The following is a 57,116-nucleotide window of genomic DNA, read 5'->3' on the forward strand; positions in this document are numbered from 1 at the left end:
TGGAGACGGTGTTGCGGAATTTGATTGGCAATGCCGTTAAACACCATGACCGTGAAACCGGTGTTGTCGCCGTGCAGGTGTATGCGGAGGGGCTGTTTTGTGTGTTTAGCGTTACGGATGACGGGCCGGGGATACCGCGCGCCGCGCATGAACGAATTTTTAAGTTGTTCCAGGCGTTGAATAGTCAATCCCGGGAACACGCCGGTGTCGGTCTTGCCATCGCCAAGCGCTTGGTGGAGTCTCACGGCGGGCGTATCGAAGTCAGGTCCGGGCAAGGCGGGCGCGGGACACGGTTTCGGTTTTGGTGGCCCTGTATGGCAACTTAAGTCGGGCCTATGGGGCAAACGTCGTCGGCCACATAATCAACTCCGCCGTCGATCCCCGGTGTCGTAAACTCGTCGGTCTGCTGGAGAGTTACGGGGCGGCGGTGAGTTTGCCTTAGTCGATACATTTTACACGAGCGAAGGAGCGTAGCGTGTCAGATGCAGGAAAAAAACTCGATCCTTTTAGGGGGCAGATCCGCGCGTCTCATCTTGGTTTCGGTGTGCGCAAGCTCGGCACGTCAGGTTGGATGCAGGCCGACGAGACGGACGACTCCGACATTAGCGCCCCCAAGGTGATCCGATTACTGGTCGTGGATGACGATGATGTGGATAGAGAACGGATACGTCGTTTGTTGTCCCGCGCCCAGTCGGAATATGAAATCCTCGATGTCGGCAGCGGTGCCGAAGCCATTGATATGCTGCTTGCCACACAACTGGATTGTGTGCTGCTCGATTATCACCTCGGCGATATGACCGGTACCGATGTTCTGCGTCGCATCAATGCAGAAGGTATTGTCACTCCCGTTATCATGGTCACCGGTGTCGGCGATGAGCAGTTGGTGGTCGAGACCATGCGTCTCGGCGTATATGACTATCTGCCCAAAAAGAAACTCAGTGGAAAACTGCTAAGCGACGCCATCGAGGCCAGTCTGCAGCGTGCGGCATTGGAACAGCGGCTGGCCGAGATGCAGCAGAAGCTGGAGCGCATGAGTCTGTATGACGAGCTTACCGGCCTGCCCAACCGCAACCTGTTTTTCGACCGCCTCAATCAGGCCATATTGAATGCCGAGCGTAAAGGGGGGCGGTTCGCATTGTTGATGATGGATCTTAATCTGTTCAAAGAGGTCAATGACACGCTGGGACACGAAGCGGGCGACGAGGTGCTGGCGGAAATAGGCTCTCGCTTTCGTCAGATTTCCCGTAAATCAGACACCATTGCGCGCCTCGGCGGTGATGAGTTCACCAGTATCCTGCATGGCGTCGATTCGATTGAGGGGGCAGTGTCCATCGCGCGAAAAATAATCGCTGCCGTCAATGAGCCGCTTGCCGTCTCGGGCAATGTCTTGCAGGTGGGGGTGTCCATCGGCATCGCCGTGTATCCATCGCATGGCGATGAGGCCAGTAGTTTGCTGACCAATGCCGACCACGCCATGTATCAGGCTAAACGTAATCTGTCCGACTATGTCGTGTATGGAGAACATGCCAGGTATCCGGATGCGGCTTCCGGGTCCGTGCCGGTCAGCAATTATTTGCATAAGGCAATGGATGAGAAGGAGCTGTACATGATGTATCAGCCCAAGATCAATCTGGTGAGCGGCGCCGTCGTGGGTGTGGAGTCCTTGCTGCGCTGGCGCAGTCCTGAGCTGGGCCGGGTATGTCCGGATCAGTTTATTCCCTTTGCCGAGCGTTCCGCCTTGATCGAGCGGATTACCTTTGCCACCATCGCCATGTCCCTTGATCAGTTGAGTGCTTGGCAAGCTCAAGGTATGCCGTCGGTGCCGGTATCGGTCAACCTCTCGGCGCGGATGCTCGACGACATCGGGTTGCCCGACCGCGTTCTGCACGAGTTGGAAAGCCGGGGTCTGCAGCCCGCTGATTTGATACTAGAGATTACCGAAACCGCCCTCGCGTCCAGCAAGGCGCGCGCCAAGCAGGTATTGACCGCCCTCGCCGCCGCCGGTGTGGGTATTTCCATTGACGATTTCGGCAGCGGCTTTACCTCATTTCGCTATATTCGTGACATCGATATCAGCGAAATCAAGATCGACCGCCTGTTTGTCAAAAACCTCTCTGAAGAGACGCGCGACATCTCCATTGTCCGCTCAATTGCCTCGCTGTCCGAGTCGATGGATGTCCGGGTCGTTGCCGAGGGGATTGAATCCAAGCAAAACTGGCGCCTGCTGACCGAGCTCGGCTGTATTCACGGTCAAGGCTTTTGTATAAGTCAGCCGCTGCCGGCGGAGCAGTTTATGCAATGGTACCGAGCCGCCGGCTGAACCTTTCTCCCCGCCTATAATTAAGCTGATAAGTGAACGGCAAGTTAATGCAACGTCTTGCAAGGGTTTTATTCCGCTACTTGCTAATATAGACTTGGCGTGATTACCGGGACGAAAATGATGAATACCCATGTCCCGACACCCTTGGCCGCATGGCCGTGGTCATCGAACCTACAGGGATGTATGCACAGCGTGTTTGGGAATATGGGCGTTCATCATTAAAGGCTTATTAGCCAATCACTAAACACGGGGAAGTTGTCCATCAAACAGCAGGCCTTATCATTAAGTCGTGCATCAGCCGGGCCGGTCTCGGCGGAATCGGCGGGCGTCGTCGCTTATATCGTTTGTTTTGCTGTGATCGCCTACGGTTCCTTCTTGGATGAGCGGGCGAGCGTGTGGTGGACGGACCTGGCCTGGACCTTCGCAGCGCTGCTGACAGGGCTGAAGTGCATGCGGGTTTCCGCCGGCTTAGAACAGCATGAGCGCCTGGCGTGGCGCTTGTTCGGCGGTGCCTGTTTCGCCTGGTTCGCCGGTATGTTGATCTGGGATTATCATGAGCTGCTGCGCGGCGCCCTGACCCCGTTTCCGGCAATGTCCGATATTGGTTTCCTTGCCTTCGCCCCCTTTTTTATGGCCGCCTTCGTTGCGCTTCAGTCACGTGTCCCGCGCTACGCGTTTACGGTGGTGCAAATCGCCAAGCTCGGCATTCTGGTCTGCGGCATTGTCATCGCCCATCTGATCGTACTGTTGGAGCCCATCCGGCAGCTCAACGGAAATTGGCTTTATGTCAGCACCGCCTTGGCGTATCCGGCGCTGTACATGTCGGCGCTGGTGTATGGCATCGGCAGTGTCTGGCGATTGCTCGAAAGGGGCCTGCCGAAAGGCGTGCCGCTGGTATTGCTCGGCTTCGCCTTCCACGCCTTGGCGGATACGGTCTACGCCTACGGCCTGCTCGGAAACACTTATCAGGTCGGTGACCATATCGATGTTCTATGGTTGATCGGCTTTGGCCTGATCTACGGGGGGGCGCTAAGACGCCAATACGGGGCCGGGGCTCGTGCTGTTGATGCCGCGTCGTCCGAGGTGGGAGGCAATCTGCCTACCGGCTGGCGCGGCTACGATGCCATGGTGCCGGTGATTGCCGTGTTGTGCGTATTGTTGGTGTCCTATGTCTATCAGGCCCAGCTTACCCCCGCAACCATTCAAATGCTGTTTCCGTTCGCCTTTATGATGGTGGTCTTTATCGCCATCGGTGAATTCGCCACGCAGCGCTTCCAGTCCGATATCCAGTGGAAACTGGCGCAGAGTGAGGCGCATTTGCGTGCCGTGCTGTCTACAATTCCCTATGGGGTGCAGGAGATCGATATCCAAGGGAATATTCTATTCTCCAATGCGGCTCACGATACTCTGTTCGGTTACGCGCCGGGGGAGTTGCGGGGCCGTAATATATCCATGCTTTTGGCCGACCCGAAGGAGGGCCAGGCCATCGGGTCATACCTGGCCTACCTGGCGGAACAGCAACCGCCTCCCGAACCCTATTTTTCCGCCGACCGTAAGCAGGACGGATCGGTCATCCAAATACAGGTCGATTGGAATTACAATTTCGATGCCAATGGCAGGGTCGTCGGTTTTATCTCCATAATAAGCGATATCACCGCCAAGCGGCTTATCGAAGATCAACTGCGCCAGGCGGCGGCGGTATTTCAAAGCACGTCGGAAGCCGTGATGGTGACCGATGCCGAGGCCAGGGTTAGCGCGGTAAACGCCGCCTTTACTGCCATTACCGGCTACGCACAGGAAGAGGTGTTGGGGAAGACCCCTAAGGTGCTGCGCTCCGGGCGCCATGACGACGAGTTTCATGATGACATGTGGCGCACCATCAAGGAAGAGGGGCGCTGGCGCGGGGAAATCTGGAATCGGCGCAAAAACGGCGAGGTGTTTCCGGTGTGGCAGGCGGTCAGCACCATTAAAGACGATGAAGGCAAGGTGAGCCATTATGTCTCAGTGTTTTCCGATATTTCGTCCATTAAACAGACCCAGGAGCAGCTCAATTATCTGGCCTACCACGATCCGCTCACCGATCTGCCCAACCGCCTGCTGTTCAACGACCGCCTGACCCACGCCATGGAGCGCGCCGCCCGCGCCCAGTGCCAGCTCGCGGTGTTGTTTATCGATTTGGATAACTTCAAGAATGTCAACGACAGTCTCGGTCATCCGGTGGGCGACGAGCTACTGATCAAGGTCGCCTCGCGGCTGCGCAACCTGTCGCGCAAGGACGACACTGTGGCCCGTCTCAGCGGCGATGAATTCGTCATCGTGTTGGAGAATATTCACGACGCTCAGGATACGGTCGTCCTGGCGCAGAAACTGATCGAAGCGTTTCAGGAGCCGTTCCTGGTGCGCGGCCACGAGTTGCACGTCACCCTCAGTATCGGCGTCAGTGTCTACCCGCGTGACGGCAGCAATGTGCAAACCCTGGTCAGAAACGCCGATGCCGCCCTGTACCGCGCCAAGGAGGAGGGGCGTAACGATTTTTATTATTACACCGAAGAGCTGACCGCTTCGGTGTTCGAGCGTCTCAAACTGGAATCGGCCCTGCGCAATGCCTTGAAAAACGACGAGCTGGTGCTGCACTATCAACCGCTGATTTCGCTGCACAGCGGCCGGCCGATCGGCGTGGAGGCGCTGCTGCGTTGGCAACATCCCGAGTTCGGCCTGTTGCCGCCCAATCGCTTTATCGGCCTGGCGGAGGACACCGGCCTGATCGTGCCACTGGGGGAATGGGTGTTGTCCAGTGCCTGTCGGCAGATGAAGGCGTGGCTGCAACAGGGCTGCGACATCGAGCGCGTCGCGGTGAATGTATCGGGGCTGCAGCTGCGGCGCGGCGATTTCCAGACCACGGTCAACGATATCCTGCTCGCCACCGGCCTGGAGCCTGAGCACCTGGAGCTGGAGATCACCGAAAATTTCATCATGCACAAGACGGAGCGGGCGATCGATATTCTCGACAACTTGAAGGCGCTGGGCATCCAGATCGCCATCGACGATTTCGGCACCGGCTATTCATCCCTGAGCCATCTCAAGCGCCTGCCGGTGGACAAGCTCAAGATCGACCGCTCCTTCGTGCGCGACATTCCCGAGGACGCCAATGACGAGGCCATCGCCCGCGCCGTGGTGGCCCTGGGGCGGACGCTGCAGCTCAAAGTCATCGCGGAAGGGGTGGAGACGCCCGAACAGCAGCGGTTTCTGATTTCGCAGCAATGCGACGAGGCCCAGGGTTTTCTCTACAGCAAGCCTGTGCCGGCGGCGCAGGTCGCCGACCTGCTGAAGTGCTTGCCGGCCCTGATTGCCTCCCATTCATCCTAGCCGGGGCGGGTTTTGCGCGGCGCAAAGCAAGTCTTGCATTTCGGCAAGGATACCGGTATCTTAGCGCCCTCTTCAGGCGCGTAGCTCAGTTGGTTAGAGCACCACCTTGACATGGTGGGGGTCGTTGGTTCGAGTCCAATCGCGCCTACCAGATACTGAAGAAGCCCCGCCTCGAGCGGGGTTTTTTTGTTTGTGCCCTGCCGCTGGCCCTGATTAAAGTCCCCCGATCCCCGGCCGATAATATAATTGACAATCATTCTTATTCGCATTAGATTGGTGCGTAGAGATTAATATTTATCGAGGAATGGGCATGTACGTTTGCATCTGCCATCGGATTACCGACATTCAAATCAGTGAAGAGGTGGCCAAAGGGGCCGACAGCCTGCGTGAGTTGAACAAGCGGCTGGGGGTCGCGTCTCAGTGCGGCAAATGCCGTCAATGCGCCAAGCAGGTGCTGCAACAGGCGATCAGTGAGTCGTGCAGCGCCGCTCCCGACCGTGCTGGCGTGGATTCACCTCAGCCCTGTGCTGCACGATCAGCTCACGGCCATCAATCAATATTTCCTGCACGCCGGAATGTTCAAGAAGCGGGGGCTGAAGCGGCTCAATAAGGCCGACTACCGAACCCCCTCTCTATCGGTAAGGATGTGGAACAGCATGATTGACACGCTGGGGCGGGAGCATTCTCTGCAATCGCACATCTGATCCGGTGCGCAATCTCTGCCGGCATCACAAAAACGTCATAAAAACTTCATCTATGTGTCATTAAAGCGTTTGACAATAGCTCTCAAAACGGGGGAGCACAAACGCCATGCCTACCATTGTCAACACCGTTACCAAATGTGATCTGATCGCCTTCCGCTGGTGTATGTCGCGCAAACGCCATGCCGAAATCGCCCGCTTGGCGCGCTGGATATCAAAGACCGGTGACGGTTACCTCTATGCCCTGATCGGCGTGCTGTTGTTATGGCTGGACGCCGAGTCCGGCCCACCCTTCGCCCTGGCGCTGTTGCTGGCCTTTGCCGTCGAGTTGCCCACCTATCTGGTGAGCAAGAATACCGTCAGGCGCCATCGCCCGGCGGATGCCATCGTCGGTTTCAGTTCCTTTCTGCAGCCCTCGGACAAGTTCAGTTTTCCGTCCGGTCATACCGCTGCCGCCTTTCTGTTTGCCAATGTTGTTGCGTTTTATTATCCGGCCTATGCGTTACCGGCCTACAGTGCGGCGTGCCTGATCGGCGTGTCGCGGGTCTTGTTGGGGGTTCACTTTCCCAGCGACATCGTGGCCGGTATGGCACTGGGGCTGGTAAGCGCCGAACTGGCGCTATGGATGCTGGGTTAGGGGCGCGGGCGTGCGGATATTGTATGGCGTTCAGGGTACCGGTAATGGACATGTCACCCGTGCTCGGACCATGGCGCGGGCGCTGTCGGACTCCGGCCTGGAGGTGGATTATCTGTTTTCGGGACGGCCGCGGGATGGGTACTTCAACATGGAGCCCTTTGGTGATTTTCGTTGTTATCGCGGGCTCAGCTTTTGCTGGCATGACGGCCGCATCGATTATCTCGCCACCACGCTTAACAATAACCTGATCCGCTTGTTGCGCGATATCCGCTGTTTGGATTTGTCGAACTATGACTTGGTCATCACCGACTTCGAGCCTATTACCGCCTGGGCGGCCAAACGCAGCAAAACACCTTCGCTGGGTATCGGTCACCAATATGCCTTCCGCTTCGATAATGTGCCTACTTCCGGTCATACCGTGATCGGTAAGCTGCTGTTGGACCATTTTGCGCCCGCCCAGCGCACGCTGGGCTTCCATTGGCACCATTTCAACAGCGCCATACTGCCGCCGCTGATCGAGCCGCAGGCCCATACGATCAGTTGCGAGCCCGACAAGATCCTGGTGTATCTGCCCTTTGAAAACAGCACGCGTGTGATTGAATTCTTACGCGTGATCAAGGATGTGGATTTCTATTTTTATTGCGCAGTCGATGCAGCGCGCGATGAACACAATCTGCATCTGCGACCCTTGGATCGCGAGGCGTTCCAGCGCGACTTGGCCAGTTGTAACGGCGTCATCGCCAACGCCGGATTCGGCCTCTTGAGCGAGGCCATCCAGGCGGGCAAGAAATTGCTGGTCAAGCCCATGCAGCGCCAGATGGAGCAGCTCTCCAACGCCGCGGCCATCGAAGCGCTGGAGATCGGGGAGGTGATGCAGGGCTTCAATCTCAGGCAGTTGCGCGAATGGCTGAGCGAAGAGTGTCCCGGGCCGCGGCCGTATCCCGATGTGGCCAAGGCCATTGTGGACTGGATCGAATCCGGTTTCGCCTTGGATGAAAATCACTTGGCGCAGCAATTATGGAGCAACTGTCTGCAGTTCCAGTTTCCCGCCGACGATGAGTCTGAGCCGGCCTACCTCTAGGCACCGTGGTCAGAAACGGTAGCCCTTGGGTACCACCACCACACCTTTATCCGACACGCTAAAGCGCTGGCGGTCCTTGGCCAGATCGATGCCGATCTCCTCCCCGGCCGGCACGTGGACGTGCTTATCGATAATGGCGTTTTGAATCTGCACATGCTCGCCCACGCTGACGCCGTGAAACAGGATGGAGTTCTGAATCAGGGATTCATCACTCACGGTGACGCCCGGAAACAGCACCGAGTGAGAAATGGCGGCCCCGGAAATGACGCTGCCACCCCCCAAAATTGAATTGATGAACACGCCCTCGGTGCCGGAACGGCCCGGCACCGTGCGTGCCGGCGGTGTCTGTGCTTGATAGGTGCGGATGGGCCAATCGCTTTGATACAGATCGAGTGAGGGCAGCGGATTGAGCAGGTCCATATTGGCCTCGAAAAAACTGTCCAAGGTGCCCGCATCGCGCCAGTAACGATCCTGAGACACGCGCCCCTCGCTTTCGCCGAAACGATAGGCATGGACGTGTTGGGATTGGATCAGGCGCGGCAGGATGTCGTGGCCGAAGTCATGATCCGAGTCAGGGATGTCATGATCCTGGTTCAGACAATCGATGAGTCGTTCGCGCGAAAAAATGTAAATGCCCATGGAGGCCATGGCGCATGCGCCGTTGCCTGGTGTAGGCGCGGGGTGCGCCGGTTTTTCGACAAAATCCACAACGCGGTTGTGCGCGTCGATCTCGATAATGCCGAAGTTGTGCGCTTCGCCCAGGGCCACCTCCATGCACGCCAGGCTAATTCCGGCGCCGCTTTGGCGATGGCTGTCCAGCATGGCGGCATAGTCCATGCGATAGATATGATCGCCGGACAGAATCAGCACATGCTCGGCATCGCTGCGCTCCAACAGATAGAGATTTTGGTGAATGGCGTCGGCCGTGCCCAGATACCAGCGGCTGTCCTTGCGCATTTGCGCCGGCACGGTAGTGACGAATTGCCCCAGCTCCGGATTGAAGATCGACCAGCCGTCGCGCAGGTGTTTCTGCAGCGAGTGAGACTTGTACTGGGTCAGTACCAAAATACGGTGCATACCGGAGTGCAGGCAGTTGGTCAGGGCGAAATCGATAATGCGGTACTTGCCGCCGAAGGGCACCGCCGGCTTGGCCCGCTCGGCGGTCAGCGGCGCCAGGCGCGAACCCATGCCGCCGGCGAGGATGAAGGTGAGGGTTTTGTTGGGCATGAGGCAAGTTGTCCGTATGGCAAATTTAGGGATTACCTGGCCTAAGCAATAACGAGGCCGTTTTGCGGCATTGCGTCATTTTGTCACCGACATGGCACATAAACCGGGCGGCGCTGTGTCAGGCTGCGCCTGGATGGTGCGCGCCGGTATTGGTGCGGGCTAATTTGGGGCGCTGGTATGATGCGATCGTCCCGGATATAGTTGCCATTGTCCAAGAAATGGTTTTTGATTTGTTTGAATGCCCAAGAAAACACTTAAAACGCAACTAAAGTACGCCGAAAAATTGCGCAAGGCCGGCAAGCTGGTGCAGGCAAAATCGACCTACTTTGAGTGCTGTAAGCTGAACCCCGATGATTACGCCTGCTGGCAAGCGTTTGGCCAGATTTCCTATCAGCTGCAGCATCATAAAGATGCTAGCACGGCCTTCCAACGCGCCATAAGCATCAATCCCAATCTCGATAAACTGTATTACCAGCTTGCGTTGAGTCAGTCATCGCTGGGTGAATATGTTGCCGCCGAGCGGAATTTTCGTTCCTATTTGATGATGCGCCCCGATGCCGGCGCGGGGTATTGGGCCTATGCCAGATTGCTACATGACTGGGGGCGTATAGCCGAAGCGACTGAAAACTACCAGAAGGCGAGCGAACAAGTCCCCAACGCTACGATGTTGCACTTGGAGTTCGGCATCATTCTGCAGAAGCAAGGGCGCTATGATGAGGCCTTGGAGCAATTCCTGAAGATGCAAGCCCTGCAACCGGATCATGCCAGTGTCTACAACCACTTGGGGAACGTGTATCGCGATATGGGGCGCTTCGCTGCAGCGCTGGCGAGTTATCAAAAGGCCTTCGCATTAGCGCCGGGCGACGAGGCGAAATTCCACTTCTATTTGGCTACCTTGGACGAGTCGCGCGGTGAACCCTCAGCGGCCTTGTCGCATTACGACAAGGCGATAGCGCTTGATGAAAATCTCGCCGATGCCCACCTGAATCGCGCAGTTTGTTTGCTCTTGCTGGGTAATTATAAAGAAGGCTGGTCGGAGTATGAGTGGCGTTTACAACATCCCGACTGGTTGAGACAGCGTCACCTGCGCGTGACTGACAGGCCGCGCTGGAGAGGCGAGTCCTGGCCGGAAAAGACGCTTCTTGTGATTGCCGAACAGGGCTATGGTGATACGTTTCAGTTCTGTCGTTTTGTTTCGCCGCTGGCGCGACATTTCACCAGGGTCCTGGTCTATTGCAAGCCCGAAATCGCCGCACTGATTGAATTGGTCGAGGGCGTGGACGAGGTGATTCCCGCCGGGCGGCAATTGCCGCCAGAGGCGTTTGATACCTATGTTTACATGATGAGTCTGCCGCGACTATTGGCAACTACGTTCGACACCATTCCCAGGGACATACCCTACATGTATGCCCCCGAAAAACGAGTGGCTGCATGGCGCGGGCGCTTGGCGAGTGATGGCCTTAAAGTCGGCCTGGCATGGTCGGGGAGCCCGGCGAATGCCAAGAATGTGTTGCGCCAGGTGGCCTTGTCCGAGCTGGCCCCTTTGGGAGATGTTTCCGGCGTTCGGTTTTTCGGGCTGCAAAAGGGGCCTGGGAGTGGGCAGGCTTTGTCGCCTCCCGCAAGTATGCGCTTTACCGACCTGTCGAATGCCCTCAATGATTTCGCTGACACCGCCGCGGTGATTGCCGGACTGGATTTGGTGATCAGCGTCGATTCGGCGGTGGCTCATCTGGCCGGCGCTTTGGGCAAACCGGTTTGGGTGTTGCTGTACACGCCGCCCGATTGGCGCTATGGCATGGCAGGGGAGGCGTCACCGTGGTATCCGACTATGCGTATTTTTCGGCAGCGTGACCGGGGGGATTGGACGCCCGTCATCAACCGGCTTCAAACCGAACTGCAAGGCTTGGCCGGATAAACTACACGCCACTAAGTCGCTGATGTATAATTCGGTCCCTTCGGTAGCCGCCGCTGCGGCGATCACGCAGATTCAGAAATAGGACCCAACACCCATGCCAGTCGTGACTCTTCCGGACGGGAGCAAACGCAATTTCGACCACCCCGTGACCGTAATGGACGTGGCCGCCGATATCGGCCCCGGTCTGGCCAAGGCCACTCTGGCCGGCAGGGTGGACGGCGAGCTGGTGGATGCGTCTCATACGATCGAGGGCGATGCGGAACTGGCCATCGTTACCGAGCGTGATGAAGAAGGCTTGGAGATCATCCGCCATTCCAGCGCCCATCTGATGGCCCAGGCGGTGAAGGAGCTGTTTCCCGAGGCGCAGGTGACCATCGGCCCGGTGATCGAGGACGGCTTCTATTATGACTTCGCCTACGAACCCGGTTTCACGCCGGAGGATATGGCTGCCATCGAGAAGAAAATGGCCGAGCTGGCCAAGCAGGACATCCCGGTGGAGCGCTCGGTGATGAGTCGCGAAGAGGCGATTGAGTTCTTCCGCAAGATGGGTGAGGAGTACAAGGCCCGGATCATTGAGGATATCCCCGCGCATGAGCAGTTGTCGCTGTATAAACAGGGCGATTTCATAGACTTATGCCGCGGACCTCATGTGCCTTCTACGGGCAGGATCAAGGCCTTCAAGTTGATGAAGCTGGCCGGCGCCTATTGGCGCGGCGACGCCAAGAACGAAATGCTGCAGCGCGTTTACGGCACTTCCTGGGCCAACAAGAAGGACCTCAAGGCCTATCTGCACCGCCTGGAAGAGGCCGAGAAGCGCGACCACCGCAAGCTGGGCAAGCAGCTGGGTCTGTTCCATACCCAGGAAGAGGCGCCTGGGATGGTGTTCTGGCACGACAAAGGCTGGACGATCTACCAGGAAGTCGAGCAGTACGTTCGCAAGAAGCTGCGCCAGCACGCGTACCAGGAGGTGCGTACGCCTCAGGTGGTGGACCGCAGCCTGTGGGAAAAATCGGGGCACTGGGAGAAGTTTCGCGATGACATGTTCACCACCGAGTCGGAGAAGCGGACCTTTGCCATCAAGCCTATGAACTGCCCCTGCCACGTGCAGATCTTCAACACCGGCCTGCACAGCTACCGCGACCTGCCGCTGCGCATGGCGGAGTTCGGCTCCTGCCACCGTAACGAGCCCTCCGGCACGCTGCACGGCCTGATGCGGGTGCGCAACTTTGTCCAGGACGACGCCCACATCTTCTGCACCGAAGACCAGATTCAGTCCGAGGTGTCGGCCTTCATCGATCTGCTGTTCGAGGTCTATGCCGACTTCGGTTTCAACGATGTCATCATCAAGCTTTCCACCCGGCCGGAGAATCGGGTCGGTGCCGACGCGGTCTGGGACAAGTCCGAACACGCGCTGGAAAAAGCCTTGAACGACAAAGGCTTGGAGTGGGATCTTCAACCGGGTGAAGGGGCGTTCTACGGGCCCAAGATCGAGTTCTCGCTCAAGGATTGTCTGGGCCGGGTGTGGCAGTGCGGCACCATTCAGGTGGATTTCTCCATGCCGGGCCGGCTCGACGCCAGTTACATCGACGAGCACAGCAACCGCCAGGTGCCGGTCATGTTGCACCGCGCCATCCTCGGTTCGCTGGAGCGTTTCATCGGCATCCTGATCGAGCAGTATGCCGGCGCCATGCCGGTGTGGCTGGCACCGACCCAGGCGGTGGTGATGAGCATCACCGATCGCGCCCGCGATTTTGCCGAAGAGGTGGTGCGAACCCTGTCGCAACAGGGCATCCGCGCCACATCAGACTTGAGAAATGAGAAAATAGGCTTTAAAATTCGCGAACATACACTTTTGAAGGTGCCATTTCTGCTGGTCCTGGGTGACCGCGAAGTGGAAAATCGAACAGTGGCCGTTCGCACGCGTAGTGGAGAAGATCTGGGCGTCATGGATCTGGATGCTCTGGTTGAGCATGTCTCCGCTGAAATCGCGCGCCGCGGCCGCATTGCTTTGGAGGAATAAAATATCGCTGCTGAAAAGAAAGCCCGCATCAACCAGGAAATATCCGCGCGCGAAGTGCGCATGATTGATGCAGAAGGTGAAATGGTGGGCGTCATGCCGCTGGATCAGGCCCTGGCAAGTGCCGAGGAGGCCGGATTGGATTTGGTCGAGGTCTCCCCGAACGCAGAACCGCCGGTGTGCCGCGCCATGGATTACGGCAAATACGTGTTCGAGGAAAACAAGAAACGCCAGGCAGCGAAGAAAAAGCAGAAACAGATCCAGGTGAAGGAAGTGAAGTTCCGTCCCGGGACGGAAGAAGGCGATTACCAGGTCAAGATGCGTAACCTGGTGCGCTTCCTGAGCGATGGTGACAAGGCCAAGGTCACGCTGCGGTTTCGTGGTCGTGAAATGGCCCATCAAGAACTTGGTATGAACCTGCTCAAGCGTGTGGCGGCCGATCTCGAAGAGCTGGCCCAGGTTGAGCAGTTCCCCAAGATGGAAGGCAGGCAGATGGTTATGGTGTTATCACCAAAGAAATAGTCGGGTTCGATTACGAACGGGCTTACCTACTGCCGCAATATTAACTTAAGTTTGGAGAAATAGAAGATGCCGAAGATAAAGTCAAACAGAGGCGCTGCCAAACGCTTTAAGGTGAACGGCTCCGGTCGCTTCAAGCGTAACCAGAGTTTTCGTCGTCACATTCTGACCAAGAAGAGCACCAAGCGTAAGCGTCAGCTGCGCAATCCGGCTCTGGTTGCCAAGTGCGACAGCGCGGCAATCCGTCAGATGTTGCCTTATAGCTAATTGGATTCGGGAGTAAAGAAACATGCCAAGAGTTAAACGTGGTGTTACCGCCCGGGCGCGTCATAAAAAGGTTCTCGCCCAGGCCAAAGGTTATCGTGGCCGTCGCAAAAACGTCTATCGCGTCGCGACCCAGGCCGTCACCAAGGCCGGTCAATATGCCTACCGTGACCGTCGTCAGCGTAAGCGTCAATTCCGCGCCCTGTGGATCGCGCGTATCAATGCCGCTGCGCGTGAGTGTGGTCTGTCATACAGTCGCATGATCAACGGTCTGAAGAAGGCGGCGGTCGAGGTCGATCGCAAGATGCTGGCTGATCTGGCTGTCTATGACAAGAACGCCTTTAGCGTGCTTGCCGAAAAGGCCAAAGCCAGCCTTTAAGATGTTGCCGCCGTCATATTGATGTGACGGGAGTGCAGTGATATGAAAGGGGAAGGCTGAGCCTTCCCCTTTCTTTTTTCGGAAACCGTCAATCTATCAGGGGATGGATACGTGCAGGAGTTAGCGGATTTAGTGAGTCAGGCCGAGGCGGCCGTCACTCAGGCCTCGGATTTGAACGCCCTGGATCAGGTGCGGGTGGAGTACCTGGGCAAGAAGGGTGTGCTGACCCAATACCTGAAGCAGTTGGGCAACCTGCCCGCGGAGGAGCGCCCGAAGGTAGGGCAGGCGGTCAACCAGGCCAAGCAGGCGTTGCAGGTGTCGATCAATGCGCGGCGTCGTGAACTGGAAGCGGCGGCGCTCAACGCCAAACTGGCGGCGGAGACCCTCGACGTCACTCTGCCCGGTCGTGGTCAGGATGTTGGTGGAATCCATCCGGTCACGCGCACCCTGCAGCGTATCGAAGAGTATTTTAATCGCCTCGGTTTTGATATCGCCACCGGCCCCGAGATCGAATCGGACTATCACAACTTCACCGCCCTGAATATTCCCGAGAACCATCCGGCCCGTGCCATGCATGATACCTTCTATGTGGATGAACGCACCCTGCTGCGCACCCACACTTCACCGGTACAGGTGCGGGTGATGGAAAACAAACAGCCCCCCTTGCGTGTGATCGCGCCCGGGCGTGTCTATCGTTGTGACTCGGATGTTACCCATACGCCCATGTTTCACCAGGTGGAAGGCTTCATGGTGGATACTGATGTCACCTTCGCCCATCTGAAGGGCATGCTGACCGATTTTCTGCGCAACTTTTTCGAGCAGGATTTGGGCACCCGTTTTCGGCCTTCCTATTTTCCTTTCACTGAGCCGTCGGCCGAGGTGGATATGGAATGTGTTATGTGTCAGGGCAAGGGCTGCCGCGTCTGCAGTCATACCGGCTGGCTGGAGGTGCTGGGCTGCGGCATGATTCATCCCAACGTTTTGGCCAATGTCGGTATCGACAATGAAAAATACACCGGCTTCGCTTTCGGTATGGGCGTGGAGCGCCTGACCATGCTGCGCTACGGTGTGAATGATCTGCGCCTGTTTTTCGAGAACGACCTGCGCTTCCTGCGCCAATTCAATTAAGCCGGTCCATTTAATAACAGTACAGCGAAAACAATCAAACGATGAAATTTAGCGAACAATGGTTGCGTGAATGGGTGAATCCGGATGTGTCGACCGCGGAGCTGGCGCATCAGTTGACCATGGCCGGTCTGGAAGTGGATGCGGTCGAGCCGGTGGCGGCGGCGTTCAGGCACGTCGTGGTGGGAGAGGTGCTGTCGGTGGAACCTCACCCTGATGCCGATCGTCTGCGGGTGTGCAAGGTCAATGTGGGTAACGAGACCCTTTCCATTGTCTGCGGCGCACCCAATGTGGCCGAGGGACAGAGGGTGCCCACGGCCCTGATCGGCGCCCAGTTGCCTAACGGCCTGGAGATCAAGAAATCTAAGCTGCGCGGGGTGGAGTCCTGCGGCATGCTGTGTTCGGCGGTGGAATTGGGTCTGGCGGAGAGTTCGGAAGGATTGATGCTGTTGCCGCCCGGCGCCGAAGCCGGTGCTGATGTCCGCCAGCTGTTGCAGCTGGATGATGTCACTATCGAGATCGGCCTGACACCCAACCGCGGCGATTGTCTCAGCATCACCGGCATCGCCCGTGAGGCTGGGGTGGTGAATCAAAGCGCCGTTGCCGAGCCCGAGCTGGAAGATATCGCCCCCGCCCATGATGAAACCTTCCCCGTTACCTTGACCGCTGCCGAGGTCTGCCCGCGCTACATCGGCCGAGTGATCAAGGGCATCAATCCGAAGGCACAGACGCCGTTGTGGATGCGGGAGCGCCTGCGCCGTTCGGACGTGCGCAGCATTAGCCCGGTGGTGGATGTCACCAATTATGTCATGCTCGAGTTGGGCCAGCCCATGCACGCCTTTGACCTGGCCAAACTGACCGGCGGCATCGAGGTGCGCTATGCCAACGACGCTGAGCGGATTACCTTGTTGGACGGCCAGGAGGTGACCTTGCAGTCCGACACCCTGGTGATCGCGGATCAGAATGCACCGTTGGCCATGGCGGGCATCATGGGCGGCGAAGCTTCTGCGGTGACAGATAACAGCGTCGACCTGTTCCTGGAGAGCGCCTTTTTCAATCCCGATGCCATCATCGGCAAGGCGCGCCAGTACGGTCTGCATACCGACTCCTCACACCGTTTTGAGCGCGGCGTGGATTTCGAACTGCCGGCCCGTGCCATGCAGCGCGCCACGCAGTTGCTGCTGGAAATCGTCGGCGGTCAGGCCGGCCCTGTCGTCGAAGCCGTCGAAACGGACAAACTGCCGCAACGCCAACCCATCACCCTGCGCCTGGCGCGCATCAAGCGTCTGTTGGGCATCGACCTGGCGCCGGCACGGGTGGGCGAGTTGCTGAAACGCCTGGGCATGCGCGTGGTGGAGCAGGGCGACAGCTGGCAGGTGACCGCCCCCAGTTTTCGTTTCGACCTGGCCATCGAGGCGGACCTGATCGAGGAGGTGGGCCGCGTCTATGGCTATGACGCCTTGCCCACCGAAGCGCCCAAAATGGCGTTGACGGTCCAGCTGCCGCGCGAGGCCCGGGTGAGTCTCGAGCGCGTGCGCAGCTTTCTGGTCGACCGCGGTTACCAGGAGGCGATCACCTACAGCTTTGTCGACGAGAGACTTCAGCGCCTGGTGACGCCGGATGAGACCGGGATCGCCCTGGCCAATCCGATCTCCGCCGATATGGCGGTGATGCGCACCAGCCTCTGGAGTGGTCTGTTGCAGGCGCTGCAATATAACCAGAATCGCCAACAGGAGCGAGTGCGGCTGTTTGAGCGCGGGGTCAAGTTCGTCCAGCGAGATGGCAAGGTCACGGAAGAGGGTGTGATCGCCGGCGTGGTGGCCGGCAACCTGTTGCCCGAGCAGTGGTCAGCGCAGGTGGCGCCGGTGGATTTTTATGATCTCAAGGCCGATGTGGAGGGGCTGTTAGGATTGACGGGGCGCAGCAGCGACTATATGTTTGTGGCGGACGGGAATGCCGCTTTGCACCCGGGCCAGTCCGCTGCGATAAAGAGTGCTAAGGGCGTGCCGATAGGATGGATAGGTAAACTGCATCCGAAGCTGGAGAAAGACTTAGATTTCAATGGCTCAGTTTACCTATTTGAAGTGTCGGAGGAGGTGTTTTTCAGTGCCCGCAAGCCTGAATTCGTAGAATTGTCCCGATTCCCTTCAGTCAGGCGCGACCTGGCCATCGTGGTGGATCAGGCGGTCTCGGCGCAACAGGTCAGCGACTGTGTTGCAGCAGTATCAGGAGAATATCTGGCAAAGCTACAGTTGTTTGATGTATATTGTGGCGAAGGTATTGAATCAGGGAGAAAAAGTCTTGCTTTAGGCTTGACCTTTCAGGACCATTCCCGCACTCTAAAAGATAAAGATGTAGAGGCTCTGGTATCGAAGATACTGGAGGAACTTAACCAGGAACTACACGCAACGCTGAGAGAGTAAGCCATGGCGTTAACAAAAGCAGACATGGCCGAGAGGCTGTTTGAGGAACTTGGTCTGAACAAACGTGAGGCCAAGGAGCTGGTAGAGATGTTTTTTGAAGAAGTGCGGGGGGCCTTGGAAAACGGCCGTCAGGTCAAATTGTCAGGCTTCGGCAACTTCAATCTGCGCGATAAGAAGGAACGTCCCGGTCGCAACCCCAAGACCGGTGAAGAGATTCCCATCACTGCGCGCCGTGTCGTGACCTTCCATCCCGGGCAAAAACTGAAAGCGAGAGTAGAGGCATATGCTGGAAGCCGCGAACAATCATGAGCTACCCGCCATTCCGGCCAAGCGCTACTTCACCATCGGTGAGGTGAGTGAGCTGTGTGGCGTCAAGCCTCATGTATTGCGCTATTGGGAGCAGGAATTTCCCCAGCTTAAACCGCTGAAGCGACGCGGTAATCGGCGTTATTATCAGCGCCATGATGTGATCATGATTCGCCAGATCCGCGGCCTGCTTTACGAGCAGGGCTTTACTATCGGCGGCGCGCGGCAGAAGCTGTCCGGCAATGAAGCGAAGACCGATGTTACACACAGCCTTGAGCTGATCCAACAGATGCGTCGGGAACTGGAAGACGTACTGACGGAACTGAAAAACTAACGCAGCAGATCCACAAAACAAGGCTGGCGCGCAGGGGGGGAGTTCGGTAGAATACGCCTCGCTGAGTCAGCATCCCCGATTTTGTTTTTTCATCTAAAGAAATTAACGGGCAGTAGCGCAGTCTGGTAGCGCACCACAATGGGGTTGTGGGGGTCGGAGGTTCGAATCCTCTCTGCCCGACCAAATTTCTCCTTCCTTAAGCTTTATCGTTCCAGCATTTCCGGCAGTGTCAGTGACAGCGCCGGGATATAGGTAATCATCAATACGGCCAGCAATAGCAATACAAAGAACGGCAGAGTCGCCCGGTAAAGCTGCAGCACCGATTTATTGAAGCGATGACTGGCGATAAACAGATTCATGCCCACCGGTGGGGTGAAATAGCCGATCTGCATATTCGCCAGAAAGATAATGCCAAGGTGCAGCGGATGTATGCCGTACTGCAGGGCGATGGGCATGATGATGGGTACCATGATGACGATGGCGGAGAAGATATCGAGCATGGTGCCCAGCAGCAGCAGAAAGATATTCAGCAGCAACAGAAAGGTCAGCGGGTCATCCACATGGGACTGGATGCTGTCGAAGATTCGCGTCGGCACCTCGGCGTCGATCATGTAGTTGGTGGAGGCCATGGACACGCCCAGGATGACCAGAATGGCGCCGATCAATACCATCGACTCGTGCATGATGGCGGGCAGTTGGCTGAATTTGATGTCGCGGTTGACCAACACTTCGACAATGAAGACATAGGCCACCGTGACCGCCGCCGCCTCGGAGACGGCAAAATAGCCGCTGTAGATGCCGCCGAGCACGATGAAGGGCAGGGGGATCTCCCATTTCGATTCCTTGATCGCCACCAGTAGGGCCGGGTTGGAATAGGGGATCACGGGCAGCCGACGGCCCTGCCAGATACTCCAGCCCGACAGAATCACAATCATCAGAATCCCCGGTAAGATGCCGGCCAGAAACAGTTCGTCAATGCTGAAGGCCGTGCCGATGCCCAGTTGCTGTGAAATCACCCCATATAGGATTAAGGGCAGCGACGGGGCGAACAACACGCCCAGACTGCCGGCACTGGTGATCAGGCCGAGATTGAAATTCTCGCGATAACCGGCCTGCATGAGGGCGGGATACAGCAGCGCGCCGAGGGCTACGATGGCCACCCCCGAGGCACCGGTAAAGGCGGTGAACAGGGCGCAGGCGCAGAGACAGACGATGGCCAGGCCGCCCGGCATCCAGCCCAGCAGCGCCTCGGTGAGGCGTACCAGGCGTTGCGGTGCGCCGCTTTCGCTGAGCAAATAGCCGGTAAAGGTAAACAAGGGGATGGCCAGTAGGATAGGGATCTCCGCCAGCCGGTAAAACTCAATAGCCACCACGGACAGATCAATGTCGGCCGTATAGAAACCATACAGGGCCGAGGCAGCGATGATGATATACAGTGGAGTGCCGATCAATGCCAGACCAATCAGGAGTAGGGTGACCAGGATCTCCACGCCGAATCAACTCAGCGGCTTGGTGGCGGCAGGCGGTCCGCGTTTGATGACGCCGCCGGTATTGATAAGAAAGCGCAGCGCCATCAAACCGAAGCCCAAGGGGATGATGCTTTCGCACAGCCAGGCCGGGACGTCGGCAAAGGCGGTAAGCCCGTCTTCATATTCCATCATTACGAAGCGGGCGGCGTAATAGCTGATGACGGCGCAGACCGCGGCGCTGAACAGATTGCTGATGACGCTCGTGATCCTTTGACCGTTAAGCGGCAGCAGGCGCGAGACTACATCGATGGTGATATGACGATTCTGCCGCGTCGCAGCGATGGCGCCGAGCAGGCCGAGCCACAACACCAGCACACGTAGCAGCGGGTCGGTCCATTCAATGCCGGTGTCAAACAGATTGCGCAGAATGATCTGGCTCAGGGCGAGTAGGATCATGGTGCCCAGGGTGACGATCAGCAGCCCGTCTTCGAGCAGGTGAATCAGGCGGAGAAGCTTGTGGTGCATTGCGACAGACTATTTATTGTGCGCGGCTGCGGAAGTCATTTAGATGTTCACTAATCCGTTGCGTAATCGCCTCGCTGACCACACCTGCGCGGATCAATTCGTCGGTGGCCTGTTTCACTGCGTCCGTCCATTCCGATTCTGAGGCGTGTCCAATGGAGACGAACTTGATGCCCTGTTGTTTGAGCGCCTGGAAGGCCTGCTCATTGTCTGCACGATTGATCTTGTCCAACTTGGCGAAGGCCGCGGACATCACGGCTCGGACGATGCGCTGGTCTGCTGTGCTCAGCTTCTCGAAGTCCTTACGATCCACAATCAGGGTGCCGTAGAGATACATCAGCGGTGTACGGTTCAAGTAATCCACCTTGGTGTGCCATTGCAGGGCGATGGCGCCGATGGGGGAGGCGGCCACGGTGTCGATCAGGCCTGTCTGCAGGCCGGTGAGCACATCGGTAAGCGGCAAAGAGACGGGACTGATGCCGATGGCCTCGAAGGCGGCGCGACTGATGGGGTCGCCCTCGGGTGACCATACCTTCAGGGTCCTCAGCTTGTCGACTGTATCCAGGGGGTATTCGGACATCAGATAGGCAAAACCGCCTTCACTCAGGCCAAAGCTGACATACCCGTTTTGGTACAGCTGATCGATGATGAACGGATCCAGGTGGCCACGCACATAATCCACTTCGGCGTGGGAGCGAAACAGCAGCGGCAGGCTGTAGACCTGGGAATCGGGGTATATATTTTGCAGGCCGCCACCGGTGATGGCACCGCCGTGCAGTTGACCGATTTTGATCTTTCTCAGCACGCTCTTGTCATTGCCCATGACGCCGCCGGGATAGAAACGGAATTTGACTCGGCCGTCGGTGCGTTGTTTGATCTCATCGGCTGCCTGTTTTAGCTCTTCCATCCAGCGCGTACCGTCGGGAACCACGGTGGCGATTTTGAATGTTTTCGCCTGTGCCGGGATCACGGTTAGCGTAAACAGGCATAGCATCCATGCCAGATGTTTCAACATAATCCTCTATTCCTCAAAATATTCTTCGGATGTGTCCAGCAATTCCCGAGCCGCCTGTTTGGCCAGGGCGTTGCTGAGGTTGAGTTTGGCAACACCAGGTTGCGCCGTGATGACTTCATTGAGCAGCCGATCATGCAATTCTTGGTCAAACATCAAACGGGCGTAGTGGCGCGCATATTCGACCTTGGCGACCAGGTCTTTGCCTTGTGATATGGCAATCGCTTTTTCGAAGTGTAAACGACCGGTTTCCGGCTTGCCGCCCAGCGCGGGCGGGATCTGACTGTTGATCACCGCCAGGTACAGGTGGGCGCGGCCCCATTGGTATTGTTCGTTAAGCTCCGCCACTCTTGTCATAACGGCTTCCACTTTTGGGACTTGAGCCAGGCCGTTCCAATCGTTGCGATGGGTCTGGATCCATCCCGCCCAGGCGGTGCCGTAACTGTAGAGCAGGGCAATGTCGTCGCGCCGCAGCTGTTTCAGGGCCTGTCGGAATGTGTCCAGATCGGCGTTTTCCGACGCGCAAATCCCATTCTCTACCGTGCAGAGCGCCGTGCGCGCCTGTCGCAGGGACTTGTCGGTCAGTTGACGCGCACGTGACGCATCGCTGACAAAGAGCGTGGCGTAGGCGCCGTTCAGATCGGCGCTGGCGCTGAGGATAGTCGCGTTTTCCGGCGCCCCTAACACCAGGCTGTCCATCATCACCAGAAAAGTGGGCATGCTGGCGGCCGCGATGTCCGGGTCGTTTTGAGTCAGGATGGCATCGCCCAGATTGTTGGCAAAACGTTCCGAGACCATGGAGCTGCAGGCGCTCAAGCTGAGCAGCAAAAAAGCCAGAAGGGGTTTGCGGAGCATGCCTGAATGTTGGAGTCGATGTAATTGGTCGCGTGGATTGAAGTGTTTGTATAACAAAGAATGGTTTGTATATCAACGTGATCACCGCAAAATACGCTGCGCGTGTCATTAAACGGCAGCATTTGCAATAGTTGGCGTCCGGATTTGGGCATTGCAGCCATTCTATGTCACTATGGCGGGCGAAATTTCAAACAGGATTATTCACATGAAAAAAACCGTAGCGCTAATCACCATCGCAGGCCTGTGGGCCGGCCAGGCCATGGCGGTGGATCTCGAAAATGACAAGCAACGTTTCAGTTACATCGTTGGGCTGCAGATCGGTCAGCAGTTGAAGAATGACAACATCGAATTGGATGAGGACGCATTTCTCGCCGCCATCCAGGATGTGGCCGCCGGCAAGCAACCCCAGCTCAGTCAGTCGCAAATCCAGGACACCCTGCAACGGGTGCAGCAGCAACGCGCCTCGGTGGCGCAGCAGGCAGGGGAAGAGAACCGCCGCCAAGGCGAAGAATTCCTGGTCGAAAACGCCAAGAAGTCGGGCGTGAAGAAAACGGACAGCGGATTGCAATACAAGGTCATCGAAGAGGGCAAGGGTGAAAAACCCAAGGCCAGTGATACGGTGGTGGTTCACTACCGCGGCACCTTAATCGACGGCACTGAATTTGACAGTTCATACAGCCGCGGGGAGCCGGCGACCTTTCCGGTAAACGGAGTGATTCAGGGTTGGCAAGAGGCCTTGCAGATGATGCGCGAAGGAAGTAAGTGGCAGATCTATGTGCCCGCCGACCTGGCCTATGGCAGCCGTGGGGCCGGGGCTCAGATCGGCCCCAACTCCACCTTGATCTTTGATGTGGAGTTGTTGGATATCAAGGATCAGTAATCCAGATTAGACCAGCCATTCTGAGCGCTTCTCAGTTCGCGATCCTCCTGCGCGCAGCGGTAGAACACCTTGACCGCGTAGCTGTGCGGGGACTCCTGCCACAGATAAGCGTCGAGAATGGTCTTCAGCAGGGCCCTGGAGTAGGTTTGCTCTGCGGCAGCAACCCGGCTGTGGCCAAGGATGGCGAGATCCAGGGCGTGCTCGGCAGGTACGCCGAGGCGTGAATTGATGACGGAATCAAAACCGATCATGGCCTGGGAATAGCAGAGGTATTCCTCCTTGTTGGTCGCCAGTGCCTCGAAGGCTGACACGTTCAGGGGGACGACCATAAAACATAATAGAATCATCTTGTTAATAATGGTTTTCATAATGCCACCTCCGGCATCTGCCTGGTGGGATGCACGCCCCGGACGTTTCCGGGCGTCACATAAAGTTAGATACTCGTTATATCGGCTGGTTCGGCGAATCAATAAAGTGTCTTTGCACTGTCTCACAGCGCTGGTCAGACGCCGTAGCCCGGCTTAGAATCACACGCCTTAGCCAGGAGGGAATCATCCATGAGTCTGTTAAAAGTATTTTCCGCCGATCAGGCGCAATTGATAGAATCCATTGAAAATCACGACCGTATTGCGACCCGCCTGCGCGACGCCGGGGTGCTGTTCGAGCGCTGGCAGGCGAGCCAGCCGCTGGACCATGATGCGAGCCAGGAGGCGATCATCGAGGCCTATCGCCCTGCGGTGGATCGCTTGATGCAGGAGTATGGTTTTCAATCGGTGGATGTCATCGCCCTGGGGCCTGATCATCCGGACCGTGTCGCCCTGCGGCAGAAGTTCCTGGATGAACACGTTCATAGTGAATTCGAGGTGCGCTTCTTCGTCGACGGCCAAGGCCTGTTCTATATCCATCAGGGCGATAAGGTCTACGCCGTGTTGTGCCAACAGGGCGACCTCATCAGCGTGCCGGCCAACACCAAGCATTGGTTCGATATGGGGGCGGCGCCGTCGCTTAAGTGCATTCGCCTGTTCACCAGCACCGAAGGTTGGGTGGCGCAATACACGGGCGATAAGATCGCCGCTCAGTTTCCCCGCGTTGAACAATTCACCGCATGATTAAGGCGGTCGTTACCGATATCGAGGGAACCACGTCGTCGCTTTCGTTCGTGAAGGATGTGTTGTTCCCCTATGCCCGCGAACACATGGCCGAGTTCGTGCGGCGCCACGCCCATGAGCCCGAGGTCAAGGCGCAGTTGGAGGAGGTGCGCCACGCGGTCGGCAAGGATTTGGACCTGGACGGGATCATCCGCCGACTGGTCCAATGGATCGAGGAAGATCAAAAGATAACGCCGCTCAAGACTCTGCAGGGCATGATTTGGGAGGCGGGTTACCGCGACGGCGCCTTTACCGGCCACGTCTATGCCGATGCGGCCGACAGGCTGCGTCAGTGGCACGCGCAGGGCATTCGCCTCTACGCGTTTTCCTCCGGCTCGGTGCGCGCGCAACAGCTGATTTTCGGCTATAGCGATTACGGTGATCTGACCCCGCTGTTCGACGGCTATTTCGACACCCGCATCGGCGCCAAGCGTGAGGTTGAGGCCTATCGCCATATTATCGGCGCCATCGGCTGTGCGGCGCCGGAGATCCTGTTCCTGTCCGATATCGTCGAGGAGTTGCAGGCGTCGAAGCTGGCGGGTATGCAGGCGGTACAAGTGCGGCGCGCTGGGCAGACGCCCTGGCCGGGCTGTATTCAGGCCGCCGATTTCAGCGAGATCGATCTCGCCAAGCTGTAGCCATTACCCGGTCCCAATTGCCGGGTAATAGCGCCTCGGCTTCAGCCGTAATAGTCCGGCTCGTTGCCTTCTTTCCATTTGATATTGCAGCCCAGGCTGGGTTTTTGCTCCTCCGGGGACGCCTCATCGTTGAGCAGGGCATCTACCGCCGCGCGCAGGTCCACGCCGCTCACCGGCACGTCGTTGCGCGGTCGGCTGTCGTCGAATTGGCCGCGATAGAACAGCTTTTGCTCACTGTCGAACAAGAAAAAATCAGGCGTGCAGGCGGCTTTGTAGGCCTTGGCCACTGCCTGGCTTTCGTCGTACAGATAGGGAAAGCTAAAGCCGTGTTCGGCGGCCGCCTCGGCCATCTTTTCTGGACTGTCGTCGGGATAGTTGACGGCGTCGTTACTGTTGATGCCCACCACCGCCAGGCCCTGGGGTTGGTACTCCTTGGCGAATTCCACCAGGGCGTCGCGGACGTGGATGACATAGGGGCAGTGATTACACATAAACACCACCAGCAGCCCTTTGGCGTCGGCGAAATCCTTCAGGCTGACCTGTTTGCCTTGGGTGTCCGGCAGGGAAAAATCAGGGGCCCGGGTGCCCAGTTCCAGCATGGTTGATTCGGTACGTGCCATGATTCTTCTCCTTGTGTGATGAATGGATGGGGCGATTCTAGCCTCCGCCGCGGGTTTAATAAACAGGCGAATAACGTTAACTCCGCTAAGGATAAGTGGCCCCCCGCTTTATTTGTTAGAATCGATGTTCGTTTGCTTCAGGGAGAGGTCTCAAGACTATGTGGCAGGGATTGACGCGGGTGTTTTTGTTTGTGCTGGTGTGCGGCAGCGCCATGGCTAACCAGCAGAGCTTCGAGCAATGGCGCGACGAAGTCAGGCAGGAGGCGCTGGAACAAGGCATCTCGCCCCAGACCTTCGAACGCGCCTTTCGGGACGTGGCGCCCATTCCCCGCATTGTCGAGCTGGACCGCAAGCAGCCCGAATTCACCCTGACCCTGGAAGAATACGTCAGCCGGGTGGTGCCCCAGCGGCGCATCTCCCTGGGCAAGAAAAAGCTGGCCGAGAATCGCGCGTTGCTGGAGCAGGTGGCCGCCGAATACGGGGTGCAACCCCGATTCCTGGTAGCCTTCTGGGGCATCGAGACCGACTTCGGCCGTCTCACCGGCGGCTTTTCCGTCATCGCCGCGCTGACCACCTTGGCCTATGACGGCCGCCGCGCTGAATTTTTCCGCGACCAGCTGCTGGACGCCCTGCAGATTCTGGAGCAGGGCCACATCGAGCCCGACCAGATGACAGGTTCCTGGGCCGGCGCTATGGGGCAGGCCCAGTTCATGCCGTCCACCTTCCGTGCCTATGCGGTGGATTTCGATGGGGACAACAAGATTGATCTGTGGCGCTCCAAGGCCGACGTCTTCGCGTCGGCGGCCAATTATTTGGCCGAAGTGGGCTGGGATAATGATCAAACCTGGGGGCGTGAGGTCAAACTGCCTGAGGGATTTGATACCTCCCTGCTCGGTCTGGAGACCAAAAAACCTCTCGACGAATGGGACAAGCTTGGGGTGCGCCGGCTGTCGGGCAACAATTTACCTGACCGCAATCTGATGGCCTCCCTGGTGCAGCCGGATGAGGGCAAGTTTGTACGCACCTACCTGGTCTATGACAATTACCGCGCCATTCTGGACTGGAATCGGTCGCATAAATTCGCCGTCGCCGTCGGCACCCTCGCCGACGCCATCGGCCGCTAGTCGTTTTTATAATGTACGAGTCCTTATGAATCAGCACACACCTGAAACCGTTTATTTGAAGGATTATCATCCGACGCCGTTTAGCGTCGACGCGATAAAGTTGCACGTCAATCTGGGCGAGGAACAGACCGTGGTCACATCTAATTTGACATTGCAGCGCCGCGGCGACGGCACACACCCCCTGCGCCTGGACGGTCAAGACCTGGAGCTGCTGCGCATTGAACTGAATGGCAAACAGCTGTCCGATGCCGAGTATGAGATTGGCGCGGAATCGCTCACCTTGATGCTTGATCTGCCCGACCGCTTTGAGTTGGAAATCCAGACCGCCATTCAGCCCCATCTCAACACCTCCCTGGAAGGCCTGTACCAATCCAGCGGCAATTTCTGCACCCAATGCGAGGCCGAAGGCTTTCGCAAGATCACTTATTTCTACGACCGCCCCGACGTGATGACCCTGTTCACCACCACCATCGAGGCGGATAAGGAAAAATACCCCGTGCTGCTCAGCAACGGCAACGCGGTCGCGCGCGGCGAACTGGGCAAGGGACGCCACTGGGTCACCTGGGAAGACCCCTTCAAAAAGCCCAGCTATCTGTTCGCCCTGGTGGCCGGCCGGCTGGCGTGTATCGAGGATAACTTCACAACCAAATCCGGCCGCGAGGTGACGTTGCAGATCTTCGTCGAGGCCCACAATGCCGATAAATGCGATCACGCCATGGCCTCGCTCAAGCGCGCCATGAAATGGGACGAGGAGGTCTTCGGTCGCGAATATGATCTGGATATCTACATGATCGTGGCGGTGGACGACTTCAACATGGGCGCCATGGAGAACAAGGGGCTCAATGTTTTCAACTCCAAATACGTGTTGGCGCGGCAGGACACAGCCACCGATACCGACTTCGTCAACATCGAGAGCGTCATCGGCCACGAGTATTTCCACAACTGGTCGGGCAACCGCGTCACCTGCCGCGACTGGTTTCAGCTCAGCCTGAAGGAAGGCTTTACGGTCTTCCGCGACCAGCAGTTCACCGCCGACATGTTTTCCGCCACGGTAAAACGCATCGATGACGTCAATCGGCTGCGCAGTTACCAGTTCATCGAGGACGCCGGCCCCATGGCTCATCCGGTGCGCCCCGAGTCCTATGTGGAGATCAACAATTTCTATACCCTGACGGTCTATGAAAAGGGCGCCGAGGTGGTGCGCATGATCTACAATCTGCTGGGCCGCGAGGCCTTCCGCAAGGGCACGGATCTGTATTTTGAGCGCCACGACGGTCAGGCCGTGACGACAGATGATTTCGTACAGGCCATGGAGGATGTCAGCGGCATCGATCTGGCCCAGTTCAAACGTTGGTACAGTCAGGCGGGCACGCCGGTGCTGGCGTGCGAGTCTGCGTACGATGCCGACGCCAAGACCTTTACCCTGAAGGTGGAGCAGAGCTGTCCGCCCACGCCGGGACAGGAGGTCAAAGAGCTGTTTCATATTCCCTTGACTGTCGGCTTGCTGGATCCGACGGGGCGCCCCGTGCCACTCAAACTGCAGGGGGAGGCGGCCCTGGGCCAGGATGCTGTGCTGCATGTGAAACAGGCGCAGGAACGTTTCGTCTTCACGGATGTTGCGCAGCGCCCGGTGCCTTCGCTGCTGCGCCATTTCTCCGCGCCGGTCAAGTTACGCCATGACTACCGCGTCGACGAGCTCGCCTTTTTGATGTCCAAGGACACGGATGAGTTCAATCGCTGGGATGCCGGCCAGCGGCTCGGACTGAGATTGATCCTGCAACTGGTGGAACAACTTCAGCGCGGCGAGCAAGCGGATAGCGGCAAACTGGTCGAGGTCTATGGGCCCTACTCGGCCGCTTTCGCCAGCCTGTTGCAGGAGCAGGGCGGTGATCTCAACTTCCGCGCCGCGGCCCTGCAGCTGCCGAGTGAAAACTACATCGGCGCGAGCATGGCGGTGATCGATCCCGGCGCCATCTTCGAGGCGCGCTGGGCCCTGCGCCGGGCCCTGGCGCGCGAGCATGAAGCCTTGCTGTGGCAGGTCTTCGGCCGCAACGCCGAGGACGGCGAGTTCTATATCGATGCGGCGGCCATCGGCCGGCGCGCCCTCAAGAACAGTTGCCTGGCCTATCTCGCCACCCTGGAAGACGAGCAGGTGATCCACACCGCCCAGGCCCAGGCCGGCAATGCCAACAACATGACCGACGTGATGGCCGCCCTGCGCAATCTGATGGATATCGATTGCCCTGAACGCCTCGAGGCCATTGACCGTTTCTACGGCAAATGGCAAGACGACGCCCTGGTGGTGGACAAGTGGCTCACCCTGCAGGCGGTGTCACGCCTGCCCGATACCCTGGACCATGTCAAAGGACTGATGCAGCACGCCGCCTTTAGCATCAAGAATCCCAACAAGGTACGCGCCTTGATCGGCGGCTTCGTCTCCGGCAACGCCTATCGCTTCCATCAGGCCGACGGCGCCGGCTATGCCTTCCTCGCCGATCAGGTGACCATGTTGGACCGGCTCAATCCTCAGGTGGCGGCACGACTGGTGGCGCCGCTGATTCAGTGGCGGCGTTATGACCAGCGTCGTCAGGTACTGATGCAACAGGAGTTACACCGCATCATGGCCGAACCCGAGTTGTCCAAGGATGTGTTTGAAGTGGTCTCGAAAGGATTGGCCTAAGCATGGCGGACAGCAGTCGCGCAGGCAACCTGCGCAAGATGATCGCCCGGCACCAGGACCCCGTGCAGTATGACTTGGTGCTGGGCGAGCATCGCATCGGCATGAATGACTATATCGGCAAGCGGGTGCAATTGACGTATCAGGGTCAGATCAATTGCATCCACTGCGGCCGCAAGACCAACAAGAGCTTCAGTCAGGGCTATTGTTTTCCCTGCATGCGCAGCCTGGCCGAGTGTGACAGTTGTATGGTCAAGCCGGAGACCTGCCACTTCGACGCCGGCACCTGCCGCGACCCGGACTGGGCCCAGGGCCACTGTTTTCAGGATCACTATGTCTATTTGGCCAATTCCTCCGGTATTAAGGTAGGTATTACCCGTGGAACTCAGATCCCGACCCGCTGGATGGATCAGGGGGCGACCCAGGCGCTGCCCATTTTCAGAGTAAAAAATCGCTTTATCGCCGGGCTGTTGGAAGTGGCGTTGAAACAGCACGTCTCCGATCGCACCGACTGGCGCAAGATGCTCAAGGGCGTGGCCGAGCCGGTGGACCTGGTGCGGCAGCGCCAGCGCTTAGTGGCTGAGTGTGATACCGCCGTGAAGGCGCTCATCGATCGTTTCGGCAGCGGCGCCGTTGTGCAGTTGCAGGATGCGGCAGTGGTCGAGATTGTGTACCCGGTGCTGAGCTATCCGGACAAGGTCAAGTCCTTCAATTTCGACAAGACCGAGCGGGTTGAGGGCACGCTGGCGGGGATTAAGGGCCAGTACCTGATCTTCGACACCGGGGTGATCAACCTGCGCAAATTCGGCGGTTATCTGGTGGAATTCGGCTGATTATCTCTGCTCCGACATCGGCTTTCGTTTATAAGCATTTGATTTTAAATGGTGGCTTTGGTGTTTGTATAGTGTAGTAGCAAACTGTGATATACTTCGCATTTCCGCGCACATGCAGGCGTGTGGCGGAATCTTCGCAACGCATTCAGTGACAGAGATTGCAGCCCCGCAAGGGCGGCAAGCAGAAGCTTTTAATTCGCCAGGGCAGGCATCCGCAAAAATCGAACACGTGAGGTGCCGCCATGGCCGACAAACAGAGAACCGAATCGACGTCCATCCCGCAGCTGAAAATGCTGCTGCTGGGCGGCGTGGCCGTCGTCTCCACCGTAATTTCCGTCGTCCTGAGCCAGCCCCATTTCGCGGTCGCCAGTATTGACAGCGAGCTGCGCCTCGTCGCCGGCGCTGACACCGCGTTAAGCGGACCCCGTGCACTGGTGTCCAGGCAGCAGGACAATCCCATCGCCGGTCGATTGTTCTGGAATCCGCTCACCAAAAGCTGGCTGACCGATGAGCAGGCCGTCTTGATGCAGACTGCCTATGAGATCGGCCTGGCCGACGGCGGGGCCGCACACGGCGAGCTGCTGCAGGCAGTACTGTTGCAGGAAACCATCGCCGGCCAGTTGGGACGGATCGGTCATATGACCGCCCCGGTGGGTAAGCGCTCCTACGGCGTGATGCAGGTTAAGGTCAGCGCCGCCCGCGATGTATTGCGCCGGCACGAGGCGTTCGGTCGGTTTCGCTCCGACGAGGAGTTGATTGTGGCCCTGATGTCGGACGATGTCTTCAATATGCGCATCGCCTCCAAGTTCTTGCTGCACCTGAAAAACCATACCCATAGCGAAGATGCCGCCCTGGTGGCCTACAACATCGGCCTGCGCGCCTCACGCAAGATTGCCAAGCCGACGAAATTCAAATATGTGGTGCGCACCCGGCGCAATCTCACCGAGGTAGTACAGCATTTTAATCAAACCGTCGGTCAGGACCTGCAACTGGCCGCGAACGCCGGCTGATCCGTTCGGCCTCGGCGGCGGAAAGCCGCCGCCAGGGCAGAGGAATGATTCCCGGCACACGTTGCATATACTCCGCATAGGCCGCGCCGAATTCACGCCGCAGTTTCCGCTCTTCCAGTTTCGCCCCGATAAAAAAATACAGCGTCACCATGATCGTGCTGATCAGGCTCAAGGTATTTTGATCGCGTGACCAGACCATCACGATGGCGAACAGATACCAGGGGTGGCGCACCCAGCGATGCAGCGGCGACAGGGTCAAGCGCTCTTGCGTCATGCGTACATCCCGCCTAAGACACGCCCGCACGCCGGTAAAGGCGGCCATATCGTAATATTTGAGCGACCAGGCAAAGCCCAGCAGGGCCGCCAGCGCCAGCGCGTCGGTGAGTACCGCCGCCACCCCCTGCCATTGCCAAACCGTTGCGGCCGGATAGGTCAGATGTATCCAGGCGATCGGGACGAGCGTCAGCAGGGCCACCAGGTTGTAGGCCAGGCGATAGCAGGGTGTCAGGCGCGGCAGTTTTGCTAAGATGTAGCGTTTGAAGCCATGACTGGCCAACAACGAATGGAGCACGAAATACCCGCTCCATATCAGCACTAGCAGTGGTTCCGCGCCGCTCATGACGTCCTCCAATCAGAAGTAAAGTATGCACTATTCCAAGCCCTTACTACGTGTCAAGCTCATTCGCCGTTACAAACGCTTTCTCGCTGATGTGGTGATGCCCGACGGCGGCGAGATGACCGTGCACACCGCTAATACCGGTTCCATGCGGGGCTGCGCTACGCCGGACAACTATATTTGGATCCGCGACTCGGAGAATGATAAGCGCAAATATCGCTACAGTTGGGAAATCAGCGAGGCAGACGACAATGCGCTGATCGGCGTCAATACCGGCCTGGCCAACCGGCTGGTGGTGGAGGGCATCGAACAAGGCGTTATCACCGAGCTGGCGCATTATCCGGTCATCCGTACCGAGGTGCCCTACGGCGCAGGCAGTCGTGTCGACATTCTGTTGCAGCATCCTGACAAGCGCGTGCCGGACTGCTATGTGGAGGTCAAAAACGTCACTGCGCGCCAAGAGGATACCGCCATCTTCCCCGATGCCGTCACGGCGCGTGGCACCAAGCATTTGATGGAGCTGGTGAATATGGTCCGGGCCGGTCATCGCGCCGTGATCTTTTTTTGCGTCCAGCGCAGTGATGTCAATCGCTTTCGCGCGGCGCACGAGATCGATCCCATCTACGCCGAGACCCTGGTGTTCGCGGTGGAACACGGTGTGGAGGCACTGGCCTATTCAGTGAATATTTCGCCGTGGCAAATCGACTTGTCTCAAGCCATCCCTGTAAAGATCGTCTAGGCTGTCGTTATAGAGGCAAAGGCCAGCCCGTATTTCTCACCGGGCGGCTAACGGCTGTGACGCCAGCGCGGCACCTGCGAACGCCGATTATGCGCGGGTGCCCGCGATCCCAGTGAGAAATACAGCCAGTCAAGGGCGGTACGTGTCAGAGAATTGTTATCAAAGCGGTTTGGATGTCTTGCAGGCGCAGGTGTACGAGATTCTGCGTCAGCATCCCGCCGGAATCCGGGAGTACGATTTGATGGAGGCACTGGAGCGACGCTGTGTCGGAGGTTTTGGTGCAGCCGCCTTTGCCGATCATCTCTCCATGTTTCAGAGCCATTTTCTGTTGTTTCATTGTCTCTACGTATTACGTGATCGCCTGCATGAGCAGGGCAACGCCGGCTTGGATATCCATTGTCTATGCATTCGCCTGCAAGCCTTCAAACCGAGCGACGGTGGGCTGCCACAACAGCATGATCCGCTGCGTGACTACTATCTTGACCTCAATAACTTGGCGCATACCGATGCCGCGACGGTGGAACGCTTGATGAGCAGCTTCTGGCGGCGGATTATCGCCACGGACGACCGGCGGCAGGCGCTGCAACGGCTGGGACTGTCCGACCCGGTGGAGTATGGTGAAATCAAATCCCGCTATCGTCGTCTGGTGATGGAACACCATCCTGATCGCGGCGGCGATCATGGGCAGCTGCAGTTGATCAACGACGCCATGCGCACGCTGGACAGGATATACGGCCAATAAAAAGGCAGCCGCGGCTGCCTTTGTGCTACGAGCTCAATCCTGATTATTCGATCGCATACAGATGTTGGTCGAAACTACCGAAGTAAACCACGCCGTTATGGATGGCGGGCGAGGAATAGATGCGCCCGTCGGTGCGGAACTGCCAACGCAACTTGCCAGTGGGGATCTCCACCGTATAAAAGTGCTTGTCATAACTGCCGAAATAAACCAGCTCGCCGTTCACCACCGGCGATGCGCTGACCCAGTCGTGGGTCTTGTACTTCCATACGGTTTGACGTTTCTCCAGGTCGACCGCATAGAGCCGACCGTCCTGACTGCCGAAGAACACATGGGTATCGGTCACCGCAGGTGAAGAGGAGATGGCGGCGCGGGCGGCGACAGTCCAACTCTCCTGGCCGGTCTTCAGGTTGATGGCATAGAGATTACCATCTTCACTGCCGACATACACCGTGTCGCCCTTGACCGCGGGCGAGGAGTACACCGGCGCATTGGTCTTGAAGCGCCACACCTCCTGACCGGTGTCGGCGTTGACGGCATAGACGTAGCCGTCGTGGCTGCCAAAATACAGGATGCCTTGATGCAGAGCGGGTGAGGAATAGATGGCGCCGCCGGTCTTGAAGCGCCAGCGCTCGGTGGCGGATTCGGTGTTGATGGCATACAGGTGATCGTCGGTGCTGGTAAAGAAGACCGTCTTTTTGTTCGGGTCGTAGGCCGGCGCGCTGTAGACCGAGCCGCCGGCGGCAAAGCGCCACAACTCTTCGCCGCTGGTCTTATCCAGGGCATAGAAGTTACGGTCATCGCTGCCGACGTAGACCACCTCGCCGACGATCAGCGGTGAACCCCCGACCTTGCTCTCGGTCTTGAACTTCCATCGGCTTTGACCGGTCTCGATGTCGACGGCGTAGACATAGCCGTCGTGACTGCCGACATACACCGTATCGTCCAGGACCACCGGCGAGGAATTGACCGAATCTTCGGTCTTGAACTTCCATTTGAGTTGTTCCAGTTGAGCGACACCTTCGGTTTGATAGACGCCGCTATGGTTACTGTCGCCCCGGAACATGGCGATTTGCGGTGCACCGCTGCTGCAGCCGTTGAGTATGGCGGCCAGCATGGCGGTCAACGACAGCGTGGTGACGTACTTGAACAGTTGTGTGTTTTTCATGTTTTTACCTCCCATGCGTCGATTCTACTAAAAAGAAAAAATATTTGCTGGGCCCGTTATAATTCGGGATTTTCGCGATTAACAGGCGCTGGTAATGTTGAATCGATCACGTTTTGCCCATGCCGACGTCTGGCATCTGGCCGGCCCCATGATTCTTTCCAATCTCACCATTCCGGTGCTGGGCATGGTGGATACGGCGGTGATGGGCCATCTCGGCGAGCCGCACTATCTGGGCGCCGTGGCCATCGGCGCCTTGATCTTCTCGTTCATCTACTGGGCTTTCGGCTTTTTGCGCATGGGCACGACGGGGCAGATCGCCCAGGCCCATGGCCGCGATAACCAGGATGAGACGCGCGCCGGCTTTGCGCGCGCCGCGGCGCTGGCCTTGTGTCTGGCACTGTTGGTCATTGTCGTGCAGACGCCGGTGCATTGGCTGGCCATGAGCTTGCTCGATGCCAGTGCCGAGGTCGAGCACTACGCCGGCGAATATTTTTTTGTGCGTATCTGGAGCGCGCCAGCGACCTTGCTCAACTACGTCCTGATCGGCTGGTTCCTCGGCATGCAGAATGCGCGCGGGCCCTTGTATCTGCTGCTGGTGATCAATATCACCAACATCCTGCTCGACCTGTGGTTCGTGTGGGGCCTGGGGATGGACGTGGACGGCGTGGCGCTGGCCTCGGTGATCGCCGAATATCTCGGGGTGGGTGTGGGCTTGTGGCTGGTGGCGCGGGAGTTAAAAAAATATCCCGGTCGCTGGCGGGCGCAGGAAATTTTGAACCTCGGCCAAGTGCGGCGCATGCTGGTGCTGAATCACAACATCTTCATCCGCACCCTGTGTCTGATTTTCAGTTTCGCCTTTTTTACCGCCCAGGGCGCCAAGTTCGGTGATGTGGTACTGGCCGCCAATGCAATATTGCTGAACTTTCAGACTTTCATGGCCTATGGCCTGGATGGCTTCGCCCACGCCGCAGAGGCATTGGTGGGCAGGGCGGTGGGTCGTCGCGATCGCGTGCAACTCAGGCGTGCGATTGAGACCGCCGGGCTGTGGTCCGTGGGGGTGGCGCTGGGGTTTGTGCTGCTGTATGCCGCTTTCGGTGAGGTGCTGATTAACGTGCTCACCGATCTCGAAGCCGTGCGCGATAGCGCCTACGAGTTCCTGCCGTGGTTGGTGATCGCGCCGGCCCTGTCGGTATGGAGTTATCTCTTCGACGGTATCTTCATCGGTGCCACCCGCTCCGCCGAGATGCGCAATACCATGCTGATAGCCACGTTTCTGTGTTATCTGCCCGCCTGGTATGCGCTCCAGCCCTTCGGTAACCACGGCCTGTGGGCGGCGCTGATGGTGTTTATGGTCGCCCGCGGTGTGACCATGGCCATCAGTTTTCATATGATGAAAAGGCGCGGCGTGCTCTTAGATTAAGTCTCAGATTTCGGGTAAAATGGGTGCCCAGCCTAACCGCCACACTTGACTCAGGGGCGCTGGGAAGATGCGTATTCGCCACTAATAACCAACTCGTAAAAAATACCCGTCATGCAAACAGCCCACAATATCTTTTCCTATCGCCAGTACTGGGCCAAGCGCTTCGGCACCGCACCCTATCTGCCCATGTCGCGCCAGGAAATGGATGCCCTGGGGTGGGATAGCTGTGATGTGATCCTGGTGACGGGCGACGCCTACGTGGACCATCCCAGTTTCGGCATGGCGCTGGTGGGGCGCCTGTTGGAGAGGCAAGGGTTTCGCGTCGGCATCATCGCCCAACCGGACTGGCGCAGCGCCGCGGCCTTCGCGGCCTTGGGCAGGCCCAATCTCTTTTTCGGTGTCACCGCCGGCAACATGGATTCCATGGTTAATCGCTACACGGCGGACAGGAAAATCCGTTCTGAAGACGCCTATTCGCCGGATGGGCAGGCGGGCAGGCGCCCGGACCGTTCGGTGGTGGTCTATGCCCAGCGCTGCCGTGAGGCCTACAAGGAGGTGCCTGTCGTGATCGGCGGTATCGAGGCCAGTCTGCGCCGCATTGCCCACTATGACTACTGGGCCGATAAGGTGCGCCACTCCATCCTGCCTGATGCCAAGGCTGACCTGCTGGTATTCGGCAACGGCGAGCGCCAGGTGGTGGAAATCGCCCATCGGCTGGCGGCGGGGGAGGACATCAAGGCGATCACCGATATCCGCGGCACCGCCTTCATGCGCAGCGCCGTGCCCGACGGTTGGCTGGAGATCGACTCCACGTCCATCGATGAGCCGGGGAAGCTGATCGAGCATCCCGATCCCTACGCCATGAGCGATGCCGCCAGCTGCGCGACGGTCGAGGCCCAGGCCGGCGGAGCAGGGAACGAAAAAGTGATCCAGTTTTCCGCCAAGCGCCTCCAACAGCACGCGCGCGATTTGAGCGTGATCCGCCTGCCGGCCTACGAACAGGTCAAGCGTGATCCGGCGCTCTACGCCCATGCCGCGCGCGTGCTGCATCTGGAGACCAACCCCGGTAACGCCCGTGCCCTGGTGCAGCGCCACGGTCGGCGCGATGTCTGGCTCAACCCGCCGCCCATCCCGTTGACCAGTAAGGAGTTCGACCGCGTCTTCGAGCTGCCCTACACGCGCCAGCCCCATCCTGAATATAAGGGGGCCAGAATTCCGGCCTATGAGATGATCCGTTTCTCGGTGAATATCATGCGCGGCTGTTTCGGCGGCTGCACCTTCTGCTCCATCACCGAGCACGAGGGGCGCATCATCCAGAACCGTTCGGAGAAATCCATACTCAAGGAGGTGGAGACCATCCGCGATACTGTGCCCGGCTTTACCGGCATCATCTCCGACCTGGGCGGGCCGACGGCCAACATGTATCGCCTGGCCTGCAAGTCGGAGGCGATCGAGTCGGCCTGCCGCCGGCTGTCCTGCGTCTTCCCCGATATCTGCAGCAATCTGAACACGGACCACACGCCGCTGATCCATTTATATCGCAAGGCCAGGAAGCTGCCGGGTATCAAGAAGGTCTTCATCGCCTCGGGTTTGCGTTACGACCTGGCGCTGCAGTCGCCCGACTATGTGAAGGAGCTGGTGACGCATCACGTCGGCGGCTATCTCAAGATCGCCCCCGAGCATAGCGAAGAAGGCGTGCTCAACAAGATGATGAAACCGGGTATCGGCAGTTATGAACGTTTCAAGCAGATGTTTGAGCAGTACAGCCGCGAGGCGGGCAAGGAGCAGTATCTGATCCCGTATTTCATCGCCGCCCATCCCGGTGCCAATGACGAGGACATGCTCAACCTGGCGCTGTGGTTGAAGCGCAACGATTTTCGCCTCGACCAGGTGCAGACCTTTCTGCCGTCGCCCATGGCCCTGGCCACGGCCATGTACCACAGCCAGACCAATCCCCTACGCAAGATCCGCCGCAACGGTGAGTCGGTGTTCAGCGCGCGCGGGGCGCGGCAGCGGCGCCTGCATAAGGCCTTCATCCGCTATCACGATGCGGAAAACTGGCCGCTGCTGCGCGCGGCTCTGAAGCGCATGGGGCGGGCCGACCTGATCGGCAACGGCAAGCGCCATCTGGTGCCCGCCTGGCAACCGGCGGGTAGCGGCGGCACGTCGACGCGCGAGCGTACGCGTCAGGCCGCGCTAAACTCAGGGCCAAAAAAGGCCCGGCGGGCGAAGCCGGCCGGGTATGGTAATAAGCGTTCCAAGGTTTAGGACAGTTTGTCCTTGAGTGAGATTTCCACTCTTTGTTCCTGAGGCGGGGCGTCGTTCTTGACCGCCGCGGCAATGTCGCTCATGCGGCGGACGCAGGTGTTGCCCAGTTTGATGATGTCTACACCGGTGGCGAGAAAGGTCTCGATCAACTTAGGGATCTTGGACAGATACAGCCCTAAGGCAGCGATGATGATCAGGGCGATCACAGTGGATGTAATGGGCCCGAAGGCGCCGCTGAAAAAGTCGGTCAGATTGACCCACAGCGCCAGCGGTATGAGTGAAGCGCAGCCGTACCAGAGAAACACCACAAAGGTAAAAAACAGCAATACCAGGAATTGCAGAAAGCGGACCAGCGCAATATCGATAGTCTTCATAAATTTATTTCCTTCCCGTTTGATTCAAAATCTCCCCCCCGCCAATTTTCGAGCGCGGACCTACGATCTTGGCATACAAGCAGATGACTGACAAGCGCGGCCACTGCGCCGCTGGGGATTGTATAACGTATTGAATAACTGTTATTTTTTATTCAATTTTTAAATGACGGCAAAGCACGGCGAGGGCCTGCTCCAGTCCCGCGGTCGGCGCCTGGGGGTGGACCGGTTGGCGCAATAGCCAGCTCAGTTCGGCACCGAACTCACCTTGGCTAAACTGCCGGCGCGAGATGGCGCGACTGGGCAGGTGGCGCTCCAGCCAGCGACACAGATAGCGGTGTTCAGGCCAGTCGGGACGCTCCACATACAGCACCGGCGTGCGATTGAAGGCCGCCTCGGTAAAGGCGCCGTAGCCCGGTTTGGTCAATAGGGCATCCGCGGAACGGAGCATGTCGATAAAGTCCATTTCCGCCGTTGACAGGGACGAGATATCATCCCGCTGCGCTGACGCTATGTCCGGTATCAGATAGTGGACGTTGTCGAGTCGAGGCCAGTTGGCGACATCCATTTCCGTCTTGATGCCGCCCATGGTGGCCAGTACCAGTTTGGTCTGCGATGGGACACCTAAGGATCGCAGTAGCTCATGGCGGTGCATGCGGCCACGCTCGGCGATGGGGCCGACCGTCTCGCTGTCCAGCCCGGCCATAGGCATGGCCGGTTCGCTGCGGATGAAGGCGTCTGCGCTGCGGTAGGCGGCCAGCATTTGCTGATAGATTGCGTGCTGGTCGGGGAAATGATGATGAAAGATCTCGGCCCAATTGAGACAGCCGAAGGCCACGCTGGGCAGGCCGAGCTGGGCGGCGGCGGCCAGGGGCAGATAGGCGATGTTGGTGAGCAGGGCGTCGGCGTTCAGCTTGACCAAGGATGCGGTCTCGGCCTTGATTCTGCCCACCCAGTCCTGATGAAAATCGCGGTAGCGTTGTAGGCTTGCGTCCATGTCCACTGCAAAGGCGTCGCGATTTACCATGCCGAAGTCGGTTTCATTGGCCAGATGCTGAAACGGCATATGGAACTTGCGCTGCAGGAACGGCAGCGCCACGGCGCTCTGAATGGTGATGCTAAGTGTTGGCTGCAGCGCGTAAAGCGCATTGACCAAGGGTGCGGTCATGGCGGCATGGCCGTAACCGTGAGCGGAGATGACGACGAGCAGATGTTTGTTATTCACGCGCATGGCACTATGGTAGCGTGAACCGATCACAACAATCTCGCCCCTAAGCATATGCTGGATGCCATTGTTATTTATCTGCTGCTCGGCTGCGCCGTTGGCTTGAGCGCCGGCCTGCTGGGCGTGGGCGGCGGTTTGATCATCGTGCCGGTACTGGTGGTGGCGTTTCAGATGCAGGATATGCAGAGCAGCACTATCATGCATTTGGCGCTGGGGACCTCCCTGGCAAGTATTGTCATGACCGCTATCTCGGCGGTACTGGCCCATCAGCGCCGCGGCGCAGTGGTGTGGCACATCGTGTACGGGCTGGCCGGCGGCATGTTGTTGGGTAGTCTGCTGGGGGCGGTCATCGCGGATCAGCTCAGCAGTTCCGTATTGCAGCGCGTTTTTGCTTTGGTTGAATTCGTTATCGCCATCTACATGATGGCCGGTGCCCCTGCGGTGCGCCGCGCAATGACAGTCGCTATCCAGCGCTTGGAGCTGTTACTCGCGGGCGCTGGCATAGGTGCCGTTTCCGCCCTGCTCGGCATCGGCGGCGGCACCCTGACGGTCCCGTATTTGTGCTGGCGCGGCCGTGATATTCACCAGGCGGTGGCGGTGTCCGCGGCGTGTGGTCTACCCATCGCCCTGTCGGGGGCACTGGGTTATCTGCTGACTGGGTTGGATGAGATCCACCTGCCGCCCCTGGCGACAGGATTTATCTATTGGCCGGCGGTAGGCGGTATCGCAGCTACCAGCCTGCTCTTTGCCCCCCTGGGGGCGCGTTTGGCACATGCGCTGCCGGTCACGCAATTGAAACGTGTGTTTGGTTCGGTGTTGCTGCTGATCGCCGTCTCCATGTTTGTAATATAAATATAAAACATGTAGTTATAGATGTTTATTTAGGCTGTTTGTTATTGTTGTTGCGATCCCGTTCTGATCTCTTTTGTTCGCCGGATGCCATTTTTGTGAACCGGTTCACGGAATACATCTTTATATAAGGCTACAAATGTGACGTGGGTATTTCCCTTGAATATGAACTTAAGCGTTAAAAGGTTAAGGAGAGCAACATGTTGACCAAAGTGCGTTGGAATCTGGTGGCGGTGGCCATGGCGGTGTCGGGGATGTTTTCTACGGCCCAGGCGGCGGGTGAGATGGCGAACAGTTTCGATGCCGCGGCCATCGGGAATTTCAAACAAGCCGTGACCATTTGGGAAGATCTGGCTGCGGAAGGCGATCCCCAGGCGCAGTTTAATCTGGGCCTGATGTATCACGGCGGTTTGGGCCTGCCGCGTAACGAACACAAGGCCGTTACCCTGTATCAGAAGGCCGCTGAAGGCGGCTATTCTCCGGCACAGGCGTATCTGGTGGTCGGCTATCAAGAGGGCTGGTTCGGACTGTCCCAGGACCCTGGCAAGGCCTATTACTGGCGCGGTCTGCTGGATGATGATCTCAAATAAAGCGATAGCAAACAGTCACTAAGCGAAGGGAGGCGCGGCCTCCCTTTTTCGTTGTCGGAAATATCCGCTGTCAAGTATGGGCAAGTGCACTAATTTTGGTATTATCTACCAGTAATCAGTTGAAAGTGGAGGGATTATGGTCGCAACAACTGAAATGCCGCGCACCGATCGACGCCGGTCGATGGTGATGATTCAGCGGCTGGTCGGCGCCAGAACGGAAATGCTGTCGCTGTATACCATGCTGGCGAAACAAAAACCGTTTGGCGATATTTCCGACGTGCAAATGCTGTTACAGGAATTTTGCCAATCATTGGTTGATTACACCGCCAACGCCCATTTCCAACTTTATCGCTATTTCGCCGAAAACAACGAGCGCCGCAAAGAGATCTACGATGTGGCCACCAATATTTATCCCGACATCCTGGATAGCACCAACACCATTCTGGATTTTAATGACAAGTATGATTGCAGCGATCAGTGTTCGCGTTTTAACAATTTGGAAAGCGACCTCTCCCGCCTCGGCGAAATTCTGGCCGATCGTATCGAATTGGAAGACAGACTGATCACCGCATTCGGGTACAACCTCGATAACTGACATTTGTCTTAAACCAGACCGTCATAAGGCCTGCACTCCGCTGCGGGCTTTTTTTTAAGTTGCCGCTGGGTAGACCTATATCCGGTCGTGGTCGGAGATACGTTATTATTAACTCGAGAATAAGAATATTCCGGCGTTGTCATAAAGGGAATCATGATGAGTAATATAAAGCCGTTGCAGGCACAGGCATTGTTTCAGGCCTGCGATCCGTCTCAATTCGATTTCGATTCCACCGCCGAGCTCGATGACCTGAGCGAAGTAATCGGACAGGCCCGGGCCCTGGAGGCCATCCATTTCGGCATGGGTATCAAAAAGAAAGGGTATAACATTTTTGCCCTGGGGCCGGCCGGTACGGGCAAGCACAATGTGGTGACCCACCTGCTGAAGCAACAGGCCTCCAGCGAAGCAGCGCCCTGTGACTGGTGTTACGTCAACAACTTCGATGCCCCGCACAAACCCATCGCACTTGGTTTGCCTCCGGGCACGGGGCGCAAGCTGCACGATGATATGAAACAGTTGGTGGAAGAGTTACGCGCCGCCATTCCGGCGCTGTTCGAGGGCGATGAATATCGCGCCAGCATTCATGAACTGGAAGAAGAGCTGAAGAACCAGCAGGAGCGCGCCATTGATGAAGTCCGCCAGGCGGCGCAGCAAAAAAGCATCGCGCTGATCCGCACCCCCAACGGCTTTGCCTTTGCCCCCGCGCGCGACGACGAGGTGATCGATCCTAAGGAATTCAAGAAGCTGCCGGACGACGTTAAACACAAGTTCGAGGCCGAGATCGCGGAATTGCAGGAGGCGCTGGAGCATATCCTGCGCATGGCTCCCCAATGGCGTCGTGAGGCGCGCGAGAGGATCAAGCAGCTTAATGCCGAGTTGGCCATGTCGGCGGTGGGGCATCTGATTGACGAACTGCGCGAGCATTACCAAGATCAGGATGAAGTGCTGAAGTACCTCGACAGCGTACAAGAAGACGTGATCGCCAACGTGGATGATTTTCGCCGCGGTGAAGAAGAGGACGCCCAAGTCGTTATCGGCCCCAACCACAGCGGCGGCTCGTTTCGTCGATATCAAGTCAATGTCCTCGTCGATCACAGCGATAGCCAAGGTGCACCGGTGGTTTACGAGGACAATCCCACCTATCAGAACCTGATTGGGCGGGTGGAACATATGGCCATGATGGGCGCCCTGATCACCGACTTTACCCTCATCAAACCGGGCGCTCTGCACCGCGCCAATAACGGTTATTTGGTGCTGGAGGTCTACAAGCTGTTTCAACACCCCTTCAGTTGGGAGGCGATCAAACGTACGTTGCGCTCGGGTGAAATATGCATCGGTTCGTTGGAACAAATGCTCAGCCTGGTTAGCACCGTATCCCTGGAGCCGGAACCCGTGCCGCTCAATGTCAAAGTGGTATTGGTGGGAGACCGCATGCTGTACTACCTGTTGTATCAGCTCGATCCCGAATTTCAGGAACTGTTCAAAGTGGCGGCCGACTTCGATGACCAGATGGAGCGCAGCACGGAAAGCCAGCAGCTCTACGCCCACCTGATCGCTACCCTGGCCAAGAAGGATAAGCTGCGTCCGTTCGACCGTAGCGGGGTGGCGCGCGTCATCGAGCATAGTGCCCGGGTCAGTGAAAACGCAGCCAAGCTCACCACCCACATGCGCAGTATCTGTGACCTGCTGTGCGAGGCGGATTATTGGGCCGATCAGCACGGCCGCGAATTGGTCAACGCCGAAGACGTGCAGGCCGCCATCAGCGCTCAGATCCACCGCGGCAGTCGCATGAAGGAGCGTCTGCATGAGCATATTCAGCGCGGTATCCTATTGATCGACAGCAGCGGCACGGCCGCAGGTCAGGTCAATGGACTGTCGGTGATCGATCTGGGTAATATCTCCTTCGGCGTGCCGACCCGCATCACCGCCCGCGTGCGTATGGGCGACGGCGATGTGCTGGATATAGAGCGCGAGGTCGATCTAGGCGGGCCGCTGCATTCCAAAGGCGTGCTGATCCTGGCCGGATTCCTCGGCGCCCGCTTCGCCAAGGAGTGTCCACTGGCCCTGAGCGCCAGCCTGGTGTTTGAACAATCCTACGGCGAGATCGAGGGCGACAGCGCCTCCTCGGCGGAACTCTATGCCCTGTTGTCGGCCTTATCCGGCGTGCCCATCAAACAGGGTTTCGCCGTCACCGGTTCGGTCAATCAACACGGTCAGGTGCAGGCCATCGGCGGCGTCAATGAGAAGATTGAAGGTTTTTTCGATGTCTGCAGCGAGCGCGGTTTGAACGGCGAGCAGGGCGTATTGATTCCACCCAGCAATGTCGGCGACTTGATGCTGCGCCGGGATGTTATCGCGGCGGCGGAGCAGGGCAAGTTTCATATCTATGCCGTCGAGACCATCGACCAGGGTATCGAGCTGCTCACCGGTGTGCCCGCCGGTGTGCCGGATGCCGAGGGCAATTACCCGCATGGCAGCATCAATCACAAGGTGGCGCAGCAATTGCTGAAATTCGCCGAGATCCGCCACGAGTTCGGTGACTTGAAAAAGGATCACGACGATGGCGCCCACCACGACAAGGATGATGATTAGAAGTAGTCAGCTATGGTCAGCGTAACCGGATCAACAGGCAGCGACAACAGCAAACAGCAGATCGATGTTGATAAATGGTTGGCGTCGCTGCAAGACAGGTACTCTGCACACGGTTTCGATGTGATCCACCAGGCCACCGATATTGCCCTTAAGGCCCACGCCGGACAGCAGCGCATCTCCGGTGAACCCTATATCCAGCATTCGCTGGCGGTGGCTGACATCCTGGCCGGCATTCGCATGGACTACGAGACCATCGCCGCCGCGGTGCTGCACGATGTGGTGGAGGATACCGACATCAGCCTCGACCAGGTGCGCCGCCAATTCGGGGATAACATTGCCAATCTGGTGGACGGGGTCACCAAGATGATGGTGATCCAGACCTTCAAGGGCCTGCAAGAAATCAGTAAAAAGGAGAAACGCGAACGGGTCCAAGCCGAAAGCCTGCGCAAAATGCTGCTCGCCATGGTTGCGGATGTGCGTGTGGTGCTGATCAAGCTGGCCGACCGCACCCATAACATGCGCACGCTTGCGGCCTTGCCGCAAGACAAACAAAAACGCATCGCCACCGAGACCCTTGAAGTCTATGCGCCGCTGGCCAACCGCTTGGGCATGTGGCAGATCAAGTGGGAGTTGGAGGATCTCTCGTTTCGCTTTCTGAACCCCGAGCTCTACAAAGAAATCGCCAAGATGCTGGATGAACGGCGCGTCGATCGCCAGGAATTCATCACCAATTTCATCCAGACCCTTGAGGGCGAACTAGGCAAGGTGCAGGTGAACGCTGAGATCAGCGGCCGGCCGAAACACATCTACAGCATTTACCGCAAGATGCAGCGCAAAAGCATCGATTATCACCAGGTCTACGACACCCGCGGCGTGCGCGTGTTGGTCGATACCATCCCCGAGTGTTACACCGTGCTAGGCATCGTCCACGCCCTGTGGCGCCACATCCCGGGCGAGTTCGACGACTACATCGCCACGCCCAAGCAGAACAACTACCAGTCCATCCATACCGCCGTGTTCGGGCCCGACGGCAAAGTGGTGGAGGTGCAAATCCGCACCCACAAGATGCATCAGGACAACGAACTGGGCGTGGCGTCCCATTGGCGTTACAAGGAAGGCGCCGAATACGACCCCGGTTTCGAACGCAAGATCAACTGGTTGCGTCAGCTGCTTGACTGGAAGGAGGAGGTGGTGGACGCCGGCGAGTTTGTCGACCAATTCAAATCGGACGCCTTCGAGGATCGCATCTACGTCTTCACCCCCAAGGGCAATGTCATCGACCTGCCGGAAGGGGCGACGCCGCTGGATTTCGCCTACCATATCCACACCGAGGTCGGTCATCGCTGTCGCGGCGCCAAGGTCAACGGCCATATGGTGCCGCTGACCTACAAGCTCAAGACCGGCGAGCAGGTGGATATCCTAACCGTCAAACGCGGCGAGCCCAGCCGCGACTGGCTAAACCTGGACCTGGGTTATCTCAAGACCAGCCGCGCGCGCAGCAAGGTGATGCATTTCTTCAAAATGCTCAACTTTGACAAGAACGTGGCCGACGGACGCAATCTGTTGGAAAAAGAACTCAACCGTCTCGGACTTACTGAAGTGAACTTTGAGCGTCTGGCGCGGCGCCTGAATTTTCCCAAGCTGGAGGAGTTTCTCGCTGCCCTCGGGCGTAACGACCTCAAGATCAGCCGCGTGGTGCGACTGATTCAAGAAATTCGGCAGGAGGAGCAGACCCGGGAGCAACCCGCCATCCAACCGCGCGCGCCGCAATCGGATAAGGGCGGCGGCGGTGATGTCACCATCGAAGGGGTGGGGGATCTACTGACCCAGATTGCCAAATGCTGCAAGCCGGTGCCCGGCGACGAGATCGCCGGCTATATCACCAAGGGGCGGGGTATCAGCATCCATCGCAAGGACTGCGCCAATGTGCTGCGTTACATCAACCAATCGCCAGAGCGGCTGATCGATGTGGAGTGGAGCAGCAAGGGCACTGAGCAGGTCTATCCCGTGGATGTGCAGATCAAGGCCTTCGACCGTCAGGGCTTGTTGCGCGATGTGGCGGCGCTGCTGTCCAACGAAAAGGTCAATATCATCGCCGTCAATACCCTGTCCGAGCGCAAGAGTCACACCGCTAGCATGCTGCTGACCCTGGAGATCGACGATCTCAGTAGTTTAAGCAAAATACTATATAAGATCAGCAGTTTGCCTAATGTTCTTGAGGTAAAACGTAAATCTTGATGGGGGGAGGGCCCGGACCGGTCTTCGGTCCGGACCGCTGGGCATCAATCGTAGTATTCGCTCATATCGAAGGCTTCGCTGCCCGGCGCGCCGCCCAGTTCGTAGAAATCCAGTTCGTTGAGGTCCTCGTCCAGTTGTTCCAGCCATTCCTCGTTGGGTTCGATCTCTTCGGCGCCGAGTTTGGCCCAGATATCGCTATCCAAGCCCTCAAAGCTGCCGTCGGCATACTGAATTTGGATGAAGCCCTCGTCCAGATCGGCGGCGGTAACGCGAAAAGTCTGGGAATCCGGGGTCTTATACCAGGAATTAATCATCGGTTCTGCAAGCTGTGACATTTCAAACCTCCTAAACACAACGGTACTGCAAGGATCCGCGGCCATTTCCTTAGGCGATCAATGCACTGCTTGTGCGCTGGGTCGTGCGGATTCCCCAGCAAATCTATAGGTCTTAGACTCACCAATGGTATCGGCACGAATATTAGGGCGCTTTAATGGATTAACGCCGAATTTTCGCATGTGTATAGGGGAAGCCCGCCATCGCGGGATTACGCTTGATGTGGGATCGGTTAACCACAAATTGTCTAGGCGCGACCAGTGAAATCTATTTATACTGTCATTGAAAAGGCTTCAAAAAACCCGTCAGTCACTGAGCTGGCGCCCGCGCCTGGGAGACGGGCCTGACAGGTCGGGCGAATCCTAAAACCGTAAGGAGAACCCTATGAAACTACCGCTGCAGATTACCTCCCGCAATGTGTCGCTTTCTGAAACTGCCGAGCAGGCGATACATGAAAAAGCAGCGAAGCTTGACCAGTTCTATGATCGCATCATGGGCTGTCGGGTTTTGGTAGAGGCGCCGCACCGTCACCAGCATCAAGGCAACCAGTACAACGTGCGTCTTGATATCACCGTGCCCGGTGCCGAGATCGTCATCAAGCGTGAAGAAAACGAAGACCTTTACGTTGCGATTCGTGACGCCTTCGAAGCCGCGCAGCGCAAAGTGAAAGAGTTCTCCAGCAAGCAAAAGGCTATGAAGGGTGCGGAACGAATTCCGCTGGTCGATCCGGCCGCGGTTCAGGCCGCCGAGCGCTGAACGCAATCCAATCCGCCGCCGGGGCGCAATGCCCCGGCTTTTCTCTCAGAAAGAATCCGTGACCAGAACGTCTTCCACCGACAGCAAGCCCGGCCGCGCATAGGGGGGCTTGAGCGCTCTGCCGAAGGCGATCACCATGCACAGTGCATGATCCTCAGGCAGTTTGACGATGTCTGCCATACGCTGCTCGTCGCAGGCCATGGCGCAAGATTCCAGACCCATGTCCTGAGCCTTCAGCATCAGGGTCATGGCGGCCATGGAGGCGGAGCGCATGGCTTCGTCACGCTCCAATTGCGGGTTATCGGCATAGGTCTGCAGGGTGTTGTCGATCATGTGTTTGGCGACCTCGGCCGGGGCATTGGCCCAGTAACGCTCAGGGGATTTTTGCCAAGCCTTTAGATCCAGGCACACCAGCAACACCAGCGCGGCGTCAGTGACTTGAGGTTGAAACCAAACGGCCTCACTGGCCTGTCCCAATACCGCCGGGTCGCGCAGCCAGACGAAGCGCCAATGCTGAATATTGAAGGCGGAAGGCGAAAGATTGGCCGCCTCAACCAGTTCGCGCACCTCGGCATCGGAGATTTTATAAGCCGGATCAAACAGACTGACGGAACGCCGGCGTTGGATGGCGTCAGAGACATTCACTGATACTTACCCTAATTTACGTATGATTTGGCGCAAGAGGGTACCACATCGGCCCGGTGGTTTGGCGTGGAGCTTCATTTCGGCTGCCGGCCTCAGGGCGACAGAAAGACCGCCACCTCGCGCAGCATCCCGCCGTTGGCCCATCGCAGCGAGATGACGAATTCCAGCAGCGGTTCACGGATGACATTGGTGGATGTCAATAGAATATGGGCGACGTCGCCGTGTTTGACCACCGCGAACCTTAGCGAATAAAGCAATTCGTCATGTTCGATACCGGCCCGCTGGAAAGCCGCTTCGGTACCCAAACCGACCTCCAAGTCCGCCAGTTCGGCGGCGTTGGCTGAGAGCGGGATGATCGCCTGCAGCGGTGCATTCAGCCGCGATTGAACCTCGAGCTCGCCCAGGCTTAGGGCGCCGGCGCTGGCCGGTGTCAGATATAACATAATGCCCAGCAGCCCGAGCCATGGGTGGGCTAAGGTGCGGCAATCCGTTCGCATTTTCCAACGTCCGAGGCGGGTAATCATGAGGCAGGCATCCTATATCAAAACAATGTGCAATTCGGTGTACTTTACCCTATACTGAAGACGGAAGGCAGGTGCTTGTGCTCGCAGCAGGCGCCGGCCAAACGCGCCGCGTGAATCACTGCCGCACCGGTCCTCATCAGTGCGAAGATTATTCAGCGCCAGTCTTACCTACAGTCCCGATCCGTGTTAAAAAGATGATTTACCGGAGTAAGGGATCCCCAATGAACACGCAATTCATCGCTGCAGCGCTGGCTGCCGTTATCGCTATCACCCCCACCATGCTATTGGCTGCCGACGATCTGCCGAGCTTGACTGTCGCCGAGATTTTCGCCCAACAGGGCCAAATCGCCGGCAAGCGTATTCATATCAGCGGCAAAGTGGTGAAGGTCAACAACAACATCATGGGCAAGAATTTTCTTCACATTCAGGACGGTACCGGTGGCGAAGGCAGCAACGACATCACTGTGACCAGTCAGCAGACCGCCAGCGTGGGGGACAGGGTTGAGGTGGACGCGCTCGTGACCGTCGATCGTGACTTCGGCATGGGGTACAGCTATGCGGTGATCTTGGAGGAGGCGAGCCTCAGCCCCGCCGCACCGTAATCCCTGCACATAACAAAGCCCGCCCGGGATAGTGCCGCGGGCGGGCTTGTTGTTAAACATTCCGCGTAGTATTGCGGAATAAAGCGGTAGAATAATTATCTTGTTGCGGATCTACAGGCCTACTACAAGAGCCGCACAAACATAAAGACGCTAGCGAGCAGGCAAATGACCACCACCCCCGTGGCGGCGTAACTGGCAGAGCTTTCCGGGACACGATTGTGCATGAGTTTGTCCTCCGCACATTACCGTTAAAAGATCACAACTCGATCATGGGCCGCAGCGGGCCTCCCCGCGACTGCGCCATGCTTGAAAAAAATAGTTGGGAATTGGCCAATATGCAAGCTGAGCGCGGCAGACCATAGCCGCAATGGCTTGGCATAGGCGATCCCGGCATTTAAGCTTGTTGTTGATCCATTGATTTGGCCCATTGGCTGGACGAGAATTGCCATGGGTCCAAACCGGCCACCGCGACAGGAGCCCCTGCAATGAACCGAAGACTTAATGTTGAATTCAGCCGTATCCTCATAATAGCGCTTAGCGCCGGTGCGCTGTTCGCCATGTCGGCAGCAGTCAACGCGCAAGACACTCAAGAAAAGCTGCGCGCTATCCTCGACGCCGAGCACCGCTCGGCTGCCCACCAGGCGCGCGATAAGTATCGGCATCCCGTTGAAACGCTAAGCTTTTTCGGTATCGAAGATGATATGACGGTGGTCGAGGTCTTTCCCGGTCGCGGGTGGTATACCGAAATCCTGGCGCCGTTTCTTAAGGACCACGGCCGCTTTTACGCCGCCGGCAACGATCCCGATTCCCGTTCTGAATTCGCACGTAAGAGCACACAGCGCTTTAAACAAAAAATGGCGTCGCATGACGTCTTTAACCGAGTGAATATCACTGTGCTCGCGCCGCCCGATAAAACCGCCATTGCTCCGGCGGGAAGCGCGGACATGGTGCTTACCTTCCGCAATATCCACAACTGGATGGCCGGCGGATACGCCGATCAGGTCTTCAGTGCCATGTATGAGGCGCTCAAGCCCGGCGGTGTGCTCGGTGTAGTGGAACATCGCGGTGACCCGAGCACCCCCCAAGACCCCGAGGCGCGCAGCGGCTACGTCAACCAGGCCTATGCCATTAAGCTGGCCGAGGATGCCGGCTTCGAATTCGTCGGCAGTGCCGAGATCAACGCCAACCCCAAGGACAGCAAGCATCACCCCAAAGGCGTGTGGACCTTGCCACCAAGCTTAACGCTGGGAGAGACCGATCGCGAGAAATATCTGGCCATCGGCGAGAGTGATCGCATGACCTTGAAGTTTATCAAGCCGGAGGAGTAATCGGCGGTCATTTCCACTTCGATAACGAGCGTTACCGATGCGCCGCAAGACTTGTCATAATCGCCGCCGGGTATAAGCGAATCGCCACTCAATTCCCCCGCCTGGCCATTATCCGCCGCTGTGGTGTGTTACGGCTGCCGTCATCTTGGTGTTGGTACTGGTTGCGGTGTTCGGGCGTCGCTTTCTACTCTGCTGATTGGTGACGAATCCAGCCAACGACTGACGTAAAAGTTGCTACCATAGGCAGCAAGTAAGTCGGCGTAACCTAAGGAGTCATTTATGGATATGGACATGGAAGATCGCGGCAATGAACCCGGTATATGGCGCCGCGGCTTGTTCATGCTGTTGTTTGCCGTTTGTCTGTGGGTCGCCAAATTCGTCGCTGCAGTGGTGATCGTGTTTCAATTTTTCAATGTCGTCATTACCGGTTCGGTCAATGAGAAGTTGTTGTGGTTCGGACAGAGCCTGAGTCTCTATCACTACCAGGTGCTGCGCTTTTTGACCTTTAACAGCGAGGAACATCCTTACCCCCTCGGCGACTGGCCCGCGGGCGGGTCGCCGCTGTTTGAGGAGGACTAGTCCAAGCCGCGTATCGGTCACCGTTGCATCTCCCCGTCTGGTGTTAGGTGGCACTTGAGTGGAGTGGTTCTCGCTGTCATTGCTATGCGCCTTGAGCCTGGCCTCCACCGATGCCTTCACCAAGATGCGTCTGCAGGGATATTCGGGCAGCGAGATGATGCTGGTCCGATTCCTGGTGACCGGCGTGCTGCTGGCGCCCTTGTTGTTGTATTTCCCCTTGCCGTCTGCGCCGTGGGCATTCTGGGCTTGGATGGCGCTGCTGGTGCCGCTGGAGTTGCTGGCCATATACCTGTACATGCAGGCGATACGGGACGCGCCGCTTTATCAGACCCTGCCGTACCTCGCTTTTACACCCGTGTTCATTATTCTCACCGGCTGGTGGGTGTTGGACGAGCGCGTCTCCCTGCTGGGTGCGATCGGCATCGTCTTGGTGGTCGTGGGCGCCTACCTGCTGAATATCGATAAGCTGCACCGTAACGGACGCCGATTGTGGTACGAACCCCTGCGTGCCATTGTCTACCGGCAGAGTTCACGGCGTATGTTGATGGTGGCCGTGATCTACAGCCTGACCTCGGTGGGCGGCAAGGCCGCCATGCTGTATGTGGGCACAATGAATTTCGCCGTCTTCTATTTTGTCGTGCTCGGTGCGGCGGCATTCTTGGCGGTGGCGCTGCTGCGGCCGGTCAGTTTGCGGGTGCTGACGCGGCAACCGGCTTGGCATCTGTTGATCGGGGCCTTGTTCGCATTGATGGTGGTGACCCACTTTCTAGCCCTGTCCAAGGTCGAGGCCGCCTATATGATCGCGGTGAAACGCACCAGTCTGCTGTTCGGCATACTCTATGGGGCCTGGTTGTTCCATGAAAAACAACTGGCGCGCAACTTCTCATCCGCCGCCTTGATGGTCGTGGGTGTGGCCTTGATCCTGCTGGCCTGACGCGGTGGTCCGCCCCGCCATGCCTTTATTTCCTCAGCGTATTTGATGATATTGCCCCGGCTATAGGGCGGTTTGGCCATGACTCACGCTATGCATCCATCATATACTTGGGTGTAACAGGCACTGCCAGCCGGACACCGGCAGTGGGGAATCATCTTCCGCTAAAGCAAAAAATTCAAAAACTGGAGTATGAGGATGTCGCGTTTGTTTACTGAATACCGCCTTGGCGATGTGGTCTTGAAAAACCGTATTGTCATGTCACCGATGACACGAAACCGAGCCGAACATAATATTCCCAATGATCTGATGCGCCGCTATTATCAGCAGCGCGCCTCGGCGGGGCTGATTATCACCGAAGGCACGTCACCGTCGCCCAACGGGCTGGGATATCCGCGTATTCCCGGCATCTTTTCCACTGAGCAGATCGAAGCTTGGAAGCACATTACCGAGGCGGTTCATGAGCAGGGCGGCCATATTTTTATTCAGCTGATGCATACCGGGCGCGTCTCGCATCCGCTCAATTTGCCCGCCGGGGCGCGGGTGCTGGCGCCTTCCGCGGTGGCAGCCGGGGAGCAGATGTATACCGACAGTGAAGGGCTGCAGCCGCTGCCGGTGCCGGCGGCAATGACACTGGATGATATCCGCAACACACAAGACGAATACGTGCAGGCCGCCCGCCATGCCATGGAGGCGGGCTTCGACGGCGTGGAGCTGCACGGCGCCAACGGCTATCTGCTGGAACAGTTCATTCGCCCCAACACCAACCTGCGTGAAGATGACTACGGCGGCAGTATCGAAAATCGCGCCCGCTTCATGCTGGAGGTGGCCCAAGCGACCTGCGATGCCATCGGCCATCACAAGGTCGGGATTCGTTTATCGCCTTATGGCGTATTCAACGACATGCCCCTGTATGAGGACATGGAAACGGATTACACCTACCTGGCTCAGGAACTGGATTCGGTGGACTTGATCTATGTACATCTAGTGGATCATTCCGCCATGGGCGCGCCGGACGTACCCAGTTCCATCAAGGAGGTCTTCCGCGATGAATTCTGCAATACCCTGATTCTGTCCGGCGGCTATGACGCCGAGCGCGCCGAGCAGCACATCCCGGGCAAGGCGGACCTGATCGCGGTGGGACGGCCGTTCCTCGCCAATCCCGATCTGCCGCAGCGATGGCAGACACAGGCGCCTATGAACGAGCCGGACTACGACACTTTCTATACGCCGGGCGAGAAGGGCTATACCGACTATCCCATCCTCGACAAGGCATAAACGACGCGTCGAGACGGACTCTGTCGTGCCAACCGAGTCTCGCTATACCATGGCTTCTCGCCATGGGCCTATCTACATCTTGAGGATGACGTCATGAACCGAATGAAGCAGTTGATCAAAACCTGGGAGGCGGATTCCCGCAGCGAGCCGGCCGAGCACGAATTCACGGTTAAGCTCACGGCACGCGATTATGCCCGTATCCGCGCCTTGGCCGAGATTTTCCCCGGCTGCAGCGAAACGCGACTGGTGACCGAATTAGTGAGCACCGCGCTGGACGAGATCGAGGAGGCCTTGCCCTACGTGCCGGGTGATAAGGTGGTGGCCGAGGATGAATTTGGCGACCCGGTCTATGAGGACGCAGGATTGACGCCGCGTTTCGAAGCGTTGGCCCGCCAATATGCATCGGAGTTGAAGCAGGAAGCGTGATTATCATCATCCATGATCAGCAAACACAACAAGGTTTGGTAGTGGCACAGAAAAGCGAACAACATTTATATCGGGCGCGTCAACTGATCGATGCGGGCAATGATGAAGATGCCCGTATGCTGTTGCTGGAGCTCTTGAAGCAGGCGCCCGACAACCAGGCGGCCTTGATGATGCTCGGCGGTTCCTATTTTAATGCCGACAGGCTGCAAGAGGCGGAGATGGTGTTCGAGCGTCTGATCTTGATGGCGCCGGGCCAGGGAAACTTTTCCATCGCGCTGTTCAACACCTTATGGAAGCAGGGTCGCCAAGACGAAGCGGCCGAAGAGATCCGGCGCTTTATGGCGGCCGCCGACAAGGTCGCAGAAAAAGAGACCATCGACCAATACGTCGCCATCACCAGGCAAATGGCCGGTGACGGCTTATAGGGAGACCAGCAGGCTCACCAGTGCGCCGACGGTCATCAAGATCCCCAGCACCAGTATCATCCAGTCGCCCCGGCTGCCCGGCTCCAGGGTGGATTGGCCGGGCTCGTCCGGGTTGTAAAATACTTGAACCGGAGCGTCCAGCGGATATTTCTTGACATAGCTCTCGGCGAGCTCGGGCATGGGATTGGTGCCGCTGGGAAACTCGAAGCGGCGCCGATGGGTCTCGCCGCCGATTTCGTAACGGTATTCGATATGGGGCAGCAGATCGTCCTGCGCCGAACAGGGCTTGGATTCCACAATCACGCCGTCCGTGCTGGGCCATTGTGCCATTTGTCGGGCCTGCTTGAGTACGCGCCAACCCCACAGGCTGACGGCGATGCCGCCCAGGGCGACTGCAACCAGAATGATGCCGTATAGATTCATGTCTCGCTCTCTTCCGCAAAACCGCGATTGAAAATAGAATGGCTGGAATTATAAGTGATCATGAGGGAGTACACAGTATGTTGATCGAAAAGGATGCGGTGGTCCGGTTTCACTACCGTGTCAGCGAGCCTGGGCAGGGCACGCTGGAAGATACCCGCAGCAGCGGTGTACCGCTGGCCTATCTGCACGGCCACGGCGGCATGTTGCCGGGCTTGGAGGCGGCGCTGGAAGGTAAACAGCCGGGCGATACCTTGACCACCACCTTGACGCCCGACCAAGGGTATGGCGAACGCCGTGAAGGCGCAATCACGCGCGTGCCCGTGAGTCACGTGCTGGGCCACGGCAAGAAATCGCGCTACCGCCCGGGTATGATCGTGCATGTCAACAGCAGACATGGCTCACAGCCGGTGCGCGTGGTGAAGGCGGGCCTTAAAAACATCGATGTGGATATGAACCACCCCTATGCCGGCAAGACCCTGAGTTTCGATATCGAAGTGGTGAGCGTGCGCCAGGCGAGGCCGGAGGAGATTGAGCACGGTCATGCCCATGGCGAAGGCGGCGTGCATCACTGAGTGAGGATAGGCCACCGGCGTGGCGTGCGCATCGCCGCATCGCAACCGCCTTGTCAAACCATATATTCATTATCCCGGGCCATCCCGACGTGTGCACATCGCATGACGGCCATGCCCCGGCCAGCGATGTATGCCGCTGTCTTGAGAATTTCCCCCTGATTGCCTAATGTTGGCGTGTCCGGACTGACATGGCGGCATGGAACAGCTCAACTCATATAAACCCTCCAGGCGTGACGTGCTGCGCGATGCCTTGCTTGCCGCGCTGTTCGCGGCATGTTTGATCACAATTTTAGAATATATCGGATTTAATGAAGAGGTAAATGCGGAGGCCTTGCGCCTGGCCGTCAGTCTGGTGGGTCACCCCCAGGACAGCGCTGACACTGACCCACCGGCAGCGGCCGTTATGCCGGCCGTAGTGCTATTTAGCCAGGCTTGGTACGAGTCTTACTTCAACCAGACCTCGCCCCTCGAGCGAGGCAAATTGATGGACGCCATGAATGCCTTGCTTGACGCCTCGGCGGTGCCCGGTCAGCTGGTGATCGATATCGACCTGTCTCCATTGCCTCAGGGCGGGGACCCACAGCAGGCCGCGCTGGACCGTCTACTGGCAAAATTGGCCGCCGAACTGCCCCAGGGGGTGACCCTGACGACGCCGGCGCCCGTGGTTACACCGCAGGCCTACGAGATCAAACGGGCGTGGCTGGAGAACATGTGCCGGGCGGGTGTGCGCTTCGGGTTGCCCCATCTTCACGCCCACGAAGGTGTGGTGCTGAAACGTCTGCTTGCGCCGCAGACCCTGGCCAACGTCGCCTATGCCGCCGCCCAGCAACGGGAAAACTCCGCCGTCGTCTGTCGACGTGTGGAACAGTCCGGCGATGAGCTGGATTTTTTGTGGTTGACACCGGCATCGCCCTCGGGTGAGTTCGAGCCCATCAACGCCCATTTCTATCGCCACTTATCACCCTTTGTAGTGGACAGTCTTCAAGAGCTGAAACGGGCGTGGCGCCCGCGCTCCGATCAGACGGTATTTATCGGTGGCAGTTACGGCTATGGTGATTGGTACCTGACACCGGCCGGGCGGCAACCCGGTGTGGTGTTGCATGCTGCCGCCTATTATTCCGCCCACGATTCAGTCGCCCCCGTGTCCATGGCATGGTCGCTGAGCATCGGCGTTGCATGCGCCTTAGTGGGAGGCTATTTGTTGGTGGTGCTGAAACGTGTCGTGGAACCGTATTGGATGATCGCTGTGGTTGCCCCCTTGGTTTTGCCTATCATGTTGCTGGTGGCATTGTCGCTGCTGCTGGCGATATTTTTGGCATGGAATATCGTCTTCTCCGTCGCTATGGTTACGGAAGCGGCGGTGCTGTTTGCCGAGTTTTTCCCCAGCCTGCGCTCGGCGCAGCGCTCCGCTCAGGGAAAATGCTGTGTGTTTTTCGATTCTTATGTCTCGCTGGTGGTGTTTCTGCTCGTGGTGCTGTTGAC

56 protein-coding genes and 2 tRNA genes (2 of these 58 cut by a window edge) are annotated in these 57,116 nt (G+C 57.8%); 43 read left to right on the forward strand and 15 right to left on the reverse strand.

Annotated features, from left to right (window positions below; genetic code table 11):
* From Tel_07680 to Tel_07710, 7 genes are all read left to right on the forward strand, one after another.
* Positions 1-326, forward strand: partial view of a hypothetical protein gene (locus tag Tel_07680; protein ID ALP53044.1) — the final stretch only. 1,111 nt of this gene lie to the left of the window's left edge; only the last 326 of its 1,437 coding nucleotides appear in the window; its start codon lies off the left edge, out of view; the stop codon is at positions 324-326.
* Between the two features lie 245 nt (positions 327-571).
* Entirely contained in the window at positions 572-2,320 is a 1,749-nt protein-coding gene (locus tag Tel_07685) for a hypothetical protein (GenBank protein ALP53045.1), read from the forward strand.
* A 354-nt stretch (positions 2,321-2,674) separates the two neighbouring features.
* On the forward strand, positions 2,675-5,686 hold the full coding sequence (locus Tel_07690; protein ALP53046.1) for a hypothetical protein: 3,012 nt from the start codon (positions 2,675-2,677) through the stop codon (positions 5,684-5,686).
* A 74-nt stretch (positions 5,687-5,760) separates the two neighbouring features.
* A tRNA-Val gene (locus Tel_07695) sits at positions 5,761-5,837 on the forward strand.
* 319 nt (positions 5,838-6,156) lie between these two features.
* Entirely contained in the window at positions 6,157-6,390 is a 234-nt protein-coding gene (locus Tel_07700; GenBank protein ALP53047.1) for a hypothetical protein, read from the forward strand.
* Between the two features lie 106 nt (positions 6,391-6,496).
* A complete protein-coding gene (locus tag Tel_07705; GenBank protein ALP53048.1) occupies positions 6,497-7,024 on the forward strand; it encodes a Type II phosphatidic acid phosphatase in 528 nt (175 codons plus the stop codon).
* 10 nt (positions 7,025-7,034) lie between these two features.
* Positions 7,035-8,105, forward strand: a complete 1,071-nt coding sequence (locus Tel_07710; protein ID ALP53049.1) for a hypothetical protein — start codon at positions 7,035-7,037, stop codon at positions 8,103-8,105.
* A 9-nt stretch (positions 8,106-8,114) separates the two neighbouring features.
* Here the strand turns inward: Tel_07710 and glgC are convergent, their stop codons facing one another.
* Complete coding sequence (glgC, locus tag Tel_07715) at positions 8,115-9,332, reverse strand: glucose-1-phosphate adenylyltransferase (protein ID ALP53050.1); 1,218 nt, start codon at positions 9,330-9,332, stop codon at positions 8,115-8,117.
* Positions 9,333-9,570: 238 nt separating this feature from the next.
* On the opposite strand from glgC, the gene Tel_07720 reads away from it, so the two are divergent.
* The 10 genes from Tel_07720 (at position 9,571) to Tel_07765 (ending at position 18,797) form a co-directional block, all read left to right on the forward strand.
* Positions 9,571-11,247, forward strand: coding sequence for a hypothetical protein (locus Tel_07720; GenBank protein ID ALP53051.1), 1,677 nt, complete (start codon positions 9,571-9,573; stop codon positions 11,245-11,247).
* Between the two features lie 94 nt (positions 11,248-11,341).
* Positions 11,342-13,267 (forward strand): threonine--tRNA ligase, encoded by a 1,926-nt coding sequence (locus Tel_07725; protein ID ALP53052.1) that lies wholly within the window; start codon positions 11,342-11,344, stop codon positions 13,265-13,267.
* Positions 13,268-13,327: 60 nt separating this feature from the next.
* Positions 13,328-13,786 (forward strand): translation initiation factor IF-3, encoded by a 459-nt coding sequence (locus Tel_07730; GenBank protein ID ALP53053.1) that lies wholly within the window; start codon positions 13,328-13,330, stop codon positions 13,784-13,786.
* A gap of 66 nt (positions 13,787-13,852) precedes the next feature.
* Complete coding sequence (locus Tel_07735; protein ID ALP53054.1) at positions 13,853-14,050, forward strand: 50S ribosomal protein L35; 198 nt, start codon at positions 13,853-13,855, stop codon at positions 14,048-14,050.
* Positions 14,051-14,072: 22 nt separating this feature from the next.
* The gene (gene rplT / locus Tel_07740) at positions 14,073-14,426 is read left to right on the forward strand and encodes a 50S ribosomal protein L20 (GenBank protein ID ALP53055.1); all 354 of its coding nucleotides are present in this window, start codon (positions 14,073-14,075) and stop codon (positions 14,424-14,426) included.
* A 111-nt stretch (positions 14,427-14,537) separates the two neighbouring features.
* Positions 14,538-15,554, forward strand: a complete 1,017-nt coding sequence (locus Tel_07745) for a phenylalanine--tRNA ligase subunit alpha (GenBank protein ALP53056.1) — start codon at positions 14,538-14,540, stop codon at positions 15,552-15,554.
* Between the two features lie 41 nt (positions 15,555-15,595).
* Positions 15,596-17,974 carry a phenylalanine--tRNA ligase subunit beta gene (locus Tel_07750; GenBank protein ALP53057.1) on the forward strand — a complete coding sequence of 793 codons (2,379 nt, stop codon included), beginning with the start codon at positions 15,596-15,598 and terminating at the stop codon, positions 17,972-17,974.
* A gap of 3 nt (positions 17,975-17,977) precedes the next feature.
* A complete protein-coding gene (ihfA, locus tag Tel_07755; protein ALP53058.1) occupies positions 17,978-18,283 on the forward strand; it encodes an integration host factor subunit alpha in 306 nt (101 codons plus the stop codon).
* The gene (locus Tel_07760) at positions 18,258-18,614 is read left to right on the forward strand and encodes a hypothetical protein (protein ID ALP53059.1); all 357 of its coding nucleotides are present in this window, start codon (positions 18,258-18,260) and stop codon (positions 18,612-18,614) included. Before ihfA ends, Tel_07760 begins: the two co-directional genes overlap by 26 nt.
* Positions 18,615-18,720: 106 nt before the next feature.
* A tRNA-Pro gene (locus tag Tel_07765) sits at positions 18,721-18,797 on the forward strand.
* Positions 18,798-18,817: 20 nt separating this feature from the next.
* Here the strand turns inward: Tel_07765 and Tel_07770 are convergent.
* The 4 genes from Tel_07770 to Tel_07785 are packed head-to-tail and all read right to left on the reverse strand — an operon-like array spanning position 18,818 to position 22,472.
* Entirely contained in the window at positions 18,818-20,098 is a 1,281-nt protein-coding gene (locus tag Tel_07770; GenBank protein ID ALP54776.1) for a C4-dicarboxylate ABC transporter, read from the reverse strand.
* A 12-nt stretch (positions 20,099-20,110) separates the two neighbouring features.
* Positions 20,111-20,608, reverse strand: a complete 498-nt coding sequence (locus tag Tel_07775; GenBank protein ID ALP53060.1) for a C4-dicarboxylate ABC transporter permease — start codon at positions 20,606-20,608, stop codon at positions 20,111-20,113.
* Positions 20,609-20,621: 13 nt separating this feature from the next.
* The gene (locus tag Tel_07780) at positions 20,622-21,620 is read right to left on the reverse strand and encodes a C4-dicarboxylate ABC transporter (GenBank protein ALP53061.1); all 999 of its coding nucleotides are present in this window, start codon (positions 21,618-21,620) and stop codon (positions 20,622-20,624) included.
* 6 nt (positions 21,621-21,626) lie between these two features.
* Positions 21,627-22,472: a hypothetical protein gene (locus Tel_07785; protein ID ALP53062.1), complete on the reverse strand. Its 846-nt coding sequence runs from the start codon at positions 22,470-22,472 to the stop codon at positions 21,627-21,629.
* Positions 22,473-22,677: 205 nt separating this feature from the next.
* On the opposite strand from Tel_07785, the gene Tel_07790 reads away from it, so the two are divergent.
* Positions 22,678-23,352 (forward strand): hypothetical protein, encoded by a 675-nt coding sequence (locus Tel_07790; protein ALP53063.1) that lies wholly within the window; start codon positions 22,678-22,680, stop codon positions 23,350-23,352.
* Here Tel_07790 and Tel_07795 read toward each other — a convergent pair.
* The gene (locus Tel_07795) at positions 23,346-23,720 is read right to left on the reverse strand and encodes a hypothetical protein (protein ALP53064.1); all 375 of its coding nucleotides are present in this window, start codon (positions 23,718-23,720) and stop codon (positions 23,346-23,348) included. The genes Tel_07790 and Tel_07795 overlap by 7 nt on opposite strands.
* A 189-nt stretch (positions 23,721-23,909) precedes the next feature.
* Between Tel_07795 and Tel_07800 the strand changes: the two genes are divergently transcribed.
* Positions 23,910-24,461 carry a cupin gene (locus Tel_07800; GenBank protein ID ALP53065.1) on the forward strand — a complete coding sequence of 184 codons (552 nt, stop codon included), beginning with the start codon at positions 23,910-23,912 and terminating at the stop codon, positions 24,459-24,461.
* A complete protein-coding gene (locus Tel_07805) occupies positions 24,458-25,138 on the forward strand; it encodes a haloacid dehalogenase (GenBank protein ID ALP53066.1) in 681 nt (226 codons plus the stop codon). Before Tel_07800 ends, Tel_07805 begins: the two co-directional genes overlap by 4 nt.
* 41 nt (positions 25,139-25,179) lie before the next feature.
* Here the strand turns inward: Tel_07805 and Tel_07810 are convergent, their stop codons facing one another.
* Positions 25,180-25,758 carry an alkyl hydroperoxide reductase gene (locus Tel_07810; protein ALP53067.1) on the reverse strand — a complete coding sequence of 193 codons (579 nt, stop codon included), beginning with the start codon at positions 25,756-25,758 and terminating at the stop codon, positions 25,180-25,182.
* A 158-nt stretch (positions 25,759-25,916) separates the two neighbouring features.
* Between Tel_07810 and Tel_07815 the strand changes: the two genes are divergently transcribed.
* From Tel_07815 to Tel_07830, 4 genes are all read left to right on the forward strand, one after another.
* Entirely contained in the window at positions 25,917-26,882 is a 966-nt protein-coding gene (locus Tel_07815; GenBank protein ID ALP53068.1) for a lytic transglycosylase, read from the forward strand.
* A 25-nt stretch (positions 26,883-26,907) separates the two neighbouring features.
* Positions 26,908-29,562 carry an aminopeptidase N gene (gene pepN / locus Tel_07820; protein ID ALP53069.1) on the forward strand — a complete coding sequence of 885 codons (2,655 nt, stop codon included), beginning with the start codon at positions 26,908-26,910 and terminating at the stop codon, positions 29,560-29,562.
* A gap of 2 nt (positions 29,563-29,564) precedes the next feature.
* Positions 29,565-30,392 carry a hypothetical protein gene (locus tag Tel_07825; protein ALP53070.1) on the forward strand — a complete coding sequence of 276 codons (828 nt, stop codon included), beginning with the start codon at positions 29,565-29,567 and terminating at the stop codon, positions 30,390-30,392.
* Positions 30,393-30,634: 242 nt separating this feature from the next.
* Positions 30,635-31,402 (forward strand): hypothetical protein, encoded by a 768-nt coding sequence (locus Tel_07830; protein ID ALP53071.1) that lies wholly within the window; start codon positions 30,635-30,637, stop codon positions 31,400-31,402.
* On the opposite strand, the gene Tel_07835 is transcribed toward Tel_07830, so the two are convergent.
* A complete protein-coding gene (locus Tel_07835) occupies positions 31,353-32,021 on the reverse strand; it encodes a hypothetical protein (GenBank protein ALP53072.1) in 669 nt (222 codons plus the stop codon). The two genes, Tel_07830 and Tel_07835, sit on opposite strands and share 50 nt — an antisense overlap.
* A gap of 25 nt (positions 32,022-32,046) precedes the next feature.
* On the opposite strand from Tel_07835, the gene Tel_07840 reads away from it, so the two are divergent.
* On the forward strand, positions 32,047-32,757 hold the full coding sequence (locus Tel_07840) for a hypothetical protein (protein ID ALP53073.1): 711 nt from the start codon (positions 32,047-32,049) through the stop codon (positions 32,755-32,757).
* A 169-nt stretch (positions 32,758-32,926) separates the two neighbouring features.
* Complete coding sequence (locus tag Tel_07845) at positions 32,927-33,499, forward strand: hypothetical protein (protein ID ALP53074.1); 573 nt, start codon at positions 32,927-32,929, stop codon at positions 33,497-33,499.
* Positions 33,500-33,542: 43 nt separating this feature from the next.
* Here the strand turns inward: Tel_07845 and Tel_07850 are convergent, their stop codons facing one another.
* Positions 33,543-34,664, reverse strand: a complete 1,122-nt coding sequence (locus Tel_07850) for a hypothetical protein (GenBank protein ALP53075.1) — start codon at positions 34,662-34,664, stop codon at positions 33,543-33,545.
* 148 nt (positions 34,665-34,812) lie between these two features.
* On the opposite strand from Tel_07850, the gene Tel_07855 reads away from it, so the two are divergent.
* Positions 34,813-36,084, forward strand: a complete 1,272-nt coding sequence (locus tag Tel_07855; GenBank protein ID ALP54777.1) for an MATE family efflux transporter — start codon at positions 34,813-34,815, stop codon at positions 36,082-36,084.
* A 111-nt stretch (positions 36,085-36,195) separates the two neighbouring features.
* Positions 36,196-38,352, forward strand: coding sequence for a YgiQ family radical SAM protein (locus tag Tel_07860; GenBank protein ID ALP53076.1), 2,157 nt, complete (start codon positions 36,196-36,198; stop codon positions 38,350-38,352).
* Here Tel_07860 and Tel_07865 read toward each other — a convergent pair.
* Together Tel_07865 and Tel_07870 are read right to left on the reverse strand one after the other, a co-directional pair.
* The gene (locus Tel_07865; GenBank protein ID ALP53077.1) at positions 38,349-38,726 is read right to left on the reverse strand and encodes a hypothetical protein; all 378 of its coding nucleotides are present in this window, start codon (positions 38,724-38,726) and stop codon (positions 38,349-38,351) included. The two genes, Tel_07860 and Tel_07865, sit on opposite strands and share 4 nt — an antisense overlap.
* A gap of 148 nt (positions 38,727-38,874) precedes the next feature.
* The gene (locus Tel_07870) at positions 38,875-40,002 is read right to left on the reverse strand and encodes a hypothetical protein (GenBank protein ID ALP53078.1); all 1,128 of its coding nucleotides are present in this window, start codon (positions 40,000-40,002) and stop codon (positions 38,875-38,877) included.
* Here Tel_07870 and Tel_07875 point away from each other — a divergent pair, their 5' ends adjacent.
* The 5 genes from Tel_07875 (at position 40,003) to Tel_07895 (ending at position 46,812) form a co-directional block, all read left to right on the forward strand.
* On the forward strand, positions 40,003-40,800 hold the full coding sequence (locus Tel_07875; GenBank protein ALP53079.1) for a hypothetical protein: 798 nt from the start codon (positions 40,003-40,005) through the stop codon (positions 40,798-40,800).
* A 197-nt stretch (positions 40,801-40,997) separates the two neighbouring features.
* Entirely contained in the window at positions 40,998-41,387 is a 390-nt protein-coding gene (locus Tel_07880) for a hypothetical protein (GenBank protein ALP53080.1), read from the forward strand.
* A gap of 181 nt (positions 41,388-41,568) precedes the next feature.
* Complete coding sequence (locus Tel_07885; GenBank protein ID ALP53081.1) at positions 41,569-41,982, forward strand: hypothetical protein; 414 nt, start codon at positions 41,569-41,571, stop codon at positions 41,980-41,982.
* A gap of 156 nt (positions 41,983-42,138) precedes the next feature.
* A complete protein-coding gene (locus tag Tel_07890) occupies positions 42,139-44,574 on the forward strand; it encodes an ATP-dependent protease (GenBank protein ALP53082.1) in 2,436 nt (811 codons plus the stop codon).
* Between the two features lie 12 nt (positions 44,575-44,586).
* A complete protein-coding gene (locus Tel_07895; GenBank protein ALP53083.1) occupies positions 44,587-46,812 on the forward strand; it encodes a hypothetical protein in 2,226 nt (741 codons plus the stop codon).
* A 44-nt stretch (positions 46,813-46,856) separates the two neighbouring features.
* On the opposite strand, the gene Tel_07900 is transcribed toward Tel_07895, so the two are convergent.
* Positions 46,857-47,126, reverse strand: a complete 270-nt coding sequence (locus Tel_07900) for a hypothetical protein (GenBank protein ALP53084.1) — start codon at positions 47,124-47,126, stop codon at positions 46,857-46,859.
* Positions 47,127-47,529: 403 nt separating this feature from the next.
* Here Tel_07900 and Tel_07905 point away from each other — a divergent pair, with 403 nt between their 5' ends.
* The gene (locus Tel_07905) at positions 47,530-47,901 is read left to right on the forward strand and encodes an RNA polymerase subunit sigma-54 (protein ID ALP53085.1); all 372 of its coding nucleotides are present in this window, start codon (positions 47,530-47,532) and stop codon (positions 47,899-47,901) included.
* Between the two features lie 45 nt (positions 47,902-47,946).
* Here the strand turns inward: Tel_07905 and Tel_07910 are convergent, their stop codons facing one another.
* Positions 47,947-48,546: a hypothetical protein gene (locus Tel_07910; protein ALP53086.1), complete on the reverse strand. Its 600-nt coding sequence runs from the start codon at positions 48,544-48,546 to the stop codon at positions 47,947-47,949.
* A 92-nt stretch (positions 48,547-48,638) separates the two neighbouring features.
* Positions 48,639-48,989: a hypothetical protein gene (locus Tel_07915; protein ALP53087.1), complete on the reverse strand. Its 351-nt coding sequence runs from the start codon at positions 48,987-48,989 to the stop codon at positions 48,639-48,641.
* Between the two features lie 302 nt (positions 48,990-49,291).
* Here Tel_07915 and Tel_07920 point away from each other — a divergent pair, with 302 nt between their 5' ends.
* The 7 genes from Tel_07920 (at position 49,292) to Tel_07950 (ending at position 54,639) form a co-directional block, all read left to right on the forward strand.
* On the forward strand, positions 49,292-49,672 hold the full coding sequence (locus Tel_07920) for a hypothetical protein (protein ALP53088.1): 381 nt from the start codon (positions 49,292-49,294) through the stop codon (positions 49,670-49,672).
* Positions 49,673-50,157: 485 nt separating this feature from the next.
* Entirely contained in the window at positions 50,158-51,000 is an 843-nt protein-coding gene (locus tag Tel_07925; protein ID ALP53089.1) for a methyltransferase, read from the forward strand.
* A gap of 279 nt (positions 51,001-51,279) precedes the next feature.
* Positions 51,280-51,579, forward strand: coding sequence for a hypothetical protein (locus Tel_07930; GenBank protein ALP53090.1), 300 nt, complete (start codon positions 51,280-51,282; stop codon positions 51,577-51,579).
* 58 nt (positions 51,580-51,637) lie between these two features.
* The gene (locus Tel_07935; GenBank protein ID ALP53091.1) at positions 51,638-52,513 is read left to right on the forward strand and encodes an EamA-like transporter family protein; all 876 of its coding nucleotides are present in this window, start codon (positions 51,638-51,640) and stop codon (positions 52,511-52,513) included.
* 195 nt (positions 52,514-52,708) lie between these two features.
* Positions 52,709-53,788 carry an alkene reductase gene (locus Tel_07940; protein ALP53092.1) on the forward strand — a complete coding sequence of 360 codons (1,080 nt, stop codon included), beginning with the start codon at positions 52,709-52,711 and terminating at the stop codon, positions 53,786-53,788.
* Between the two features lie 93 nt (positions 53,789-53,881).
* Complete coding sequence (locus Tel_07945; protein ID ALP53093.1) at positions 53,882-54,214, forward strand: type 1 pili tip component; 333 nt, start codon at positions 53,882-53,884, stop codon at positions 54,212-54,214.
* Complete coding sequence (locus Tel_07950; protein ALP53094.1) at positions 54,211-54,639, forward strand: hypothetical protein; 429 nt, start codon at positions 54,211-54,213, stop codon at positions 54,637-54,639. The genes Tel_07945 and Tel_07950 overlap by 4 nt, the downstream gene beginning before the upstream one ends.
* On the opposite strand, the gene Tel_07955 is transcribed toward Tel_07950, so the two are convergent.
* Positions 54,634-55,062: a hypothetical protein gene (locus Tel_07955; protein ALP53095.1), complete on the reverse strand. Its 429-nt coding sequence runs from the start codon at positions 55,060-55,062 to the stop codon at positions 54,634-54,636. The genes Tel_07950 and Tel_07955 overlap by 6 nt on opposite strands.
* 77 nt (positions 55,063-55,139) lie before the next feature.
* Here Tel_07955 and Tel_07960 point away from each other — a divergent pair, with 77 nt between their 5' ends.
* Together Tel_07960 and Tel_07965 are read left to right on the forward strand one after the other, a co-directional pair.
* Positions 55,140-55,634 carry a peptidylprolyl isomerase gene (locus Tel_07960; protein ALP53096.1) on the forward strand — a complete coding sequence of 165 codons (495 nt, stop codon included), beginning with the start codon at positions 55,140-55,142 and terminating at the stop codon, positions 55,632-55,634.
* Positions 55,635-55,830: 196 nt separating this feature from the next.
* Positions 55,831-57,116: the 5' portion of a hypothetical protein gene (locus Tel_07965; protein ALP53097.1), read on the forward strand. Its footprint extends 34 nt past the window's final position; 1,286 of the gene's 1,320 nt are visible here — the first part of the coding sequence; it begins with the start codon at positions 55,831-55,833; its stop codon lies off the right edge, out of view.

Source organism: Candidatus Tenderia electrophaga, assembly GCA_001447805.1.
In the GTDB taxonomy this organism is placed as follows: domain Bacteria; phylum Pseudomonadota; class Gammaproteobacteria; order Tenderiales; family Tenderiaceae; genus Tenderia; species Tenderia electrophaga.

What these genes read in the sequence shown, in the direction of transcription:
- Tel_07685 (ALP53045.1), top strand. Translation starts at nt 572, where the DNA reads ATGCAGGCCGACGAGACGGACGACTCCGACATTAGCGCCCCCAAGGTG.
- Tel_07705 (ALP53048.1), top strand. Translation starts at nt 6,497, where the DNA reads ATGCCTACCATTGTCAACACCGTTACCAAATGTGATCTGATCGCCTTC.
- glgC (ALP53050.1), bottom strand. Translation starts at nt 9,332, where the DNA reads ATGCCCAACAAAACCCTCACCTTCATCCTCGCCGGCGGCATGGGTTCG.
- Tel_07720 (ALP53051.1), top strand. Translation starts at nt 9,571, where the DNA reads ATGCCCAAGAAAACACTTAAAACGCAACTAAAGTACGCCGAAAAATTG.
- Tel_07725 (ALP53052.1), top strand. Translation starts at nt 11,342, where the DNA reads ATGCCAGTCGTGACTCTTCCGGACGGGAGCAAACGCAATTTCGACCAC.
- Tel_07730 (ALP53053.1), top strand. Translation starts at nt 13,328, where the DNA reads ATGATTGATGCAGAAGGTGAAATGGTGGGCGTCATGCCGCTGGATCAG.
- Tel_07735 (ALP53054.1), top strand. Translation starts at nt 13,853, where the DNA reads ATGCCGAAGATAAAGTCAAACAGAGGCGCTGCCAAACGCTTTAAGGTG.
- rplT (ALP53055.1), top strand. Translation starts at nt 14,073, where the DNA reads ATGCCAAGAGTTAAACGTGGTGTTACCGCCCGGGCGCGTCATAAAAAG.
- Tel_07750 (ALP53057.1), top strand. Translation starts at nt 15,596, where the DNA reads ATGAAATTTAGCGAACAATGGTTGCGTGAATGGGTGAATCCGGATGTG.
- ihfA (ALP53058.1), top strand. Translation starts at nt 17,978, where the DNA reads ATGGCGTTAACAAAAGCAGACATGGCCGAGAGGCTGTTTGAGGAACTT.
- Tel_07760 (ALP53059.1), top strand. Translation starts at nt 18,258, where the DNA reads ATGCTGGAAGCCGCGAACAATCATGAGCTACCCGCCATTCCGGCCAAG.
- Tel_07775 (ALP53060.1), bottom strand. Translation starts at nt 20,608, where the DNA reads ATGCACCACAAGCTTCTCCGCCTGATTCACCTGCTCGAAGACGGGCTG.
- Tel_07780 (ALP53061.1), bottom strand. Translation starts at nt 21,620, where the DNA reads ATGTTGAAACATCTGGCATGGATGCTATGCCTGTTTACGCTAACCGTG.
- Tel_07785 (ALP53062.1), bottom strand. Translation starts at nt 22,472, where the DNA reads ATGCTCCGCAAACCCCTTCTGGCTTTTTTGCTGCTCAGCTTGAGCGCC.
- Tel_07790 (ALP53063.1), top strand. Translation starts at nt 22,678, where the DNA reads ATGAAAAAAACCGTAGCGCTAATCACCATCGCAGGCCTGTGGGCCGGC.
- Tel_07795 (ALP53064.1), bottom strand. Translation starts at nt 23,720, where the DNA reads ATGAAAACCATTATTAACAAGATGATTCTATTATGTTTTATGGTCGTC.
- Tel_07800 (ALP53065.1), top strand. Translation starts at nt 23,910, where the DNA reads ATGAGTCTGTTAAAAGTATTTTCCGCCGATCAGGCGCAATTGATAGAA.
- Tel_07805 (ALP53066.1), top strand. Translation starts at nt 24,458, where the DNA reads ATGATTAAGGCGGTCGTTACCGATATCGAGGGAACCACGTCGTCGCTT.
- Tel_07810 (ALP53067.1), bottom strand. Translation starts at nt 25,758, where the DNA reads ATGGCACGTACCGAATCAACCATGCTGGAACTGGGCACCCGGGCCCCT.
- Tel_07815 (ALP53068.1), top strand. Translation starts at nt 25,917, where the DNA reads ATGTGGCAGGGATTGACGCGGGTGTTTTTGTTTGTGCTGGTGTGCGGC.
- pepN (ALP53069.1), top strand. Translation starts at nt 26,908, where the DNA reads ATGAATCAGCACACACCTGAAACCGTTTATTTGAAGGATTATCATCCG.
- Tel_07825 (ALP53070.1), top strand. Translation starts at nt 29,565, where the DNA reads ATGGCGGACAGCAGTCGCGCAGGCAACCTGCGCAAGATGATCGCCCGG.
- Tel_07830 (ALP53071.1), top strand. Translation starts at nt 30,635, where the DNA reads ATGGCCGACAAACAGAGAACCGAATCGACGTCCATCCCGCAGCTGAAA.
- Tel_07835 (ALP53072.1), bottom strand. Translation starts at nt 32,021, where the DNA reads ATGAGCGGCGCGGAACCACTGCTAGTGCTGATATGGAGCGGGTATTTC.
- Tel_07840 (ALP53073.1), top strand. Translation starts at nt 32,047, where the DNA reads ATGCACTATTCCAAGCCCTTACTACGTGTCAAGCTCATTCGCCGTTAC.
- Tel_07850 (ALP53075.1), bottom strand. Translation starts at nt 34,664, where the DNA reads ATGAAAAACACACAACTGTTCAAGTACGTCACCACGCTGTCGTTGACC.
- Tel_07855 (ALP54777.1), top strand. Translation starts at nt 34,813, where the DNA reads ATGATTCTTTCCAATCTCACCATTCCGGTGCTGGGCATGGTGGATACG.
- Tel_07860 (ALP53076.1), top strand. Translation starts at nt 36,196, where the DNA reads ATGCAAACAGCCCACAATATCTTTTCCTATCGCCAGTACTGGGCCAAG.
- Tel_07865 (ALP53077.1), bottom strand. Translation starts at nt 38,726, where the DNA reads ATGAAGACTATCGATATTGCGCTGGTCCGCTTTCTGCAATTCCTGGTA.
- Tel_07870 (ALP53078.1), bottom strand. Translation starts at nt 40,002, where the DNA reads ATGCTTAGGGGCGAGATTGTTGTGATCGGTTCACGCTACCATAGTGCC.
- Tel_07875 (ALP53079.1), top strand. Translation starts at nt 40,003, where the DNA reads ATGCTGGATGCCATTGTTATTTATCTGCTGCTCGGCTGCGCCGTTGGC.
- Tel_07880 (ALP53080.1), top strand. Translation starts at nt 40,998, where the DNA reads ATGTTGACCAAAGTGCGTTGGAATCTGGTGGCGGTGGCCATGGCGGTG.
- Tel_07885 (ALP53081.1), top strand. Translation starts at nt 41,569, where the DNA reads ATGGTGATGATTCAGCGGCTGGTCGGCGCCAGAACGGAAATGCTGTCG.
- Tel_07890 (ALP53082.1), top strand. Translation starts at nt 42,139, where the DNA reads ATGAGTAATATAAAGCCGTTGCAGGCACAGGCATTGTTTCAGGCCTGC.
- Tel_07895 (ALP53083.1), top strand. Translation starts at nt 44,587, where the DNA reads ATGGTCAGCGTAACCGGATCAACAGGCAGCGACAACAGCAAACAGCAG.
- Tel_07900 (ALP53084.1), bottom strand. Translation starts at nt 47,126, where the DNA reads ATGATTAATTCCTGGTATAAGACCCCGGATTCCCAGACTTTTCGCGTT.
- Tel_07905 (ALP53085.1), top strand. Translation starts at nt 47,530, where the DNA reads ATGAAACTACCGCTGCAGATTACCTCCCGCAATGTGTCGCTTTCTGAA.
- Tel_07915 (ALP53087.1), bottom strand. Translation starts at nt 48,989, where the DNA reads ATGTTATATCTGACACCGGCCAGCGCCGGCGCCCTAAGCCTGGGCGAG.
- Tel_07920 (ALP53088.1), top strand. Translation starts at nt 49,292, where the DNA reads ATGAACACGCAATTCATCGCTGCAGCGCTGGCTGCCGTTATCGCTATC.
- Tel_07925 (ALP53089.1), top strand. Translation starts at nt 50,158, where the DNA reads ATGAACCGAAGACTTAATGTTGAATTCAGCCGTATCCTCATAATAGCG.
- Tel_07930 (ALP53090.1), top strand. Translation starts at nt 51,280, where the DNA reads ATGGATATGGACATGGAAGATCGCGGCAATGAACCCGGTATATGGCGC.
- Tel_07940 (ALP53092.1), top strand. Translation starts at nt 52,709, where the DNA reads ATGTCGCGTTTGTTTACTGAATACCGCCTTGGCGATGTGGTCTTGAAA.
- Tel_07945 (ALP53093.1), top strand. Translation starts at nt 53,882, where the DNA reads ATGAACCGAATGAAGCAGTTGATCAAAACCTGGGAGGCGGATTCCCGC.
- Tel_07955 (ALP53095.1), bottom strand. Translation starts at nt 55,062, where the DNA reads ATGAATCTATACGGCATCATTCTGGTTGCAGTCGCCCTGGGCGGCATC.
- Tel_07960 (ALP53096.1), top strand. Translation starts at nt 55,140, where the DNA reads ATGTTGATCGAAAAGGATGCGGTGGTCCGGTTTCACTACCGTGTCAGC.